The sequence below is a fragment of the Streptomyces sp. CA-294286 genome (genome assembly GCF_050947155.1).
Lineage (GTDB): Bacteria > Actinomycetota > Actinomycetes > Streptomycetales > Streptomycetaceae > Streptomyces.
Window position 1 is genome coordinate 454,881 of sequence record NZ_CP192005.1, and the last position, 57,671, is coordinate 512,551.

General features: G+C 73.2%; 7 protein-coding genes (2 of these 7 cut by a window edge). 4 read left to right on the forward strand and 3 right to left on the reverse strand.

Features of this window, described 5'->3' with window-relative positions; genetic code table 11:
- From pabB to ACQPZG_RS07315, 4 genes are all read left to right on the forward strand, one after another.
- Positions 1-48, forward strand: partial view of an aminodeoxychorismate synthase component I gene (pabB, locus tag ACQPZG_RS07300; protein WP_433545007.1) — the 3' portion only. It extends 2,022 nt beyond the left edge of the window; the window shows 48 of its 2,070 coding nt (coding positions 2,023-2,070); its start codon lies off the left edge, out of view; the stop codon is at positions 46-48.
- Positions 49-181: 133 nt separating this feature from the next.
- Positions 182-5,296, forward strand: coding sequence for a beta-ketoacyl synthase N-terminal-like domain-containing protein (locus ACQPZG_RS07305; protein ID WP_433545008.1), 5,115 nt, complete (start codon positions 182-184; stop codon positions 5,294-5,296).
- A 154-nt stretch (positions 5,297-5,450) separates the two neighbouring features.
- On the forward strand, positions 5,451-6,455 hold the full coding sequence (locus ACQPZG_RS07310) for an ATP-binding cassette domain-containing protein (RefSeq protein WP_433545009.1): 1,005 nt from the start codon (positions 5,451-5,453) through the stop codon (positions 6,453-6,455).
- Positions 6,452-7,303, forward strand: coding sequence for an ABC transporter permease (locus tag ACQPZG_RS07315; RefSeq protein WP_433545010.1), 852 nt, complete (start codon positions 6,452-6,454; stop codon positions 7,301-7,303). The genes ACQPZG_RS07310 and ACQPZG_RS07315 overlap by 4 nt, the downstream gene beginning before the upstream one ends.
- Before the next feature lie 156 nt (positions 7,304-7,459).
- On the opposite strand, the gene ACQPZG_RS07320 is transcribed toward ACQPZG_RS07315, so the two are convergent.
- From ACQPZG_RS07320 to ACQPZG_RS07330, 3 genes are all read right to left on the reverse strand, one after another.
- Complete coding sequence (locus ACQPZG_RS07320; RefSeq protein ID WP_433545011.1) at positions 7,460-38,557, reverse strand: SDR family NAD(P)-dependent oxidoreductase; 31,098 nt, start codon at positions 38,555-38,557, stop codon at positions 7,460-7,462.
- Between the two features lie 110 nt (positions 38,558-38,667).
- Positions 38,668-55,626 carry a type I polyketide synthase gene (locus ACQPZG_RS07325; RefSeq protein ID WP_433549297.1) on the reverse strand — a complete coding sequence of 5,653 codons (16,959 nt, stop codon included), beginning with the start codon at positions 55,624-55,626 and terminating at the stop codon, positions 38,668-38,670.
- A 172-nt stretch (positions 55,627-55,798) separates the two neighbouring features.
- Positions 55,799-57,671, reverse strand: the 3' portion of a protein-coding gene (locus ACQPZG_RS07330; protein WP_433545012.1) for a type I polyketide synthase. It continues 14,411 nt past the right edge of the window; 1,873 of the gene's 16,284 nt are visible here — the last part of the coding sequence; the start codon falls outside the window, past its right edge — the gene reads right to left on this strand; its stop codon occupies positions 55,799-55,801.

Here is a 57,671-nt window from a genome sequence, read left to right on the forward strand (position 1 = left end):
GAGACGCTGGTCAAGTCGGCGCCTCTGCGCGCGCTGCTGCACGAGTAGGGCGGAGCGGCGGGCCGATCCGGAGCCCGCCGCTCGGGACGCGGCCGTCACGGCCCACATCTAGGGCTTTTCCCGGTGGGAGCGGCGTCAGCATGGAGCCGCAACACCCCAGCGGCCGGCTTTTTCGGGAGTAATGGTGTCCGTCCATGTCGATGACTACGCGGTCCGACCGGCCGCCGATCCGTGCGGGGCACTGCGCGGTCTCACCCTGCCGGCCGTCTTCCGCGCCGCCGCCCAGCAGGACCCGGAGGCCGTGGCACTGAGCGACGGCGACCGGCACCGGACCTGGCGGCAGTGGGCGGCGGACGTCGACGCGCTCGCCCGGTCCCTCCAGGAACTCGGCGTCGACGTCGGGGACGTGGTCGCGGTCCAGTTGCCCAACTGCTGGGAGTACCAGGTCCTGCACCTCGCCGTCGCGGCGATCGGCGCGGTCATGATGCCCGTCCACCAGGGCCACGGCAGCGCCGACGTGCTGGCGCTGGTGCGGCGGGTTTCGCCGGTGGCGTTGGTGCTTCCCGCGGACTCGGCGCACGCCGCCGACCCGCAGGCCCTCGCGTCGCTGCGGGCGTCCGTGCCCTCGTTGCGCCCGGTTCTGGTGGCGGGCCCGGGCTCCGCCGGACTCATCGGCATCGACGCGCTGCTGGAGCGGTGGGCGGGCACCGCCCCTCGCCCCGTCGACGTACGCCCGGAGATGCCCTTCGTGCTGCTGCCGTCGTCCGGGACCACGTCCGCCCGGCCCAAGATCTGCCTGCACAGTCACGACGGGCTGATGTCGAACACGGCGGCCGTGACGGAGGAGGCGGCCGGGTCCTTCCGGGGCGGGGTGCTCACGGCCTGCCCGCTCACCCACCTCTTCGGTCTCCAGTCCCTGCACTCGGCCCTGTTCGCTCGCTGCCGGCAGGTGCTGCTGCGCGGCTGGGACCCGGACAGGTTCCTCGAACTGGCCCGCGCGACCCGGCCCGGCGTGGTCTTCGCCGTGCCCGCCCAACTGCACGACGTGGCCGCACGGCTCACCGAGTCCGGCGCGGCGGCCGGGTTCCGGCCGCACGAGGTGCGGACGGCGGGGGCGGCCGTCCCGGCCGCTCTGGTGACGCGGGTACGCGAACTCCTCGGCAGTCCGCTCGTCGTGGTGTGGGGCATGTCCGAACTCGGCACCGGCACCTGCACGTCCGCCGCCGACCCCGCCGACGTGGCCGCCCGCAGCGTCGGCCGGCCGACCTTCGGCGCGGACGTACGCGTCGTCGGCGAGGACGGCGTCGAGTGCGCGCCCGGTGAGACGGGCGAACTCCACTACCGCAGCCCCGGAATGTTCCGCGGCTACCACGGGGAGCCGGAGCTGACCGCGACGGCGGTCACCGAGGACGGCTGGCTGCGCACCGGGGACAGGGCGAGCGTGGACGGCGAGGGCCGGGTCCGTTTCCTGGGCCGGTCCGCCGAGCTGATCAACGTCGGCGGCCGGAAGTTCGACGCGACCGAGATCCAGGGGCTCCTGGCGGAGCTGCCGGGCCTGGGCCCGGCCGCCGTCGTCGCCCGGCCCGACCTGCGGCTGGGCGAATACCCGTGCCTGGTGGTCACCGGGCGGGCCGAACGCGCCGTCACTCTGGAAAGGGTCACGGCGTTCCTGCTGGAGCGCGGCGTCGCCGACTACAAGATCCCGTTGGAACTGGTGACGGTCGACGCGCTGCCGCTCACCCCCGCGGGCAAACTGCACCGGCGCTCTCTGGAAGCCCTGTTGGCGGAACGCGGCCCCGCTGCCGGCTCGGGCGGGGGGACGGTCCCGCCGTCGTACGCGGCGGCCCTGGCGCTGGTCCGCAGCTGCGTCACCGAGGCGCTGGCGCCCGCGGAGGAATCCGCCCCCATCGGCGCGGCCACCACCTTCCGCGGCCACGGCCTGGACTCCGTCCGCAGCATCCGCCTGCGCAACCTGCTCGTCGCGGCGACCGGCCTCCCCCTGCCCGCCTCCCTCGCCTTCGACTTCCCCACGCCCCATGCCGTGGCCCGCCGCCTGCGGGGCGAAACGGCCCCGGACGCCCCCGACACCGTCCCCGCGGCAGCCGACGATCCCGTCGCCGTCGTGGGGATGGCCTGCCGGCTGCCCGGCGGGATACGCGGACCCGAGGACCTGTGGGCGCTGCTGGCGGACGGCGGGGAGGCGATCGGTCCCTTCCCCGAGGACCGCGGCTGGGACCTCGACCGCCTCTTCGACGAGGACCCCGAACGCCCCGGCACCTCGTGCACCCGCGCGGGTGGGTTCCTGGACTCCCCGGGCGCGTTCGACGCGGGGTTCTTCGGCTTCTCCGACCGGGAGGCGCTGGCCGCCGACCCGCAGCAGCGGTTGCTGCTGGAGACCGCGTGGGAGGCGCTGGAACAGGCGGGCATCGACCCGGCCACGCTGCACGGCTCGCGCACCGGGGTCTTCGCGGGCGCCATGTACCACGACTACGCGCCGGCTGCGTCCGGCGACGACCGGCCCGAGCTGGAGGGGCTGCTGGCCCTCGGAACCGCCGGGAGCGCCCTGGCCGGCCGGATCTCGTACTCCTTCGGTCTCCAGGGCCCCGCGCTGACGGTGGACACGGCCTGTTCGTCCTCGCTGGTGGCGCTCCATCTGGCGTGCCGCTCGCTCCGCTCGGGCGAGTCGTCGCTGGCGCTGGCGGGCGGGGTCGCCGTGATGGCCACCCCGGCCTCGTTCACGGAGTTCTCCCGGCTGCGCGCGCTGGCCCCGGACGGCCGCTGCAAGTCCTTCGCCGACGCCGCCGACGGCGCGGCCTGGTCGGAAGGGGTCGGGCTGCTCGTCCTGGAACGGCTCTCCGACGCCCGGCGCAACGGGCATCCGGTGCTCGCGCTGGTCCGCGGCACGGCGATGAACCAGGACGGCGCCTCCAACGGGATCACCGCCCCGCACGGACCCGCGCAGCGGCGGGTGATCCGACAGGCCCTGGCCGACGCCGGACTGAGCGCCGCCGACGTGGACGCGGTGGAGGCGCACGGCACGGGAACGACGCTCGGCGACCCGATCGAAGCGCAGGCGCTGCTGGACACGTACGGCACGGAGCACGAGGCGGAGCAGCCCCTGTGGCTGGGCTCGGTGAAGTCGAACATCGGGCACGCGCAGGCGGCCGCGGGCGTGGCGGGCGTCATCAAGACCGTGCTCTCGCTGCGCAACGGCGTACTGCCCCGCACCCTGCACGTGGACGCACCGACCTCCCACGTGGACTGGTCGCCGGGCACCGTACGGCTGCTCACCGAGGCACGGCCGTGGCCCCGGGAGACCGGGCGGGCCCGCAGGGCAGCGGTGTCGTCCTTCGGGATCAGTGGCACCAACGCGCACGTGATCGTGGAGGAGGCCCCGGCGGGGACCGCCCCCCTACGGCCGGCGGCCGGGGCCGGCCCGGTGGCCTGGGTGCTGTCCGCACACGACGCGCCCGCCCTGCGCGACCAGGCCCGCGGACTCGCGGCGCACGTGCAGTCGCGGCCGGACCTGTCGGTGCGGGACATCGCCTACTCGCTGGCCGTGACCCGTACCGTGCATTCCGGGGCCCAGGCGTGCGTTGTCGGCGAGAGCACCGAAGAACTCCTGAACCTCGTAGCCGAGTTGGTCGGTCGCGAGTTGCCTGCCGACATGTCGAGCAACGGCGATCCGGCGTTCGTGTTCGCCGGGCAGGGCAGCCAACGGCCGGGCATGGGGCGTGAACTGGCCGCCGCACACCCGGTGTTCGCGAAGGCGCTGCGCGAGGTCTGCGGCGTACTCGATCCGCTGCTCGACCGTCCGCTGACCGACGTCATGTGGGCGGCCGACGGCCCGGACGCCGCGCTCCTCGGCCGTACCGAATACACCCAACCGGCGCTCTTCGCCCACGGGGTGGCGCTGTACCGACTGTTCGAGTCGTGGGGGGTGGTGCCCGGTCGGCTGGCGGGGCATTCGGTGGGGGAGATCGTCGCCGCGCACGTCGCGGGGGTGCTCTCCCTCGCGGACGCGGCTCGGCTGGTCACCGCCCGGGGGCGGCTGATGCAGCAGCTCCCCGCGGGCGGCGCGATGCTGGCCGTACGGCTCCCGGAGGCCGAGCTGGGTCCGTGGCTGGAGCGCCCGCACGGGGGGCCGGTGGCGGTGGCCGCCGTCAACGGGCCGCGTTCGGTCGTCCTTTCGGGAGCCGTCGAGTCCCTGGAGGAGCTGGCAGGGGAGCTGACGGCCGCCGGGCACCGGACCAAGCGGCTCGACGTCAGCCACGCCTTCCACTCCCCGCTGATGGACCCGATGCTGGACGCGTTCCGGGAGGTGGTGGGCCGGCTCTCGTTCGCCGCCCCCGCCGTACCGGTGGTGTCCTGTCTGACCGGGGCGCCGCTCACCGCAGCCGAGGCGTGCGATCCGGAGTTCTGGGTCCGGCACGTCAGGGAGCCGGTCCGCTTCCACGACGCGGTCGCCCGGATGCTGGCCGACGGCACGGGCGCGTTCCTGGAACTGGGACCGCAGGCCGTGCTGGCGCCGATGCTGGAGGAGCGCCTGGCCGTACACCCGGCTGCCGGGGCGGTCGTCGCCGCAGGGGGCGCGGCCGAGGAGCGCTCGGTGCTCGCGGCGGTCGCCCGGCTGCATCTGCACGGGGTGCCGGTGGCCTGGGGGTCGGTGCTGCCCGGCGCGCAGGCCGTTCCGCTGCCCACGTACCCCTTCCAGCACCGCACCTACTGGGCCGCGGGCGGGGCTCCCGTACCGACGGTGTCGGCCGGACCGGCTCCCGCCCCCGTGTCTTCGCCGTTCCGGCTGCGGCTCGAAGGGCTGAGCGCGGCCGAACAGCGGGCGCTGCTGGTCCGGTTGGTACTGGAGGAGACCGGCGCCGTGCTCGGCGGCCGGACGCTGACCGCCGCCGACACGGACGTCTCCTTCTCCGACATGGGCATCACCTCGGTCGGCGCGGTCGAGCTGCGCAACCGGCTGCGGGCGGCCACCGGGGCGCGGCTCCCGGCCACCGTGGTGTTCGACCACCCGACTCCGGCGTCGACGGCGGACCTCGTGCGGCAGGACCTCGCGGGGTCCGCCGGGCCGGGCGACCGCACCGTGGCGGGTCTCGTGGCCGAGCTGGACGCGCTGTTGTCGGCGGGCTCGGACCTCGACGCCGACAGCGCTGCCCTCCTGCGCGCCTTCCTACGCGATCGGGAGCCGGTGGTCCCCGCCGCCCGCGCGACGGCAGAACCCTTCGACCTCGACACCGCTTCCGACGAGGACCTGTTCCGACGCCTGGACGGCGTCGACCGCTGACGGTCCGTCCCGGTTCCACGCCACAGCCGACCGGCATCCGTGCCGGTCGGCTGTTCCCTTTCCCACCCCGTCCCGCCCCCACCTCTTTCGCGCATTCCCGACCCTTCGAGCATTCCCGACCTTCCGAGCATCCCCGACGACCTGGAGAACTCCCATGAGCGGGCTCCTCATCGAACCTCCCGAAACCATGATCGAGGCCCGGGACCTCAGCAAGACCTTCGGCGCGGTCCACGCCCTCGACTCGGTGCACCTCTCCGTGCCCCGGGGGTCGGTCCTGGGCCTGCTGGGCCACAACGGCGCAGGCAAGACCACCCTGGTCAACATCCTCACCACCGCGCTCACCCCGTCCTCCGGCACTGCCTCGGTCGCCGGGCACGACGTGGTGCGCCGACCCCACGAGACACGCCGACGCATCGGGCTGACCGGGCAGTTCGCCTCGGTGGACGGCCAGTTGAGCGGGCGGGACAACCTGCTGCTGATCGCCCGTCTGCTGGGCGCCGGCCGCCGGGCTGCGCGGGCGCGCGCGGACGAACTGCTGGAACTGTTCGCGCTCCAGGACGTGGCAGGACGCCGCGCCCGCACGTACTCCGGCGGACTGCGCCGACGCCTCGACCTCGCGACGAGTCTGGTGGGCCACCCGGAGGTGGTCTTCCTCGACGAACCGACGACGGGCCTGGACCCGGAGGCCCGGCTAGGCCTGTGGGAGATCGTCGAGGGGCTGGTGACCGACGGCGCCACCGTGCTGCTCACCACCCAGTACCTGGAGGAGGCCGACCGGCTCGCGGACTCCATCACCGTCCTGTCCGGCGGCCGGGTCATCGCCGACGGCACCGCGGCGGAGCTGAAGGCGGCCGTCGGCCGTCGCACCGTCACCGTCACGCTGGATCCGGCGGCCGACCGGGAGAGCGCGGTCGGGGCACTCCGCCTGGCCGCGCTGGAGCCGTCGGTGGCCCCGGGCACCGACTGTCTCGTCATTCCCATCGACGCGTCGAAGGACGTGGCGACGGTGATCCGCGCCCTGGACCAGGTCGGGGCCGAAGCATCCGAGCTGTCCTTCGGCGAGCCCACGCTCGACGACGTCTACCTCGCCCTGGCCGGCCGGACCCCCGTACCCGTCCGGTCCGGTTCGCCCGCCCTGCCCAAAGGACCCGCCGCATGACCACCACCGCACCCGCCCCCGCCCCGACCGAAGCCGTCGTCCCCGTCCGGCCCCCGCGGCCGGACTGGCCGGACAGTTCGGTGTTCCTCCAGATCCGTGTGCTCACCGCACGTTCGCTGCGCTCGATGGCCACCGACCCGGGCGTGGTGCTCTTCGGACTGCTCCAACCGGTGATCATCCTGTTCGTGCTGACCCAGGTGTTCAGCAAGATGGGCGCTCCGCCGAACTTCCCCGCCGGAATCACCTACCTCGACTTCATCCTGTCGGCGGTGCTGGTCGACAACGCGGTGCAGTCGGCGGTCCAGTCGGGCGTCGGGCTGGTCGACGACCTGAAGAACGGGGTGGTGGCCCGGCTGCGGTCGCTGCCCATCATGCCGTCGTCGCTGCTCATCGCCCGCAGCTTCGCCAACCTGGTACGCAGCGCGGTGCAGGCCGTGGTCATCCTCGCGCTGGCGTTCGGCGTGCTGGGCTACGCACCGGCGGGCGGGGCGGCCGACGTGGCGGCCTCGGTCGGGCTGACCCTGTTCATGAGCTGGGCACTGGGATGGGCGTTCATCGCGGCCGGCGCCTGGCTCCGGCGGGCCGAGCCGATGCAGAACCTCGCGGTGATCGCCATCCTGCCGCTGATGTTCGCGTCCAGCGCCTACATGCCGGTCCAGGACCTGCCGGGCTGGCTGGCCGCGGTCGCGGGCGTCAACCCGCTCACGTACGCGATCGACGCGACCCGCGCGCTGGCGCTGGGCATCCCGGGCGCGGAAGCGATCGTCCCTGCGCTGGTCATCGGCTGTGTGATCGCCGCCGTGGGCGGAGTTCTGGCGGTACTCGGCTTCCGCCGCCCGCTGCGCTGACCGCTCGCGCTCGTCGCTTCGCGGGACGGCACGGTTCCCCCGGCCGGGGGAACCGCACGAAGCCCCTGGGCCCGGACTTCCGAGGAAGTCCGGGCCCAGGGGCTCTGTGCTGTCCGGCGGCCGCCGTCCGAGCGGGCCGCCCGGACCCGGCGGCGGCTACAGGCCCAACTGCTTGTCCAGCAGGTCGAAGACCTCGTCGTCGGAGGCAGCGTCGAAGTCGAACTCGCCCTCCGTCTCGTCGGTTTCGCCGGTGCCGGCGGTGCGCAACGCACCCCACTTCTCCTTCAGCACGTCGAGCCGTCCGGCGATCTGCTCGAACGTCTCGTCGCTCACCTCCGCCCCGGTGAACGCCAACTCCAGGCGGGACAGTTCGGCCAACAGGGCGGCGGAGGCGTCCGGCTGCGCGTGCGGCTCCAGGTCGAGCAGCCCGTACAGGTGGTCCACCAGTTCCCGGGTCGTCGGGTAGTCGAAGACCAGGGTGGCGGGCAGCCGGGCCCCGGTCAGGGCGCCGAGCCGGTTGCGCAGCTCGATCGCACTCAACGAGTCGAGACCGAGGTTCTGGAAGGAGCGCTCCGGGTCCACGTCCGCGGCTCCGGCATGCCCGAGGACCGACGCGGCCTGGCCGCGCACCTCGGCGAGCAGGGCGTCGTACCGTTCGGCCTGCGGCAGGGCCGCGAGCCGGTCGGCGAGCCCACCGCCGGCACCGTCCGCCGCGGCGGTGCGGCGCACGGCCGTACGGATCAGACCGCGCAGCAGTGCGGGCACCTCTCCGCGGGCACGGAAGGCGGCCAGGTCGAGCCGGACCGGCAGCACGGCCGGTTCCGTACCCGCCACCCCGGTGTCGAACAGTTCGAGTCCCTGTTCCGGAGTGAGCGGCGGGAGCCCGGAGCGAGCCATGCGTTCGGCCTCGGCCACGGTCAGTTCACCGGTCATGCCGCCGGTGCGCGTCCACGGGCCCCAGGCCAGCGAGGTCCCGGGGAGGCCCTGCGCTCGGCGATGGCGGGCCAGAGCGTCCACATAGGCATTGGCAGCCGCGTAGTTGGCCTGCCCCGCGTTGCCGAGGGTGCCCGCGGCGGAGGAGAACAGGACGAACGCCTCCAGGGCCGTTCCCTTGGTCGCCTCGTGCAGGTTCCAGGCCGCGTCCACCTTCGGACGCAGCACCTCCGCGAGCCGCTCCGGGGTCAGTGACCCCACGACCCCGTCGGCCAGTACGCCCGCGGTGTGGACCACCGCGCGCACCGGGTGGCGGGCGACGAGCCGTGCCACCGCCGCCGGATCGGCGACGTCGCAGGCTTCGACGGCCGCACGGGCACCGAACTCGGCCAGTTCGTCGACGAGTTCGGCCACTCCCTCGGTCGCGGTGCCGCGTCGGCTGACCAGGACCAGTTCGCGCACGCCGTGCTCGACGACCAGGTGCCTGGCGACCACCCGGCCGAGGCCGCCGGTGCCACCGGTGATCAGGACCGCGCCCTCGCCCGCCCATACCGGGGCGGCCGGGGCGGCGTCGGCCGCGTCGGTGACTGCCGGGTCCGCGAGGGGCGGCACGGCGGCGGCAGGGTCGGCGACCCGGGCGAGCCGGGCCGCGAGGACCGCGTCGCCGCGCAGGAGCACCTGTGGCTCGGCGGTGGCGAGGGCCCGCGGCAGCAGTGCCGTCGCATCCGCTCCTTCGAGGTCCACCAGGCCGAAGCGCCCCGGGTTCTCCGAGATCGCCGAGCGGACCAGCCCCCAGACCGCCGCGCCCGCGAGGTCCGCGCCCGAGACCGCGCCCCGGGTGACGAACACCAGGCGCGCGTCGGCGAAGCGGTCCTCCGCGAGCCATGCCTGCGCCAGCTCCAGGACCCGGACCGTCTGCCGGTGCACCGCGTCCGGCGCATTGCCGTGCCGACCGCCGTCCGTCAGGAGCGGTACGAGGACGGTGTCCGGGACGGGCCGCGCGTCGTCGGCTGCCAGTTCGGCGAGGCCGGCGTACTCCGTGTGGTCGCCCAGGGAGGTCGTTGCCGTACCGGCGAGTGCGGCGTCCGGGGTGCCGCCCGGCATGGCGAGTACCGCCGTACGCAGGCCCGCTCCGTCCTCGCCGTCGGACTCGACGGGTGTCCAGTCCAGGCGGAACAGGGAGTCCCGGTGGGCACCGCCGGTCGCCCCCAACTGCTCGGGGCCGAGCGGCCGTACGACCAGGGACTCGACGGACGCCACGGGCGCACCGGTGGCGTCCGTGAGGGTGAGGGACACCGCGCCGCCGGTACCGGCACCGCTCAGCCGCGCCCGCACCGCGGAGGCGCCGGAAGCGTGCAGGGAAACACCCGTCCAGGAGAACGGGACCCCGGCGCCGCCCCCGTCGGCGGTGCCGTCGGCGGTGCCGGGCAGCGCGAACGCGTGCAGGACGGCATCGAAGAGCGCCGGGTGCAACCCGAAGGCCGAGCCCTCGACCCCTTCGGGCAGGGCGACCTCCGCGTACACCTCCGCACCGACACGCCAGGCGGCCCGCAGGCCCTGGAACACGGGTCCGTACGCGAACCCGGCCTCGGCGAACCGCTCGTACACGTCCGCCACGTCGAGGGCCTCCGCGCCGACCGGCGGCCAGGCCGTCGCCTCCACCAGGCCGGCGGTGGGGGTGGCGCCGTCCGCGAGAACCCCGTCGGCGTTGCGTGTCCACGGCTCGTGGGCCCCGCCGGAGGCGGGCCGGGAGTGCACGCTGAGCGCACGTCGCCCCGCGGAGTCGGGTGCGGCGACGACCACCTGCAACTGCACGGCGCCGCCCCGTGCGGGCAGGACGAGCGGCGCGGCGAGGGTCAGTTCCTCGACGGTGGTGCAGCCGAGTTCGTCGCCCGCCCGGACCGCCAGTTCGAGCAGCGCCGTACCGGGCACCACGACCGAGCCCATGACGACGTGGTCGGCCAACCAGGGGTGCGTGGCGACCGAGAGACGCCCGGTGAACAGGAACCCGCCGGAGCCGGCGAGTTCCACCGCTCCGGACAGCAACGGGTGCTCGGCCGAACGCAGCCCGAGGGCCTCCGCGCCGCCCCGGCCCGCAGGCGTACCGGTGGGCCAGTAGCGCCGGTGCTGGAAGGCGTAGGTGGGCAGCTCCACCGACCGGGCGCCGGTGTCGGCGAAGAGGACGGCCCAGTCGACCTTCGCCCCGCTCACGTGGAGTTCGGCGAGGGCCTGGAGCGCGGACAGCTCCTCGTCCCGGTTCTTGCGCAGTACGGGTACGAGAACCGCGTCCTCATCCTCGGTCAGGCAGGCGGCGGCCATCGCGGAGAGAACCCCGTCGGGGCCGAGCTCCAGGAACCGCGTCACACCCTGCTCGGACAGCATCCGTACGTCATCCGCGAAACGCACCGCCTCGCGAACGTGGCACACCCAGTACTCCGGGTCGCACACCTCCTCGGCGTCCGTGGCCAGCGGTATCTCCGGAACGGAGAACGTCAGCCCCGACACCACCGCACGGAAGTCGTCCAGCATCGGATCCATCAGCGGGGAGTGGAAGGCGTGCGACACCTGAAGACGCGTCGTCTTGCGGCCCAACGTCTCGAAGTGCGCCCGTACGGAATCCACTTGGTCCTCCGCACCGGACACGACCACCGAGGAGGGCCCGTTCACCGCGGCGACCGTGACCAACTCGTCGAGCAGCGGCTGAACTTCGTCCTCCGTCGCCTGGACGGCCAGCATCGCGCCGCCCTCGGGCAGTTCCTGCATCAGCCGGCCACGCGCCGCCACCAGCGTGCACGCGTCCGCAAGGGTCAGCACTCCGGCCACGTGCGCAGCCGCGACCTCGCCGATGGAGTGTCCGGCCACGAAGTCCGGGCGCACACCCCACGACTCCACCAGACGGAACAACGCCACCTCAACAGCGAACAACCCCGCCTGCGCGAACACCGTCCGGTTCAACGCATCGGCGTCCTCACCCCACACCACCTCCCGCACCGGCACATCCAACTGCTCACACACCGCATCGAACGCCGCCGCGAACACCGGGAAACGACCGTACAACTCACGCCCCATACCCAGACGCTGAGAGCCCTGGCCGGAGAACAGGAACGCCGTCTTTCCGGCACGCACCCGCCCCTCAACGACCTGCTCACCGTTCAGCACCACAGCCCGATGAGCGAAAGCGGACCGCTTCGTCGTGGAGAGACCCACGTCCACCGAACGCAGCCCCGCCTCCCCCGCATACGTACGCAGCCGTACGACCTGCTCTCGCAGAGCCGCCTCCGTCTTGCCGGACGCCAGCCACGGCACCACTCCCGGAACGACGTCCGCGACCGACGGCTGCACGGCCGCCGGCTCGAACTGCTCCAGCACCACGTGCGCGTTGGTCCCGCTGATACCGAAGGACGACACACCTGCCCGGCGCACCCGACCCGACTCCGGCCAAGCGCGCTGCTCCGACAGCAACTCCACGTCCCCCGCAGCCCAGTCCACATGCGACGACGGAGCATCCACATGCAGCGACCCAGGCACGGACCCGTGCTCCATGGCCATGACCATCTTGATCACACCGGCCACACCGGCAGCCGCCTGGGCGTGCCCGATGTTGGACTTCACCGACCCCAGCAACAGAGGACTGCCCTCGGAACGGTCCTGCCCATAGGTCGCGATCAGCGCCTGCGCTTCGATCGGGTCACCCAACGTCGTGCCCGTGCCGTGCGCCTCCACCACGTCGACCTCGGACGTCGACAACCCGCCACTGGCCAACGCCTGCCGGATCACCCGCTGCTGCGACGGACCATTGGGCGCCGTCAGACCGTTCGACGCACCGTCCTGATTGACAGCCGAACCACGCACGACCGCCAGCACCCGATGACCATGGCGAACCGCGTCCGAGAGCCGCTCCAGCACCACCATGCCGACGCCCTCGCCCCAACCGACACCATCGGCAGAGTCGGCGAACGCCTTGCACCGGCCGTCGGCTGCGAGACCCCGCTGACGGGAGAACTCGACGAACGTCGTCGGCGTCGACATCACCGTCACACCACCGGCAACCGCCAGCGAGCACTCACCCGACCTCAGCGCCTGCGCCGCCAAGTGCATCGCCACCAGCGACGACGAACACGCCGTGTCCACCGTCACCGCAGGACCCTCCAGCCCCAACGTGTACGACACCCGGCCCGACGCGATACTCCCCGCACTGCCACTGCCCTGCTGACCCTCGAACTCCCGGCCACCCAGCAGACTCGCGTAATCGCTGTACATCACCCCCGCGAACACACCCGTCTGCGAACCACGCAACGACACCGGATCGATACCCGCCCGCTCCACCGCCTCCCACGTCGTCTCCAGCAGCAACCGCTGCTGCGCATCCGTCGCCAACGCCTCACGCGGACTCATCCCGAAGAAGTCCGGATCGAAGTCGGCGGCGTCGGACAGGAAGGCGCCGGACCGGGTGTAGCTGGTACCGAGGTGTGCGGGGTCCGGGTGGTAGAGCGACTCCACGTCCCAGCCGCGGTCGGCCGGGAAGTCGCCGACGGCGTCCACTCCCTCGGCGACCAGCCGCCACAGGCCCTCGGGTGAGGTCACGCCTCCCGGGTAGCGGCAGGCCATGCCCACGATCACGACCGGATCGTCCGCGTCCGCTGCCGCCCGTGCGGCGGGCAGCCGCTCGGGCTGTGCTGCGTCGTTGCCCAGTGCCCCGACGAACAGTTCGTCGATCAGGAAGCCCACCAACGCGTCCGCCGTCGGGTAGTCGAAGACCAGCGTGGCCGGCAGCCGCAGACCGGTCGCGGCGTCGAGCCGGTTGCGCAGCTCGACGGCCATCAGTGAGTCGAAGCCCAGTTCCTGGAAGGCACGGGTCGGATCCACCTCCGCCACGCCCGCGTGTCCGAGGACGAGTGCGATCTGTGTCCGCACGACGTCGAGCAGCGCGTCACGGCGGGTCTGCGGATCGAGGCCGGTCAGCCGTTCGGTGAGCCCGGTGGGCGCGCCGGCTGCCGTCGCGGTGCGTCGGACGGGCCTGCGGATGAGGCCGCGCAGCAGCGGTGGAGCCTCGCCCTGCGCCCGTATCGCGGCCAGGTCCAGCCGGACCGGCAGGACCGCCGGGCGCCCGGCCGACAGTGCGGCGTCGAACAGGGGCAGCGCCTGCTGCGGTGTCAGCGGCGGCATGCCCGCACGCGTCATGCGTTCCGTGTCGGCCGCGGTGAGGTCGCCGGTCATGCCGCCGCCCGCACCGGCCCACGGCCCCCAGGCCATCGAGGTACCGGGGAGCCCGAGGCCGTCCCGGTGCCGCGCCAGGGCGTCCAGGAACGCGTTCCCGGCGGCGTAGTTGGCCTGCCCCGCGTTGCCGAAGGTGCCCGCCACGGAGGAGAACAGGACGAAGGCCGCGAGGTCCTGTCCTCGGGTCGCTTCGTGCAGGTTCCAGGCCGCGTCCACCTTGGGTCGCAGCACTGCGGCCAGTCGTTCCGCGGTGAGCGAGTCGATCAGCGCGTCGTCGAGCACACCGGCGGTGTGGATGACGGCGTGCACCCGGTGGCGGGCCAGCAGCCCGTCCACCTGTGCTCGATCAGTGAGGTCGCAGGCCGCCACGACCGCGTCCGCGCCCGACTCGGCCAGCTCCGCGACGAGTTCCTCGACGCCCTCCGCCTCTGCGCCCCGGCGGCTGACGAGCAGCAGGCTGCGTACGCCGTGTGCGTCGACCAGGTGCCGGGCCACGGCTCGGCCCAGGGCGCCGGTGCCTCCGGTGATCAGGACCGGCCCCTCGCCCTGCCAGGCGGGGACGCCCGGGGAGGCGGGCTCCGCGACCCGGGCCAGCCTGGCGGCCAGGACCTGGCCGTCACGGACGAGCACCTGGGGTTCTCCGAGGGAGGCCAGGCTCTGCAACAGCTCGGCCCCTGGGTCCTCCCCCGTCACGTCCACCAGGACGAACCTGCCCGGGTTCTCCGATTGCGCGGAGCGCAGCAGGCCCCACGCGGCGGCGGCGGCCAGGTTCTCGCCGGACGCCGCGTCCCGGGTCACGAAGACCAGCGGGGAATCCACTGCCGACCGTTCTCCCTGTGCCGACTGAACGAGTTCCAGCGCCCGCGAGGTCAGGGCGTGCACGGATCCGACGACGTCGCCGACGCCGACTGCGGCGTCCAAGCGGATCAGTTGCACATCCGGTGCCGCGGTCGCGGTGTCGGGAACCTCGATCGGGGTCCACTCGACCGCGAAGAGCGCCTCGTGCGCGGCCCCGACGCTTCCGCCCAACTGCTCTGCGGATACTGCTCGTACGGTGAGCGAACGTACGGAGGCGACCGGTGCTCCGGTGCCGTCCGCGAGCGCCACGGCGAGGGATCCGTCGGCCCCCGGGGTCAGCCGGGCCCGCAGGGCCGAGGCGCCGGACGCGTACAGCGACACACCGGACCAGGCGAACGGCACCCCGCCGCCCGCGCCGGCATCCGCTCCCGCCGCTGCGGCATGCAAGCTCGCGTCGAACAGCGCCGGGTGCAGACCGAACCCGCCACCGTCGACGTCCTCGGGCAGGGCGACCTCCGCGTAGACCTCGTCGTCGAGCCGCCAGGCGGCCCGCAGGCCCTGGAACACGGGTCCGTACTCGAACCCGGCCTCGGCGAACCGCTCGTACACCCCGGACACGTCCAGCGCCTCGGCACCCGCAGGCGGCCAGACCGACGCGTCGAACGCCGGCGCGCCTGTGGAGGACACGGCGAGGAAGCCCTCGGCGTGCCGCGTCCACACGGCGTCGGAGCCGGTGTCCGGGCGGGAGTGCACGCCCACCGGCCGGCGGCCGGAGTCGTCCGGCTCGCCCACCCAGACCTGCACCTGAACACCGCCCTCGGCGGGCAGCACCAGCGGCGCGGCGAGCGTCAGCTCGTCCAGTGCCCCGCAGCCGACCTCGTCGCCGGCCCTGATCGCCAGTTCGACCAGTGCGGTGCCGGGCAGCAGTGCTGCCCCCCGCACCGCATGCTCCGCGAGCCACGGGTGCGACTGCACCGACAACCGCCCGGTGAACAACCGCCCGGCGGACGCCGCCAGTTCGACCGTCCCCGTCAACAGGGGGTGATCCGCGGCCGTGAGACCGACGGACTCTGCGCTGCCCGGGTACGCCATGACCGTCGGCCAGAACCGCCGGTGCTGGAAGGGGTACGTAGGCAGTTCGACGCGTCGGGCTCCGGAGCCCGCGTAGAACGACGGCCAGTCGACCCGCACGCCGTACGTGTGCAGCCGGGCCGTGGCCTGCCGCACGGCGAACTCCTCCGAGGTGTTCCCGCGCAGTGCGGGGACCAGGGCGGCACCGTCGGGGGCCGACTCCTGGGCCATGGCGGCGAGGACACCGTCCGGGCCGAGTTCCAGGAAGCGGGTCACGCCGAGGGCCCCGAGAGTACGGATGCCGTCGGCGAAGCGGACCGCGTCACGGACGTGGCGCACCCAGTACTCCGGGGTGCACAGCCGGTCGGCCTCGGCGAGGTCACCGGTCAGGTTGGACACGACGGGGATCACGGGCTTCGAGAACGCGAGTCCGGCCAACTCCGCGCGGAAGTCGTCCAGCATCGGGTCCATGAGCGGGGAGTGGAAGGCGTGCGAGACCTTCAGCCGAGTCGTCTTGCGCCCCAGCTCAGAGAAGTGAGCCCGGACGGACTCCACTTGCTCCGACGCTCCCGACACCACCACCGAAGACGGCCCGTTGACCGCCGCGACGGACACCCACTCGTTCAGGAACGGTCGGACTTCGTCCTCCGTCGCCTGGACGGCGAGCATCGCCCCGCCCTCGGGCAGCGCCTGCATCAGCCGGCCACGCGCCGCCACCAGCGTGCACGCGTCCGCGAGCGAGAACACCCCAGCGACATGCGCAGCCGCCACCTCACCGATCGAGTGACCGGCCACGAAGTCCGGCCGCACACCCCACGACTCCACCAGACGGAACAACGCCACCTCGACAGCGAACAACCCCGCCTGCGCGAACACCGTCCGGTTCAACGCCTCAGCGTCCTCACCCCAGACCACCTCCCGCACCGGCACATCCAACTCGGCACACACCGCATCGAACGCCGCCGCGAACACCGGGAAGCGCCCGTACAACTCACGTCCCATACCCAGACGCTGCGAACCCTGCCCCGAGAACAGGAACGCCAGCGGCGCGGTCGTCGCGACGGCCGAGTCCGCCTCGCCGCACGCGACGGCCTGGAGACCGGCCAGCAGCTGGTCCCTGTCCGACGCGGAGATCGCGGCACGGTGCTCGAACACCGCGCGTGTCGTGACGAGCGAGTGGCCGAGGTCGGCGGGACTCATCTCCTCGGAGTCCTGCGCGAGTGCCCACAGTCGTCCGGCCTGGGCCCGCAGCGCCTCAGGGGACGCGGCGGACACGACGAGCGCCGTGGGGGCCCCGTCGCGGGGCCCAGCCGGCCCAGCCGGGGCGGTCGGAGCCGTCGGGGCCTCTTCGACGATCACGTGCGCGTTGGTGCCGCTGATCCCGAAGGACGAGACGCCCGCACGGCGGGTGTGCCGGTCCTCGCCGGACCACTCGCGGGCCTCGGTGAGCAGCCGTACGTCTCCCGCGCTCCAGTCGACCTCGTGGCTCGGCTCGTCCACGTGCAGCGTCGCGGGCAGCTCCCGGTGGCGCATGGCCATGACCATCTTGATGATCCCGGCCACGCCGGCCGCGGCCTGCGAGTGGCCGATGTTCGACTTGACCGAGCCCAGCCACAGCGGCCGGTCCGCGGGACGCCCCTGGCCGTACGTCGCCAGCAGTGCCTGCGCCTCGATCGGGTCGCCGAGCGTCGTGCCGGTGCCGTGCGCCTCGACCGCGTCGATCTGGTCCGCCGCGAGCCGGGCGTTGGCAAGTGCCTGCTGGATCACCCGGCGCTGCGAGGGGCCGTTCGGTGCGGTCAGACCGTTGGAGGCGCCGTCCTGGTTGACGGCGGAGCCGCGGATCACAGCGAGCACCTGGTGACCGTTGCGGACCGCGTCCGAGAGCCGCTCGACCGCGAGGAATCCGGCGCCCTCGGCGAATCCGGTGCCGTCCGCCGCCGAGGCGAACGACTTGCACCGGCCGTCCGAAGCGAGCCCGCCCTGCCGCCCGAACTCCGCGAACACGCCCGGCGTCGCCATCACCGTGACGCCGCCGGTCAGTGCCAGCGAGCACTCCCCCTGGCGCAGGGCCTGCACCGCGAGGTGCAGGGCGACGAGCGAGGACGAGCAGGCGGTGTCGACGGCGACCGCGGGGCCTTCGAGACCGAGCTTGTACGAGACCCGGCCCGAGACCACGCTGCCGTTGCCGTCGCTGCCCGGGTAGTCGTGGTACATCACGCCGGCGAACACCCCGGTGCGGCTGCCCCGGAGCGTCGTCGGGTCGATGCCCGCGCGCTCCAGCGCCTCCCACGCCAGTTCCAGGGTGATCCGCTGCTGCGGGTCCATGGCGAGGGCTTCGCGCGGTGAGATCCCGAAGAAGGCCGGGTCGAAGTCGGCCGCTCCGTCGAGGAATCCGCCGGTGCGGGTGTAGTACGCGTCCGGTTCCGTCGCGTGCGGGTCGCGCAGCGAGGAGAGGTCCCAGCCCCGGTCGGTGGGGAACGCGGAGATCGCGTCGCCGCCGGAGGTGACGAGCCGCCACAGGTCCTCGGGGCTGGTCACGCCGCCGGGGTACCGGCAGGCCATGCCGACGATCGCGATGGGTTCGTTCCGGTCGGCGGCGAGCTTGCGGTTGTCGGCGCGCAGCAGGGCCGTCTCGCGGCGGGCCGCTGCCAGCGCGTCGCCGTCGACGTCGTCGCCGTTGTCCTTCTCGTGGGCCCCGTCCTCCTCCAGGAGGTCGGCGGGGGTGACCCGGACCTCGGCGAGTTCGAGGAGGCTGTCCATCAGGCCGGCGTCGCGCAGTCGGCTCGTCGGGATGGTCCGCAGTGCTTCGCGCACCTCGTCCTCGCCCGGAATCCCGGCGGACTCGTTTCCGCCGAGGAGGGTGAGGAGGTGGTCGGTGACGGCCTCGGCGTTGGGGTGGTCGAAGGCGAGGGTGGCGGACAGCCGCAGTCCGGTGGCCCGGTTCAGGTGGTTGCGCAGTTCGGTCGCGGCGAGCGAGTCGAAGCCCAGCTCCTGGAAGGCCCGGTCGGCGCCGACCGCCTCGGCCGAGGCATGCCCGAGCACCGACGCCACTTCGCCTCGGACCAGGTGCAGCACCGTACGCCGACGCTCGTCCGCCGACAGGCCGGACAGGCGGTCGGGCAGGCTCGGCTCGGCCGACGCGGAACCGCTGCCGGCTGCCGCGGCCCGCCGTACGACGGAAGCCGGACCACGGAGCAGCGCGGGCACTTCGTCCGTGCGGCTGCGCAGGGCGGCCGTGTCGATCCGCACGGGGACGACGGCGGGACGCCCGGAGCGCAGGGCGGCGTCGAAGAGGGCCAGGCCCGTTTCGTGGGTCATGGGCGGCACGCCCTGGGTGGCCATCCGCTTGCGGTCCACGTCGCGCAGGTGCGCGCCGAGCCCGCCGCCGACCTCCCACAGTCCGAAGGCCATGGAGGTGGCGGGCAGCCCCTCGGACGCACGCTGCGTGGCGAGGGCGTCCAGGAAGACGTTCGCCGCCGCGTAGTTGCCCTGTCCTGCGGTCAGCACCAGGCCGCCCGCGGAGGAGAACAACACGAACGCGGCCAGGTCGTACTCCCGCGTCAACTCGTGCAGATGCCAGGCGGCGTCCACCTTGGGTGCGTACACCCTGTCCACCTGCTCGTGCGTGAGCGCGTCCACGACGGCGCTGTCGCCGATGCCTGCGGCGTGGAAGACGGCGGTCAGCGGACGTTCCGCGACCGTCTCGGCAAGCAGACCCGCGAGCGCCTCCCGGTCCGACACATCACACGCGGCGACACGGACCTCAGCACCGCACGCCGACAGCTCCGCCGCCAACTCCGGCGCCTCGGGAGCCTCCAGGCCCCGGCGACTGGTCAACACCACATGCCGTACCCCGTACTCGGACACCAGCCGACGGGCCACCACCGCACCCAGACCACCGGTACCACCCGTCACCAACACCGTGCCGCCAGCATCGAACGACGGCACACTGTCGGCACTCTCCGCAAGCCGGACAAGACGCGGTACCCACACCACACCCCCGCGCACCGCGGACTCCGGCTCACCCGCCGCCAACGCCACAGCGACCACCTCCACGCCGGCCCCGGGCTCTACGTCCACCAACACGAACCGGCCCGGATTCTCCGCCTCCGCCGCACGCACCAGACCCCACACCGGAGCCTGCACCACATCCAGCCCCACACCCTCCGACACCGCCACCGCACCACGCGTCAACACCACCAAACGCGACGCAGCACACCGCTCCTCCGCAAGCCACCACCGCACCGCATCCAACACCCGATACGACACCGCACGCACACCAGCCAAAACACCCACATCATCAGCAGAGGCAGAGGCAGAGGCACCGCAGTCCAGCACCACCACACCCGGCACCGCACCCTCCGCCGGCACCTCCTCCCACCGCACCCACGACACACCCTCACCACCCGAACCCGGGCCCACCGGAACCGCCGGAACCGCCGTCCAGTCGACCCCGTACAACGGACTCCCCGAAGCACCCAACTGCTCAGCGGAAACCGGCCTGCTGACCATCGAGCCGACCGAGAGCACCGGTGCTCCGGCGACGTCGGCAAGTGCGAAGGTCCAGCCGTCCTCGCCGACACGCGCCAGTCGTACCCGTACCTCGGTCGCCCCGACGGCGTGCAGGACCACGTCGTTCCAGGCGAACGGGATGGCCGTCCCACCCGTGCTCGTCAGGATCGCCGCGTGCATCGCCGCGTCCAGGAGGGCGGGGTGCAGGCCGAACCGGCCCGCAGCATCCCGCTCCTGCTCCGGCAGCGCCACCTCGGCGAACAACTCCTCGCCACGCCGCCACACCGCACGCAACCCACGGAACACCGGCCCGTAACCGAACCCGGCCTCGGCGAAGCCCTCGTAGGCGCCCTCGACGGACACCTCCTCGGCACCCGTCGGCGGCCACACCCCGGCGTCGAACCCCGCGCTCGCGTTCACGGTGTCCGCGCCCGCACCGGACGCGCTCAGCACACCACTGGCGTGCCGTATCCAGACCCCGTCCTGCTCGTCGTCGGCCCTGGAGTGCACGGCGACCTGACGGCGACCGTCCCCGTCCGGCTCTCCGACCCACACCTGTACCTGCACTCCGCCCCGCTCGGGCAGGACCAGCGGCGCGGCCAGCGTCAGCTCCTCCACCACCGCACAACCCACCTCGGCCCCCGCCCGCAGGACGACTTCGAGCAGACCGGTACCGGGGACCAGCACGACGTCCCTGACGGTGTGATCGGCCAGCCACGGATGCGTCCGGACGGACAGCCGGCCCGTGAAGAGGTAGCCGTCGGACGAGACGAGTTCCATCGCGGCCCCCAGCAGCGGGTGGTCCGCGGAGGCGACCCCGACCGAGTCCAGGTCGGCCGTTCCCTGGGTCGCGTCCAGCCAGTACCGCTGCCGCTGGAAGGCGTACGTCGGCAGGTCGACCCGCACGCTGCCCGTACCGCCGGCCTTCCCGCCGAAGAACTTCCGCCAGTCGACGGCAATCCCGGCACAGTGCAGGGCTCCGAGTGCGGCGACCAGGGTGGTGACCTCGTCCCGGCCCGCACGCAGCAGGGGCAGGGCGACGGTGGACGTGCCGTCCAGGCAGTCCCCTGCCATCCCGGAGAGCACGGCGTCGGGGCCCACCTCGACACAGTGGGTCACGCCCAGGTCGGCCAGGGTCCGGACGCCGTCGGCGAAGCGGACCGCGTCACGGACGTGGCGCACCCAGTACTCCGGGGTGCACAGCCGCTCGGTCTCGGCGACCTCACCGGTGAGATGGGAGATCAACGGAATGGCCGGGGCTGCATAGGAAAGCTTCGACACCGCCGCGCGGAAGTCGTCCAGCATCGGGTCCATGAGCGGGGAGTGGAAGGCGTGCGAGACCCGCAGCCGGGTCGTCTTGCGGCCCAGCTCCACGAAGTGGGCCCGGATGGACTCCACTTGATCCGACGCTCCGGAGACGACCACCGAAGACGGCCCGTTGACCGCTGCGACGGACAACAGCTCGTTCAGGAACGGTCGGACTTCGTCCTCCGTCGCCTGGACGGCGAGCATCGCGCCGCCCTCGGGCAACGCCTGCATCAGCCGGCCCCGCGCCGCCACCAGCGTGCACGCGTCCGCGAGCGAGAACACTCCGGCCACGTGAGCCGCCGCGACCTCACCGATCGAGTGACCGGCCACGAAGTCCGGCCGCACACCCCACGACTCGACAAGCCGGAACAACGCCACCTCGACGGCGAACAACCCCGCCTGCGCGAACACCGTCCGGTTCAACGCATCGGCGTCCTCACCCCAGACCACCTCCCGCACCGGCACGTCCAACTGCTCGCACACCGCGTCGAACGCCGCCGCGAAGACGGGGAAGCGGCCGTACAACTCACGTACCATACCGAGGCGTTGGGACCCCTGGCCCGAGAAGAGGAAGGCGCTCGTTCCGGCACCGCGGGCGGACGACCTGAGGACGCTGCCCGGAAGCGTGCGCTCTCCGTCCGCCAGCCCGCGCAGTCCGTCGATCAGGTCCGCGCGGTCGGCGCCGACGACGGCGGCCCGGTGTTCCAGTGCCGTCCGCGTGGTCGCCAGTGCTCCGGCCGTCGCCACCAGGTCCAGGCCCGGCCGGGACTCGACGTACGTCAGCAGACGTGCGGCCTGCGCCCGAAGGGCTTCCGGGGTCGCGGCGGACACCAGCCACGGCAGCGCCTCGCGCTCCGGTCCCGAGGTGGTCCCGGACTCCGGTCCGTTCGTAGCACCGGTCTCCGATCCCGAGGTGGTCTCGGACTCCGGTCCGTTCGTAGCGCCGATCTCCGGTCCCGCCCCGGCCACGGCCTTCAGAGCCGGGCTCTCCGTGGGCGGCTGCTCCAGGATCACGTGCGCGTTGGTGCCGCTGATGCCGAACGCGGAGACGCCCGCGCGACGGGGACGGCCGGTCTCCGGCCAGTCCACCGCTTCCCCGAGCAGCGCCACCGCGCCCTCAGTCCAGTCCACGTGCGGCGAGGGGTCGTCCGCGTGGAGAGTGCGCGGGACCACCCCCTCCCGCATCGCCATGACCATCTTGATCACACCCGCGACACCGGCCGCGGCCTGTGCGTGTCCGATGTTCGACTTGATGGAACCGAGCAGGAACGGCTGGTCCTCCGGCCGGTCCTGTCCGTAGGTCGCGAGAAGCGCCTGGGCCTCGATCGGGTCGCCGAGCGTGGTACCCGTACCGTGCGCCTCCACCGCGTCGACCTCGGAGGCCGTGAGGGCGGCGGACGCCAGGGCCTGGCGGATGACCCGCTGCTGGGAAGGGCCGTTGGGGGCGGCGAAACCGTTGCTGGCGCCGTCCTGGTTGACGGCGGAGCCGCGGATCACTGCCAGCACCTGATGCCCGTTGCGCTGTGCGTCGGAGAGCCGCTCGACGAGCAGCACGCCGACGCCCTCGGACCAGCCGACCCCGTCCGCGCCGCTGCCGAACGCCTTGCAGCGGCCGTCGACGGACAGACCGCGCTGACGGCTGAACTCGATGAACATGCCGGGCGTGGACATGACGGTCGCACCGCCGGCCAGAGCCAGCGAGCACTCCCCCGCCCGCAGTGCCTGCACCGCGAGGTGCAGCGCCACCAGCGAGGACGAGCACGCGGTGTCCACCGTGACGGCCGGGCCCTCCAGGCCCAGCGTGTACGAGACGCGGCCGGAGACGACACTGCCGCCGCTGGTGCCCGAGGGGTTCGCACCGAGCGCGTAGTCGTGGTACATCACACCGGCGAACACGCCCGTGCGGCTGCCCTTGAGCGTGCTGGGGTCGATGCCGGCCCGTTCCAGGACCTCCCAGGAGGTTTCCAGCAGGAGTCGCTGTTGCGGGTCCATGTACAGGGCTTCACGGGGCGGGATGCCGAAGAAGGCCGGGTCGAAGTCCGCGGCCTCGTGCAGGAAGCTGCCGCGTCGCGTGTAGCTCTTGCCCTCCTTGCCGGGCTCCGGGTCGTACAGGTCCTCCGTGTTCCAGCCCCGGTCGACGGGCAGGTCGGAGACGGTGTCCCCGCCGTCCATCAGCAACTGCCACAGTTCCTCGGGCGAGGTCACCCCGCCGGGATAGCGGCAGGCCATGCCGACGATCGCGATCGGGTCGTCGTCGACGGCACGCCTGGCTTCGGTGTCCCGTACCGCCGCGTCCGGTGCGGTCGTCCCGGCGGTGCCGAGGAGGGTGAGGAGGTGGTCGGTGACGGCCTCGGCGTTGGGGTGGTCGAAGGCGAGGGTGGCGGACAGCCGCAGTCCGGTGGCCCGGTTCAGGTGGTTGCGCAGTTCGGTCGCGGCGAGCGAGTCGAAGCCCAGCTCTTGGAAGGCCCGCTCGGCGCCGACCGCCTCGGCCGAGGCATGCCCCAGTACCGACGCCACCTCGCCCCGCACCAGCCCCAGCACCGTACGGCGACGCTCGCCCGCCGACTGACCGGCAAGCCGCTGCGCCCACGAGTCGGCCGTGGCGCTCCCGGAAGCGGTGGCCGCGCGCCGGGTGCGTCGCGGAGCGAGTCCGCGCAACAGGGCGGGTATCTCGTCGGTACGGGTGCGCAGGGCGGCCGGGTCGACCACGACGGGAACGACGGTCGGCCGGGGGGACCGCAACGCCGAGCCGAAGAGCTCCAGGCCGGTCTCCGCCGACAGAACGGGCAGCCCCTGGGCCGCCATCCGCTTGCGGTCCACATCGCCGAGGAGCGCGCCCATGCCCGCACCCGCGTCCCACAGTCCGAAGGCCATGGAGGTGGCGGGCAGCCCCTCGGACGCACGCTGCGTGGCGAGGGCGTCCAGGAAGACGTTCGCCGCCGCGTAGTTGCCCTGTCCTGCGGTCAGCACCAGGCCGCCCGCGGAGGAGAACAACACGAACGCGGCCAGGTCGTACTCCCGCGTCAACTCGTGCAGATGCCAAGCCGCATCCGCCTTGGGCGCGAGGACTGCGTCGACGTCGTCCTCGGTCAGGGCCCCGACGAGGGCGTTGCTGCTGATGCCTGCGGCGTGGAAGACGGCGGTCAGCGGACGTTCCGCGACCGTCTCGGCAAGCAGACCCGCGAGCGCCTCCCGGTCCGACACGTCACACGCGGCGACACGGACCTCAGCACCGCACGCCGACAGCTCCGCCGCCAACTCCGGCGCCCCAGGGGCCTCCAGGCCCCGGCGACTGGTCAACACCACATGCCGTACCCCGTACTCGGACACCAGCCGACGGGCCACCACCGCACCCAAGCCACCGGTACCACCCGTCACCAACACCGTGCCACCGGCATCGAAAGCCGGAGCGACGTCACCGGCCTCCGCAAGCCGGACAAGACGCGGTACCCACACCACACCCCCGCGCACCGCGGACTCCGGCTCACCCGCCGCCAACGCGACAGCGACCACCTCCGCGCCGGCCCCGGGCTCGACGTCCACCAACACGAACCGGCCCGGATTCTCCGCCTCCGCCGCACGCACCAGACCCCACACCGGAGCCTGCACCACATCCAGCCCCGCACCCTCCGACACCGCCACCGCACCACGCGTCAACACCACCAAACGCGACGCAGCACACCGCTCCTCCGCAAGCCACCACCGCACCGCATCCAACACCCGATACGACACCGCCCGCACACCAGCCAGAACACCCGCATCAGCGTCAACATCGGCGGCGGCATCGGCATCGGCATCGGCATCGGCACCGCAGTCCAGCACCACCACACCCGGCACCGCGCCCTCCGCCGGCACCTCCTCCCACCGCACCCACGACACACCCTCGCCACCCGAACCCGAACCCGAACCCGGGCCCACAGGAACCGCCGGAGCCACCATCCAGTCGACCCCATACAACGGGCTACCCGAAGCACCCAGTTGCTCAGCGGAGACCAACCGGCTGAGCATCGAGCCCACGGACAGCACGGGCTGCCCCGCCGTGTCGGCCATCTGGAGGGAGAGCCCCTCGTTACCCACGCGCGTCAGCCGCACCCGTACCTCGGAGGCGCCGACGGCGTGCAGGACCACGTCGTTCCAGGCGAACGGGACGACGGTGTCGTCGCCGTCGCCCTCCAGCAGACCCGCGTGCAGGGAGGCGTCGAGCAGCGCAGGGTGCAGGCCGAACCGGCCCGCAGCATCCCGCTCCTGCTCCGGCAGCGCCACCTCGGCGAACAACTCCTCGCCACGCCGCCACACCGCACGCAACCCACGGAACACCGGCCCGTAACCGAACCCGGCCTCGGCGAACCGCTCGTAGGCACCGTCCACCGGCACCTCCTCGGAGCCTGCGGGCGGCCACGCCAACGCGTCGAACCCGGCCACCGCGTCCACGGTGTCCGCGCGAAGCACGCCACTGGCATGCCGGACCCAGACTCCGCCCCCGGTTCCTTCGGTGCTCGAATACACGGCAACCGTGCGCCGACCGGCCTCCTCGGAGGCCGTCACCCTCACCTGAAGCTGTACGCCGCCCTGCTCGGGCAGAACCAGCGGCGCGGCGAGCGTCAGCTCCTCCACCACCGCACAACCCACCTCGGCCCCCGCCCGCAGAGCGAGTTCGAGCAGACCGGTGCCGGGGACCAGCACGACGTCCTTGACGGTGTGGTCGGCCAACCACGGATGCGTCCGGCGCGAGAGGCGACCGGTCAGTACGGCCCCGTCCTCGTCGGCCAGGCTGACCAGCGCACTCAACATCGGGTGCTCCGCCGCACCGAGTCCGGCGAACCGTACGTCTCCCGCTCGTGCCACCGTCCCGGCGGGCCAGTACCGCTGCCGCTGGAAGGCGTAGGTGGGCAGCTCGACCCGGCGGGCGCCTGTGCCGGTGAACAGGGCGTGCCAGTCCGCGTGCACGCCCTGGACGTACAGCTCGGCCAGAGCGCGTACAGCCGTCTCCACCTCGTCGCGGTCCTTGCGCAGTGCAGCGACGAACAGGGTGTCGGGCGCGGCCGATTCCTGTCCCATGGCCGAGAGAACACTGTCGGGCCCGAGTTCCAGGTAGCGGGTGACGCCCGCTTCGGAGAGCGCACGCATGTCATCGGCGAAGCGGACGGCGTCGCGGACGTGGCGGACCCAGTACTCCGGGTCGCAGACCGTCTCGTTGGCCGCCACCAGAGGAATCGTGGGGGTCGAGAACGACAGCCCGGCCACGACCGTACGGAAGTCGTCCAGCATCGGGTCCATCAGCGGGGAGTGGAAGGCGTGCGAGACCCGCAACCGGGTCGTCTTGCGGCCCAGCCCCTCGAAGTGGGCCCTCACGGACTCCACTTGATCCGACGCTCCGGACACCACCACGGAAGACGGCCCGTTCACCGCCGCAATCGACAGCAACTCTCCCAGCAACGGCTGAACTTCGTCCTCCGTCGCCTGGACGGCCAGCATCGCGCCGCCCTCGGGCAGCGCCTGCATCAGCCGACCCCGCGCCGCCACCAGCGTGCACGCGTCCGCGAGCGAGAACACCCCGGCGACATGCGCAGCCGCGACCTCACCGATCGAGTGACCGGCCACGAAGTCCGGCCGCACACCCCACGACTCGACAAGCCGGAACAACGCCACCTCGACGGCGAACAACCCCGCCTGCGCGAACACCGTCCGGTTCAACGCCTCGGCGTCCTCACCCCACACCACCTCCCGCACCGGCACATCCAACTGCTCACACACCGCGTCGAACGCCGCCGCGAACACCGGGAAACGACCGTACAACTCACGCCCCATACCCAGACGCTGCGAACCCTGGCCGGAGAACAGGAACGCCGTCCTGCCGGCGCGCGCCTCGCCTTCGATGACCTGGTCACCGTCCAGCACGACCGCTCGGTGGGTGAAGAGCGACCGCCCGAGGGTGGAAAGACCTACATCCACCGAACGCAGCCCGGCCTCCTGCGCGTACGCACGCAGCCGTACGACCTGCTCCCGGAGAGCCGCCTCCGTCTTGCCGGACGCCAGCCACGGCACCACTCCCGGAACAACATCCGCGACCGACGGCTCCACAGCAGCCGGCTCGAACTGCTCCAGCACCACGTGCGCGTTCGTCCCACTGATACCGAAGGACGACACACCAGCCCGGCGCACCCGACCCGACTCCGGCCAAGCGCGCTGCTCCGACAGCAACTCCACTGCCCCCGCAGCCCAGTCCACATGCGACGACGGAGCATCCACATGCAGCGACCCAGGCACGGAACCGTGCTCCATCGCCATGACCATCTTGATCACACCGGCCACACCCGCAGCCGCCTGGGCGTGCCCGATGTTGGACTTCACCGACCCCAGCAACAGAGGACTGCCCTCGGAACGGTCCTGCCCATAGGTCGCGATCAGCGCCTGCGCCTCGATCGGGTCACCCAACGTCGTGCCCGTGCCGTGCGCCTCCACCACATCGACCTCGGACGTCGACAACCCGCCGCTGGCCAACGCCTGCCGGATCACCCTCTGCTGCGACGGACCATTGGGCGCCGTCAGACCGTTCGACGCACCGTCCTGATTGACAGCCGAACCACGCACGACCGCCAGCACCCGATGACCGTTACGAACTGCGTCCGAGAGTCGTTCCAGCACCACCATGCCGACGCCCTCGCCCCAACCGACACCGTCGGCCGAATCCGAGAACGACCGGCACCGGCCGTCGGACGACAACCCGCCCTGCCGCGCGAACTCCACGAACGTCGTCGGCGTCGACATCACCGTCACACCACCGGCAACCGCCAGCGAGCACTCACCCGACCTCAGCGCCTGCGCGGCCAAGTGCATCGCCACCAGCGACGACGAACACGCCGTGTCCACCGTCACCGCAGGACCCTCCAGCCCCAACGTGTACGACACCCGGCCCGACGCGATACTCCCCGCACTGCCACTGCCCTGCTGACCCTCGAACTCCCGGCCACCCAGCAGACTCGCGTAATCGCTGTACATCACCCCCGCGAACACACCCGTCTGCGAACCACGCAACGACACCGGATCGATACCCGCCCGCTCCACCGCCTCCCACGTCGTCTCCAACAGCAACCGCTGCTGCGCATCCGTCGCCAACGCCTCACGCGGACTCATCCCGAAGAAGTCCGGATCGAAGTCGGCGGCGTCGTAGAGGAAACCACCCGCCCGCTCGAACGACTCGCCCTCCACCTCCCAACCACGATCGGCGGGGAAATCACCCACGGCATCCACACCGTCGGCGACCAACCGCCAGAGATCCTCCGGCGAAGCCACCCCACCCGGATACCGGCACGCCATCCCCACGATCACGACCGGATCGTCGGCGCCCGCGGTCCGGCGCACGGCCACCGGTGCGGTTTCGACCTCTTCCCCGAGGATCTCGTCGCGGACGAATCCCGCCAGTGCGTCCGCTGTCGGGTAGTCGAAGACCACGGTGGCGGGCAGCCGCAGGCCGGTCACCGATCCCAGTCGGTTGCGCAGTTCGACGGCCGTCAGGGAGTCGAAGCCCAGGTCCTGGAAGGCCCGCGCCGGGTCGATGTCCGCCCCGTCCGCGTGCCCGAGGACCAGCGCGATCTGGGCGCGCACCAGGTCGAGCACGGCCCTGTGCCGCTCGGCGGCGGCGAGGCCGGACAGGCTCTGCCGGAGTCCGGCCGAGCCGGCGGTTCCCGTACGGAGGCTGCGGCGCGCACGCGTCCGGATCAGGCCGCGCAGCAGCGGCGGGACGTCGCCCAGGGCGCGGATCGCCGCCAGGTCCAGCCGCACCGGCAGGATCGCCGGGCGCCCGGCCGAGAGCGCGGTGTCGAACAGGGACAGCCCGTCCTCGACGGACAGGGGCGGCATGCCGAGGCGGCTGATGCGCTCCAGGTCGGCGTCGGTCAGCGAGCCCGTCATTCCGCCGGTCCGCTCCCAGGGTCCCCAGCCCAGGGAGACACCCGGCAGTGCCGAGGCCCGCCGGTGCGTGGCGAGGGCGTCGAGGAAGGCGTTGGCGGCGGCGTAGTTCGCCTGTCCCGCGCTGCCGAATGCCGCCGCGACGGACGAGAACACGACGAACGCCGCGAGATCCCGGTCTTTCGTCGCCTCGTGCAGGTTCCAGGCCGCGTCCACCTTGGGCCGCAGCACTGCTGAGAGCCGTTCGCCGGTCAGCGAGCCGACCACTCCGTCGTCGATCACTCCTGCGGCGTGGATCACCGCCCGTACGTCGTACCGGTCGAGCAGGTCGCGCACGGCGGAGGACTCGGCCACGTCGCATGCTTCGATCGCGACCCGTACGTCCTGCCGCTCGAACTCGGCGACGAGGTCGGCGGCACCGTCGGCGGCTCGGCCGCTGCGGCTGACGAGGAGCAGACCGCGTACACCGTGCTCGGCCACCAGGTGCCGGGCGATCTCCCGGCCCAGGCCACCCGTGCCTCCGGTGATCAGCACCACGCCGTCCCCCGCCCATGCGGGGCACGCTTCCTTGGCGGTGTCGACCCGGGCCAGCCGTGCGGCGTGGAACGCTCCGTCCCGTACGAGCAACTGCGGTTCGTCCAGCGCGAGTACGGACTCCGCCAGACCTGCGGGCTCCTCGCCCTCCACGTCGACCAGCACGAACCGGCCCGGCTGCTCCGACTGCGCGGAGCGCACCAGGCCCCACGCGGCGGCAGCGGCCAGATCCTCGCCCGACGTCGCGCCGCGCGTCACCAGCACCAGCCGTGACGGCTCGGGCAGCTCCTGCACCAGCGTCAGCGCCCGCGCCGCCAGGGCGTGCGCCGAACTCGCCGTACCGCTCGCCTCCTCGTCCTTGCCGGACAGCCGGTGCACCACCACGTCCGGCGACGACGCCACCGGTCCCGGTACACGGACCGGCACCCACTCCACGCCGAACAGCCCGTCGTGCGGCTGACCGGAAGCGACCGGTCGTACGGTCAACTCCGCTACTGAAGCGACCGGTTCTCCGCTGGCGTCCGCCAGCTCCACGGACAACGCACCGTCGGTGGTGCGGGAGAGCCGCACCCGGAGGGCCGACGTGCCGGAGGCATGCAGGGACACCCCGGACCAGGCGAAGGGAACCCCGCGTTCGCCGTCACCGAGCAGCACGGCCGCGTGCAGGCCGGCGTCGAACAGGGCCGGGTGCAAGCCGAAACCGGTCAGGTCCGTCTCATCGGGCAGTGCGATCTCTGCGTAGACCTCGTCGTCGAGCTGCCAGGCCGCCCGCAGCCCCTGGAACACCGGACCGTACTCGAACCCCGCCTCGGCGAACCGCTCGTACACCCCGGACACGTCCAGCGCCTCGGCACCCGCAGGCGGCCAGACCGAAGCGTCGAACGCTGTGTGCGGGGGGACGCTCGGGGCAAGCACACCGGTGGCGTGCCGAACCCAGGGGGATTCGTCCGCTCCGTCGGGGCGGGAGTGCACGGTCACCGTGCGGCGACCCGACTCGTCGGGCGTGCCCACCGCCAGCTGCACGCGTACGCCACCCTCGGCAGGCAGTACGAGCGGCGCGGCGAGGGTCAGTTCCTCCACCGCGGGGCATCCGGCCTCGTCACCGGCGCGCACGGCCAGTTCGACCAGGGCAGTCCCCGGGACCAGCACCCTGCCCATGACCATGTGGTCCGACAGCCAGGAGTGCGAACGCAGCGAGAGCCGTCCGGTGAACAGGAACGTGTCCGTGTCCGCGAGCTCCACGGCCGCGCCGAGCAGGGGGTGTTCCGCCGACTCCAGACCGGCCATGCGTACGTTGCCGCCGGGCGCGTTCCCTGCGTCCGAGGGCCAGTAGGACCGGTGTTGGAAGGCGTAGGTGGGCAGCTCGACGATGCGGGCGCCGGTGTCGGCGAAGAGGACGGCCCAGTCGACCTTCGTCCCGCTCACGTGCAGCTCGGCGAGGGCCTGGAGCGCGGACAGCTCCTCGTCGCGGTTCTTGCGCAGTACGGGTACGAGAACCGCGTCCTCATCCTCGGTCAGGCAGGCGGCGGCCATCGCGGAGAGAACCCCGTCGGGGCCGAGCTCCAGGAACCGCGTCACACCCTGCTCGGACAGCATCCGTACGTCATCCGCGAAACGCACCGCCTCGCGAACGTGGCACACCCAGTACTCCGGGTCGCACACCTCCTCGGCGTCCGTGGCCAGCGGTATCTCCGGAACGGAGAACGTCAGCCCCGACACCACCGCACGGAAGTCGTCCAGCATCGGATCCATCAGAGGTGAATGGAACGCGTGCGAGACACGAAGACGGGTCGCCTTACGGCCCAGACCTTCGAAGTGCACACGGACGGCGTCGACCGCCTCCTCCACCCCGGACACGACCACGGAAGACGGCCCGTTCACCGCCGCGACGGACACCCACTCGTTCAGCAGCGGCAGCACTTCGGCCTCCGTCGCCTGCACGGCCAGCATCGCCCCACCCTCGGGCAACGCCTGCATCAACCGGCCACGTGCCGCCACCAACCTGCACGCGTCCGCAAGCGACAGCACTCCGGCCACGTGCGCAGCCGCGACCTCGCCGATCGAGTGTCCGGCCACGAAGTCCGGCCGCACACCCCACGACTCCACCAGACGGAACAACGCCACCTCGACGGCGAACAACCCCGCCTGCGCGAACACCGTCCGGTTCAACGCCTCAGCGTCCTCACCCCACACCACCTCCCGCACCGGCACATCCAACTGCTCACACACCGCATCGAACGCCGCCGCGAAGACGGGGAAGCGGCCGTACAACTCACGACCCATACCGAGACGTTGAGAACCCTGGCCGGAGAACAGGAACGCCGTCTTTCCGGCACGCACCCGCCCCTCAACGACCTGCTCACCGTTCAGCACCACAGCCCGATGAGCAAAAGCGGACCGCTTCAGCGTGGAGAGACCCACGTCCACCGAACGCAGCCCCGCCCCCTCCGCATACGTACGCAGGCGCGCGACCTGCTCCCGGAGAGCCTCCTCCGTCTTGCCGGACACCAGCCACGGCACTCCTCCCGGAGCAACGTCCGCGACCGACGGCTCCACAGCAGCCGGCTCGAACTGCTCCAGCACCACGTGCGCGTTGGTCCCGCTGATGCCGAAGGACGACACACCTGCCCGGCGCACCCGGTCCAGTGCCGGCCACGCCGTGCCCTCCGTCACCAGTTCCACTGCGCCCGCGGCCCAGTCCACATGCGACGACGGCGCGTCGACGTTGAGCGTCCGGGGCACGATCCCGTGCTCCATGGCCATGACCATCTTGATCACACCGGCCACACCGGCAGCCGCCTGGGCGTGCCCGATGTTGGACTTCACCGACCCGAGCAGCAAGGGGAGTTCGCGATCCTGCCCGTACGTCGCGATCAGCGCCTGCGCCTCGATCGGGTCACCCAACGTCGTGCCCGTGCCGTGCGCCTCCACCACATCCACATCCGACACCGACAACCCGCCACTGGCCAACGCCTGCCGGATCACCCGCTGCTGCGACGGACCGTTCGGCGCCGTCAGACCGTTCGACGCACCGTCCTGATTGACAGCCGAACCACGCACGACCGCCAGCACCCGATGACCGTGACGAACAGCGTCCGACAACCGCTCCAGCACCACCATGCCGACGCCCTCGCCCCAACCGACACCGTCGGCCGAATCCGAGAACGACCGGCACCGGCCGTCGGACGACAACCCGCCCTGCCGCGCGAACTCCACGAACGTCGTCGGGGTAGACATCACCGTCACACCACCGGCAACCGCCAGCGAGCACTCACCCGACCTGAGGGCCTGCGCCGCCCAGTGCAGGGCCACCAGCGACGACGAACACGCCGTGTCCACCGTCACCGCGGGGCCTTCGAAGCCGAACGTGTACGAGACACGGCCGGAGGCGATGCTGGGCGCGCTGCCGTTGCCGCGGAAGGCGTCGTACTGCGGGGCGTCGAGCAGGGTGCGGTAGTCCGTGTACATGACGCCTGCGAAGACGCCGGTCTGGGAGCCGCGCAACGACACCGGGTCGATGCCCGCCCGCTCCACCGCCTCCCACGTCGTCTCCAGCAGCAACCGCTGCTGCGCATCCGTCGCCACTGCCTCCCGGGGACTCATCCCGAAGAAGTCCGGATCGAAGTCGGCGGCGTCGTGGAGGAAACCACCCGCCCGCTCGAACGACTCGCCCTCCACCTCCCAACCACGATCGGCGGGGAAATCACCCACGGCATCCACACCGTCGGCGACCAACCGCCAGAGATCCTCCGGCGAAGCCACCCCACCCGGATACCGGCACGCCATCCCCACGATCACGACCGGATCGTCGGTGGCCGCGGGACGCGTAGTCGGCGCATCCGTCGGCGTTTCCCGCTCTCCGCCCAGCAGTTCGTCGAGCAGGAGGTCCACCAGCGCATCGGCTGTCGGGTGGTCGAAGACCAGCGTCGCCGACAGCCGCAGACCTACGGCCGCGCCCAGTCCGTTGCGGAGTTCGACCGCCATCAGGGAGTCGAAACCGAGGTCCTGGAACGCGCGCGTCGGTTCGATGACGGCGGCGTCGGCGTGGCCCAGGACGAGCGCCACGTGCCCGCGTACGAGGTCGAGGAGCACCTCGCGCCGCTCGTCGGGCGCGAGGGTGGCGAGGGTGCGCCGAAGGCCCGCCGTCGCGGGCGTCCCGGAGGCCGGGGCGGCCGCCGAGCGCCGGTTCCCGGTACGCGACCTGACCAACCCGCGCAGCAGGGCCGGCACCGAGTCCTGTGCCCTCAGGGCTGCGAAGTCGAAGCGTACGGGGGCGATCAGCGACGCTTCCGCGCGCAGGGCGGCATCGAAGAGTCCGGTGCCCTCCGCCGGGGTCAGTTCGGGCATGCCCGTGCGGGCGATGCGCCGGACGTCGGCCTCGGACAGGGTGCCGGTCATGCCTCCGTCCTGGGTCCACGGGCCCCAGGCGAGCGAAGCGCCCGGCAGGCCAAGGGCCCGCCGGTGCTCGGCGAGGGCGTCCAGGAAGGCGTTGCCGGAGGCGTAGTTGGCCTGACCGGGACCGCCGAAGAGTCCGGAGACGGAGGAGAACAGGACGAATGCGGCAAGGTCCAGGTCGCGCGTGGCCTCGTGCAGGTTCCAGGCGGCGTCGACCTTGGGGCGCAGGACCGCCGAGAGCCGCTCGGGCGTCAGTGCCTCCACCACTCCGTCGTCGATCACGCCCGCGGTGTGGACGACAGCCCGTACCGGATGGCGAGCGACCAGTTCGGACACGGCGTCCGGGTCGGCGACGTCGCAGGTTTCGACGACGGCTTCGGCGCCGAGGCCGGACAGCTCCGCGACCAGCTCGGCGGCGCCTTCGGCGGCCGGGCCGCTCCGGCTCACCAGGAGCAGGCTGCGCACGCCGTGCTCGACGACCAGGTGCCGGGCGATCACCCGGCCCAGACCACCCGTGCCACCGGTGACCAGGACCGTGCCCTTTCCGGCCCACTCCGGAGCGTTCTCCCGCACCGCGTCGACCCGAGTCAGCCGTGCGGCCAGCACTTCACCGTCGCGGACGAGCAACTGGGGCTCTTCCGTGCCCAGTACGGTTTCCAGGAGGCCGGTCTCGGGCTCCTGGCCGGCCACGTCCACCAGGACGAACCGGCCGGGGTGCTCGGACTGGGCGGTACGCACGAGACCCCAGGCGGCGGCAGCGGCCAGATCCTCGCCGGACGTCGCGCCACGGGTCACGAACACCAGGCGGGAGGCGGCGGAACGCTCCTCGCTCAGCCAGTCCTGGAGCAGGGACAGCGTTCGGGCCGTGAGCGCGTGCACCGAGGCCACCGGGCCGGTGCCGGCACCGTCACCGGTCCCCTCGCCCTGATCCCCCGCCTCGCCCGCCTCGCCCGCCAGTCTGGCGACGACCACGTCCGGGGCCACTGCCGCCAGCGGCTTCGCCGACCGGACCGGTACCCACTCCACTCCGAACACCGAGTCCCGGTCCGCCGCACGAGCGGCATCGACCGGCCGCAGCACCAGCGACTCCACCGACGCCACCGGCTCCCCCGCCGGGTCGGCCACCGCGACGGTGAGCGCGTCCTCGCGCATACGGGTCACCCGCACCCGGATCGACGAGGCTCCGGTGGCGTGCAGCGACACGCCCTCCCAGGAGAACGGCACGACGCCGCGCGGCACCCCGTTGAACGCGGTGACGTGCAACGCGGCGTCCAGCAGTGCGGGATGCAGCCCGTAGCGGCTGCCGTCGACGCCCTCGGGGAGGGCGACCTCCGCGTAGACGTCCTCGCCCCGCTGCCAGGCGGCCCGCAGGCCCTGGAACACCGGGCCGTAGTCGAATCCCGCTTCGGACATGCGGTCGTACAGGCCGGTCAGGTCGACCGGCTCGGCACCGGCCGGGGGCCAAGCGGCGTCCGGTGCCTCGAAGGGCACCGTGCGCTCGCCGGCCGTGAGGACGCCCGACGCGTGCTGGAGCCAGGCATGGCCGTCGGCTCCCTCGTGGCGGGAGCGGATGCTCACCGTGCGCCGTCCGTCGCCGTCGGCGGCGGCCACGCGCAGCTGGAGCTGGACGCCGCCCTCCTCGGGAACGACGAGCGGCGCGGCCAGCGTGAGCTCCTCGACCGTGCCGCAGCCGACCTCGTCACCCGCGCGGACGGCGAGTTCCAGGAACGCGGTCCCCGGCAGGAGGGCCGAGCCGCGCACCACGTGGTCGGAGAGCCAGGGGTGCGACTGGGCCGAGAGACGGGAGGTGAACAGCATGCCTTCGGCGTCGGACAGCTCGACGGAGGCGTTGAGGAGTGGGTGTCCTGCCGCGTCGAGCCCGGCGGCCTGGACGTCACCGGCCGGAGCCTCACCGGGGACCGGCCAGAAGCGCTGCCGTTGGAAGGCGTACGTCGGGAGGTCGACGAGACGCGCGTCCGTTTCCCGCAGTACGGCTGTCCAGTCCACGGCCGCGCCGTCGACGAACATCCTGGCGGCGGCGGTGAGGGCGGCGGTCTCCTCGCCGACACCCTTACGCAGTGCGGGTACGAGAACCGCGTCGGAGTCCTCGGGCAGGCAGGCGGCGGCCATCGCGGAGAGAACCCCGTCGGGGCCGAGCTCCAGGAACCGCGTCACACCCTGCTCGGACAACACCCGTACGTCATCCGCGAAACGCACCGCCTCGCGAACGTGCCGCACCCAGTACTCCGGGTCGCACACCTCCTCGGCGTCCGTGGCCAGCGGTATCTCCGGAACGGAGAACCTCAGCCCCGACACCACCGCACGGAAGTCGTCCAGCATCGGATCCATCAAAGGTGAATGGAACGCGTGCGAGACACGAAGACGAGTCGCCTTACGGCCCAGACCTTCGAAGTGGACACGGACAACGTCGACCGCCTCCTCCACCCCGGACACCACCACCGAAGACGGCCCGTTCACCGCCGCGACGGACACCCACTCGTTCAGCAGCGGCAGCACTTCGGCCTCCGTCGCCTGCACGGCCAGCATCGCCCCGCCCTCGGGCAACGCCTGCATCAACCGGCCACGCGCCGCCACCAGCCTGCACGCGTCCGCGAGCGAGAACACTCCGGCCACGTGAGCCGCCGCCACCTCACCAATCGAGTGACCGGCCACGAAGTCCGGCCGCACACCCCACGACTCCATGAGACGGAACAACGCCACCTCGACGGCGAACAACCCCGCCTGCGCGAACACCGTCCGGTTCAACGCCTCAGCGTCCTCACCCCACACCACCTCCCGCACCGGCACATCCAACTCGGCACACACCGCATCGAACGCCGCCGCGAACACCGGGAAACGACCGTACAACTCACGCCCCATACCGAGACGCTGCGAACCCTGGCCCGAGAACAGGAACGCCGTCTTTCCCGCGCGTGCCACACCCTCCGCGGCCGGCTGCGTGCCGCCCATGAGCACCGCGCGGTGACCGAGTGCGGACCTGGCCGTGGCGAGGGTCAGGGCGACGTCCACGGGGCGTGGTCCGGACTGCTCGACATGGGCGTGCAGGCGTGCGATCTGGTCGCGCAGCGCCTGCTCCGTGCGGCCGGTCAGGGCCCACGGCACCACCGTGGGCACCTCCGTACCCGCCGACGGACCGGGCTCCGGGTCGGCCGGGGCCGGTGCGGCCTGTTCCAGCACCACATGGGCGTTCGTGCCGCTGATGCCGAACGCGGAGACCGCTGAGCGGCGCGGGTGGGCGGTGGTGGGCCAGTCGGTCCGTTCGGTGAGGAGTTCGACGGCGCCCGCGCTCCAGTCGACGTGCGAGGTGGGCCGGTCGACGTGGAGGGTCCGGGGCAGGACTCCGTGCCGCATCGCCATGACCATCTTGATCACGCCGGCTACGCCTGCCGCCGCCTGCGCGTGCCCGATGTTGGACTTGATGCCGCCGAGCAGCAGGGGGCGGTCCGCCGGCCGGCCGCGTCCGTAGGTCGCGAGCAGTGCCTGGGCCTCGATCGGGTCGCCCAGTGTGGTGCCGGTGCCGTGGGCCTCGACGGCGTCGATCTGGTCGGTGGACAGTTGGGCGTTGGCGAGGGCCGCGCGGATGACGCGCTGCTGGGAGGGACCGTTGGGGGCGGTGAGGCGGCTGCTGGCGCCGTCCTGGTTGACGGCCGTGCCCCGTACGACGGCGAGGACGTGGTGGCCGTTGCGGCGGGCGTCGGACAGTCGCTCGACGAGCAGCACGCCGACGCCCTCGGCCCACCCGGTACCGTCCGCCGCTTCGGCGAAGGGCTTGCAGCGGCCGTCGGCGGCGAGGCCGCGCTGGCGGGAGAACTCGGTGAACAGGCGGGGGGTCGGCATGATCGCGACGCCGCCGGCGAGTGCCATGGTGCACTCGCCCGCCCGCAGGGCGCGTACGGCCAGGTGCAGGGCGACCAGCGAGGAGGAGCAGGCCGTGTCGACGGTGACGGCGGGGCCTTCGAGGCCGAAGGTGTAGGAGATCCGGCCGGACAGGACGCTGACCGCGCCGCCGGTCAGCAGGTGGCCCTCGGTTTCGGTGGTCTGCCTGGCGAGGGAGCCGTAGTCGGTGTCGGCTCCGCCGATGAAGACACCGGTCTCGGTGCCGCGCAGGGCGGCGGGGTCGATCCGGGCGTGCTCGATGGCTTCCCAGGAGGTTTCGAGCAGGAGCCGCTGCTGCGGGTCCATGGCGAGGGCCTCGCGCGGCGCGATGCCGAAGAGGTCGGCGTCGAACTCGGCGACTGCGTCGAGGAAGCCGCCGTGGCGTACGTAACTCTTCCCGGGTGTGCCGGGGTGTGGGTCGTAGAGACCGGTGGTGTCCCAACCGCGGTCCTCCGGCAGGTCGCCCACGACGTCCGCGCCTTCGGCGACCATCCGCCACAGGTCCTCGGGGGAATGGACGCCGCCGGGGAAACGGCAGGCCATGCCCACGATGGCGATCGGCTCGCTGTCCCGGGCCTCGACGGATTCCAGCCTCTGCTTGGTGCGCCGCAGGTCTGCGGTGACCTTCTTGAGGTAGTCGCGGAGCTTGTCCTCGGAGGAGGGGGCGGCCTTGGGTGCCATGAGCGGGAAACCTCGCAGTCGGGAAAGGGTGTTACGCGTGGTGCGGTGTTCGACCGGTCCGGCCGGACGCAACCGTTGGGCGGTTCCGTCCGGCCGGGCGGTCGGCTCGGTCAGGCGAGGCCGAGTTCCTTGTCGATCAGGTCGAACATCTCGTCGTCCGTCGAGGCCGCTTCGAGGTCGGCGTCGGTTTCGTTGTCGTCCGCCTCCCCGTCGTGGGGGGTCTCGGCGGTTTCGTCGAGCTTCCATTGCAGTGCTTTGAGGCGGGCGGCCATGCGGGCGCGTCCGTCCGCGTCGAGTGCGGAGGCCGCGCGGGCCGTGAGTGACTTCTCCAGCTCGTCGAGTTCCGCGAAGAGCGTGTCCTGGGGCTCCGCGCCGTCGGAGAGCGCCAGGCGGGCGTTCAGGTGCCGGGCGAGGGCGAGCGGGGTGGGGTGGTCGAAGACCGCTGTCGTCGGCAGCCGGAGCCCGGTCTCCTCGTTCAGACGGTTGCGCAGTTCCACGGCGGTGAGGGAGCTCATGCCCAGGTCGAGGAAGCCGCGTTCGGCGTCGATGGAGGCGGCCGAGCCGTGGCCGAGGACCGCGGCCACGTGACCGGTGATCAGCTGGAGGAGCAGGGCGTCGCGCTTGGCCGCGCTCAGTCCGGTCAGTCGCTCGGCGAACCCGGCGTCCGGTCCGGCCCCCCGCCCGGCGGCGGACGTGTCCGGCGCGGGGGCCGCGGACCTTCGGCCGGCCGGCCGTGCCGGAGCGAGGTCCCGCAGCAGCGCCGGGACGCGGCCCGATGTCGCGAGGGCCTTCGGGTCGAGTCGTACGGGGACCAGGAGGGCACGGTCGACGGTGGCGGCGGCGTCGAGCAGGCCGAGTCCTTGGCCTGCCGAGAGCGGCAGCATTCCTGAGCGTGCGAAGCGGGCGACGTCCACGGGGTCAAGACTGGACGTCATTCCACTGGAATCTCCCCAGTATCCCCACGCGAGGGAGACCGCGGCGAGTCCCTGGGCCCGGCGTCGGCGGGCGAGTGCGTCGAGGAAGGAGTTGGCGGCGGCGTAGTTGGCCTGGGCGGGTCCTCCGACGACTCCGGAGAAGGAGGAGAAGAGGACGAAGGCGGACAGTTTGCTGTCGCGGGTCAGCTCGTGCAGGTGCATGGCGGCGGCTGCCTTCGGGCGCCAGACGCGGGCCAGGTCCTCGGCGGTGAGGTTCTCCAGCAGGCCGTCCTGGAGGACGCCGGCCGCGTGGACCACGGCGGTGAGCGGGTGCGCGGCGGGGATGGCCGCCAGGACGTCGGCGAGGGCGTCACGGTCGGCCGCGTCGCAGGCGGCGAGGGTGACGGTGGCGCCCAACCCGGTCAGCTCCTCGCGCAGTTGCGTGGCGCCGGGCGCTTCGGGTCCCCGACGGCCGGTGAGCACAAGGTTCCGGACGCCGTGCTCGGTGACCAGGTGGCGGGCGACGAGGGCGCCGAGGGTGCCGGTTCCGCCGGTGATCAGGACGGTGCCGTCGCCGTGCGGGTCCCATTCCTGGACCGGGAGCGCCGAGGGGTCCAGCGAGGGTGCGGTGCGTCGGAGCCTCGGAACGGTCACCATGCCGTTGTGCAGGGCGAGTTGCGTCTCGGCGGCGGCCGTGGCGGCGGCCACGGCATCCGCCAGGGCGCGTTCGGATGCCGGGTCGCCGTCGGTGTCGACGAGAAGGAAGCGGTCGGGGTGTTCGGCCTGGGCCGAACGGATCAGGCCCTGGACGGCGGCGTCGGTGAGCGCCGCGTCGTCGCCCGCGGTGACCAGGACCAGCCGGGAGTCCGCGCAGCGCGGGTCGGCCAGCCAGGTCTGCACCAGGTGCAGCATGTCCCGGACGGGGGTGTCGTCGGCGTTGTCCGGGGGGCCGTCGGCCGCGGGCAGGCGGAGCAGCACCGTGTCCGCGAAGGGGGTCGCGCCAGCGTCTTCGAGGGCTGCCCGCAGGGCGGGGAGGCCAGTGAAGGACTGTGCGGGGGCGGCGGCGGGTTCGAGGCCGACGGGGAGGGTCCGGGCCCAGTCCGGTCGCGTCCAGGCGGCTTCGAAGAGTTCCTGGGGGTGTCGGGAGGGTGCGTCGGGGGGCGTGGTGGTGGCGGTGGCCGTGAGTACGGGCGCACCCGTGGGGTCGGCGGCGGCGAGGGACAGGGTGCCGTCGTCGGCGCGGTCGATCCGTACGCGCAGTGCGGTCGCCCCGGTGGCGGTGAGGGCCGCTTCCCGCCAGTGGGCGGGCAGTTCGGCTTGGCCGGTTCCGGTGGCGGACATGGCCAGTACGGTCTGGAGCAGGCCCGGGTGGATGCGGAAACCGGCCGCTTTCGGGTGCTGGTCCTGGGGCAGCGCCACCTCGGCGAGGGTCGCGCCGTCGGCCGCGGTCCAGAGTGCGCGGACGGTGCGGTGCAGGGGGCCGGGGTGGTAGCCGCCCTCCGCGAGAGCGGCGTACAGCTCCTCGGGGTCGGCCGGGCGGGCGTCGTGCGGCGGCCAGTTCCCGGGGACGCACGGTGTGTCGGCGGACGCGGCCGTCCGGGTCAGCGTGCCGGTGGCATGGCGGGTCCAGTCGGCGTCGGCGGCGGTCCTGGCGTGGATCGTCAGGCTTCTGCCCTCGGCGTCGGCCGCGCCGACCGTCAGCTGGATCTCCAGGGTGTCCTGCTGAGGGACGGTCAGCGGGAGCAGTTCGGTGAGGTCGCCGACCGTCGTGCACCCTGCTTCGTCGGCGGCCCGGACAGCCCAGTCGAGCAGGGCGGTGGCGGGGACGACGGCGTCGCCGTGCACGGTGTGGTCGGCCAGCCACGGGTGGGTGGCGGCAGCGATCCGGCCGCTGAGGACGAGGGACCCGTCCCCGTCGGCGAGGCGGACGACGGTGTCGAGTCCTGCGGGGTCCGCCGGAGTGCCGCCCGCGGGGGCGGGGGGCGCGTCGAGCCAGTACCGGGTGCGCTGGAAGGCGTACGTGGGCAGGTCGGCCACTCCGCCTCCGGCCAGGATGCCGTTCCAGTCGACCCGTACGCCGTGCACGTGTGCCTCGGCGAGGGAGGTCAGCAGTCGCTGCCGGCCGCCGTCCCCGCGGCGCAGCGAGCCGAGCGCCGGTGCGTCCGCCTCGGCGGCGGCGACGGTGTCCTCGATGGCGGCGGTCAGCACCGGGTGCGGGCTGGCCTCGACGAACACGTCGTGTCCTTGGGCGAGGAGGGTGTGCAGCGCGTCCTCCAGCCGGACGGTGCGGCGCAGGTTCTCGTACCAGTACGAGGCGTCCAGCGCGGTGTCGGCGTCGATCCATGTGCCGGTGAGGGTGGAGAGGAACGGGATGCGGGGCGGGTGGGTCTCGATTCCGGCGAGGTCGGCCAGGACGGTGTCGCGAATGCGTGCGACCTGGGCGGAGTAGGAGGCGTAGTCGACGGGGATCCGCTTGGCGCGGACGCCGTCCCGGGTGCAGGCGTCGACCAGGGCGTCGAGGGCGTCCGACTCGCCGGAGACGACGACGGAGCCGGGGCCGTTGACCGCGGCGACGGAGATGCGCTCGCCCCAGGCGGCGAGCCGGTCGAGGACGTCCGCATGGGAGGCGGCGACGGAGACCATGCCGCCGTGGCCGGAGAGCCCGGCGTCGATGGCGCGGCTGCGCAGGGCGATCACGCGGGCGCCGTCCTCCAGGGAGAGCGCGCCGGCCACGCAGGCGGCGGCGATCTCGCCCTGGGAGTGGCCGACGACGGCCGCCGGGCGGAGGCCGTGGGCCTGCCAGACGTCGGCGAGCGCGATCATGACCGCCCAGAGGGCGGGCTGGGCGACGTCCACGCGGTCCAGCGAGGGGGCGGTCGGCTCGCCGCGCAGTACGGCGGTCAGGGACCAGTCGGTGTACGGGGCGAGGGCCAGCTCGCAGGCCGCGATGCGGGCGGCGAACTCGGCCGAGTCGTCCAGGAGGTCGGCGCCCATGCCGACCCACTGCGAGCCCTGGCCGGGGAAGACCAGGACGGCCTTGCGGTCGCGGCCGGAGGTGTGCCGGCCCTGGACGAGGCCGGGGGACGGTGTCCCCTCGGCGAGTGCGGTGAGCGCGGATCGCAGGGTGTGCGGGTCGGCGGCGGTGACGACCGCCCGGTGTTCGAGGACGGCCCGGCGGGTGGCGAGGGAGGCGGCGAGGTCGAGGGGCTTCGACCGGTTCCCGGGGGCGGTGTCGAGATGGGCGAGCAGTGCCCGCGCCTGCCCGCGCAAGGCGGGTGCGCTCCGCGCGGACAGCAGCCAGGGCAGCACGGCGTCGGCGGACTCGGGGCCCACCGCTGCGGGAGTGGGCGGGACGCCCAGTGCTGCGGGGGTGGGCGGGGCGCCCGCTGCCGCGGGGGTGGGCGGGGCGCCCGCTGCCGCGGGGGTGGGCAAGGTGTCGGAGGTCGTGCCCGACGGCTCCGCGCCCGTCGCCGTCCCGGGTGCCGGTACTGCGTCCGAGGTGTCCTCGGGGGCCGGTGCTCCGTCCAAGGTGTCCTCGGGTGCCGGTACCGCTTCCGAGGCGTCCTCGGGGGCCCGGGATGCGGCGTCCGGGCCCTGTTCGAGGATCACGTGCGCGTTGGTGCCGCTGATGCCGAAGGAGGAGACCCCGGCCCGGCGCGGGCGGCCGTCGGTCGTCGGCCAGGGGGTTGCCTCGTCCAGGACGCGTACGGCTCCCGTCGACCAGTCCACCTGCGGGGTCTGCTCGTCGAGGTGCAGCGACTTCGGAAGGAGGCCGTGCCGCATGGCGAGCACCATCTTCATCACTCCGGCGACTCCGGCCGCGGCCTGGGTGTGCCCGAGGTTGGACTTGACGGAGCCCAGTCGCAGCGGGCGGTCGGCCGCCCGGTCCTGGCCGTACGTCGCGAGCAGGGCCTGCGCCTCGATCGGGTCGCCGAGCCGGGTGCCGGTGCCGTGCGCCTCCACCGCGTCGACGTCGGCGCCGGTCAGTCGGGCGCCCGCGAGGGCCTCGCGGATGACCCGCTGCTGGGCGGGCCCGTTGGGGGCGGTGAGGCCGTTGGAGGCGCCGTCCTGGTTGACGGCCGAGCCGCGCACGACGGCCAGTACCTGGTGGCCGTTGCGCACCGCGTCGGAGAGGCGTTCGAGGACCAGCAGGCCGACGCCCTCGGAGAAGCCCGTGCCGTCGGCGTCCGCCGAGAAGGGCTTGCAGCGGCCGTCCGCGGCGAGGCCGCGCTGCCGCGAGAAGTCCACGATGATCACCGGGGAGGACATGACCGTCACGCCGCCCGCCAGCGCGAGGGAGCACTCACCGGCCCGCAGCGACTGTGCGGCCATGTGCAGCGCCACCAGCGAGGAGGAGCAGGCGGTGTCCACGGTGACGGCCGGGCCCTCCAGGCCCAGGGCGTAGGAGACGCGGCCGGAGACCACGCTGACGGCGTTGCCCGTGTTGACGTATCCCGCGAGCGCCTCGGGGATGTCCGCGCCGCGGCTCAGGTAGTCGCTGGAGGACAGGCCGGCGAAGACGCCGGTGCGGCTGCCGCGCAGCGACCTGGGGTCGATGCCGGCCCGTTCGGCCGCCTCCCAGGCGGTTTCCAGGAGCAGGCGCTGCTGCGGGTCCATCGCGGTGGCCTCGTTCGGGCCGATGCCGAAGAAGTCCGCGTCGAAGTCGGCGGCGCCGTGCAGGAAGCCGCCTTCGAGGGTGCGGGAGGCGTCCGGGTGGTCGGGGACGGAGCCGTAGAGGTCCTCCAGGTCCCAGCCGCGGTCCGTGGGGAAGGCGCCGATGGCGTCGGTGCCGGTGGCCAGCAGGGTCCACAGGTCCTCGGGCGAGTGGACGTCGCCGGGGTAGCGGCAGGCCATGCCGACGATGACGACGGGGTCGTCGTCCGGGGCTGCCGGGGTGTGGGCCGCGGGCGTGGCGGACGCGGGTGCGGCGTCGGTCAGCAGGCTCCCCAGGTGTGCGGCGAGGGCCACGGGGGTGGGGTGGTCGAAGACCAGCGTGGCGGGGAGCCGCAATCCGGCCGCGGCGGCCAGCCGGTTGCGCAGTTCGACGGCGGTCAGCGAGTCGAAGCCGAGGTCGCGGAAGGCCTTTCCGGCATGGACGGCGCCGGAGTCGGCGTGGCCGAGCACGGCGGCGGCGTACGTGGTGACCAGGTCGACGAGCACGCTGTCCCGGTCGGCCGCGGGCAGTGCGGCCAGTCGCTGCCGCAGCCCGCCGCCGGCGGGCCCGGTGCCGGCCTCGACGGTGCGCCGGGCGGTCGTGCCCCGGAAGAGGCCCCGCAGGATCGAGGGGAGTGCTGCGGGTGCGCGGCCGCGCAGGCCGGCGTGGTCCAGGCGCACGGGTACGAGCAGAGCCCTGCGGGCGGCGAGAGCGGCGTCGAACAGGGCGAGCCCGTCGTGGGTGGCGAGCGGCAGCCCGCCGGTGGAGCGGGCGCGGTTGCGGGCGCCGACGTCCAGGTGCCGGGTCATCTCGCTGGCGCTCGCCCACAGACCCCAGGCGAGCGAGGTGGCGGGCAGGCCGGTGGCCCGGCGGTGGCGGGCGAGTCCGTCCAGGAAGGTGTTGGCGGCGGCGTAGTTGCCCTGTCCCGCGTTGCCGAAGGTGCCGGCCGCCGAGGAGAAGAGCACGAAGTCGGCGAGGTCCAGGTGCCGGGTCAGCTCGTGCAGATTCCAGGCGGCGTCCGCCTTGGGACGCAGTACGGTGTGCAGCCGCTCGGGGGTGAGGGCGGTGGCCACGCCGTCGTCGAGGACTCCGGCGGCGTGCACGACGGCGGTCAGCGGGTGTGCGTCGCTCACGCCGTCGAGCAGCTCGGCGAGCGCCGCACGGTCGGCGGCGTCACAGGTGGCGAGGGTGACCTCGGCCCCCAACTCGGTCAGTTCGGTACGGAGTTCCTCGGCGCCGGGACTGTTCGGGCCGCGGCGTCCGGCGAGCAGCAGGTGCCGTACGCCGTGTGCGGTGACGAGGTGGCGGGCGAGCGTGCCGCCGAGCTGTCCGGTGCCGCCGGTGATCAGGACGGTGCCCTCGGGGTCCCACGCCCGGGGCACGGTGAGGACCACCTTGCCGGTGTGCCGGGCCTGGGAGACGTACCGGAACGCCTCCTGGGCGTGTGTGACGTCCCATGCGGTGACCGGGAGCGGCCGCAGGGCGCCCTGCTCGAAGAGGGCGACCAGCTCGGTGAGCATCTCCCCGATCCGCTCGGGGCCGGCCTCCGCCAGGTCGAAGGCGCGGTAGAACGCGCCGTCGTGGTCGCGGGCCACGTCGGAGGCGTCCCGCACGTCGGTCTTGCCCATCTCGATGAGTCGGCCGCCGGGTGCCAAAAGGCGCAGCGACGCGTCGACGTACTCGCCCGCGAGCGAGTTGAGGACCACGTCCACACCGCGGCCGTGGCGCGCCGTGCGGAAGGCGTCCTCGAAGTCGAGGGTGCGGGAGGAGGCGAGGCGGTCCGCGGGCAGGCCGTCGCTCGCGGCGCGCAGCAGGCGCTGCTTGGGCTCGCTGGCGGTGCCGTAGACGTCGGCTCCCCACAGGCGGGCGAGCTGGGTGGCGGCCATCCCGACGCCGCCCGCGGCGGCGTGGACGAGGACGGACTCGCCCTCGGTGAGACCGGCGAGGTCGCGCAGCGCGTAGAAGGCGGTGAGGAAGACCACGGGTGCGGCGGCGGCCTGGGCGAAGGTCCAGCCCGCCGGCATGCGGGTGACGACGCGGTGGTCGGCGACCGCCAGCGGGCCGAAGCCGCCCGTGACCATGCCGAAGACGCGGTCGCCGACACACAGCCCCGTGACGTCGGGGGCGGTTTCGACGACGAGTCCGGCGGCCTCCGAGCCGAGGAACTCGGCGCCGCCGGGATACATGCCGAGGGCGTTGAGGACGTCGCGGAAGTTGAGTCCGGCGGCGCGGACCTCGATGCGGACCTGGCCGGGTGCGAGCGGCGCTGCCGCCTGCGGGGCGGGCAGCAGGGCCAGGCGGTCCAGGCTGCCCTTCTCGGGGATGTCCAGCCGCCAGGGCACGTCCCGGGGCACGGCGAGCGCGCCGCAGGAGTGGGTGCGGGTCAGGCGGGGCGCGTACACCGCTCCCTGGCGCAGCGCCAGTTGGGGTTCGTCGCCGACGGCGACCGCCCGGGGCAGGGCCCGCCACGAGGCGGGGTCGTCGTCGAGGTCGGCGAGCACGATCCGGCCCGGGTGTTCGGTCTGCGCCGAGCGCAGCAGACCCCACAGGGCCGAGCCGGGCAGGTCGGTGACGGTGCCGCCGGGGTCGGGGGTGACCGCGCCGCGGGTGGCGACGACCAGCCGTGTCCCGTCGAGAGCGCCGTCCGCCAACCACCCCTGGAGCGTCGCGAGTACGCGCTCCAGCAGACCGGCGGCCCCGGTGGCCGGGTCGGCGGACGCGCCGGTCGGCCCGTCATGTGCGGCGATCAGCACCACGTCCGGTGTGCCGGATGCGGGAAGGGTCGCCGTCAGGTCGGACAGGGCGTCGCCTCGTACGAGAGCGGCGCCGCCCTCGGCGAGGGCGGCCGTGTGGGCGGGGTCCTGCGGTCCCAGGACGGCCCAGCGGGCGGCCTGATCCGCGGGGGCCGCGTGCGCCTTCGGGTCTGCGGCATCCGTCGCCGACAAGGCCCACTCCACGTGGAACAGGGCGTCGCGCACCGTCTGCGGGACAGCTTGCGCGGCGCTGAGTGCGGCGGCCGTGACGGGTCGTACCGCCAGGGCGTCGACGGCGGCGACCGGGCGGCCGAGCGGGTCCGCCATGAGGACGGAGACCGCGTCGGTTCCGGCGGGCCGCAACCGGACCCTCAGGGCGGTGGCGCCGGTGGCGTGGAGGGTGACTCCCGTCCAGGAGAAGGGCAGACCGGTGCTGCCTTCGGAGTTGGTCAGCGGGCCGAGTCCGGCGGCGTGCAGGGCCGCGTCGAGCAGAGCGGGGTGGATGCCGAAGCGGGCGGCGTCCACCGTCGCCGCTTCGGGCAGGGCCACTTCGGCGTACACGTCATCGCCGCGCCGCCAGGCTGCCCGGAGGCCCTGGAAGACCGGGCCGTACTCGTAGCCCTCGGCACGCAGCGACGCGTAGTGTCCGTCGACCGCTTCGAGGGGCTCGGCCCCGCGCGGCGGCCAGACCGTGAACTCCCCTTCCGCCCAACCGCTTTCGGTCTCCTCGGTTGCGGGTGCCGCGAGCGTGCCGTCGGCGTGCAGGGTCCACTCCGCTTCCGGCGCGTCGTCGGGCCTGGCATGCAGAGCAAGGGTCCGCAGACCGGCGGGGTCGGTGGCGCCGACCGCGATCTGCACCTGGATGCCGCCGCGTTCGGGCAGCAGGACGGGCGCGTGCAGGGTCAGTTCCTCGACCCGGCCGCAGCCGAGTTCGTCACCGGCCCGGACGGCCACCTCGACGAGCGCGGCACCGGGCACCACGACGGTGCCGGCGACCGCGTGGTCGGCGAGCCACGGGTGACTGCGCAGCGACCAGTGGGCGGTGGCGACGAGTTCGTCGCCGAGGGCGAGCGGCAGGGCCGCGCCGAGCAACGGGTGGTCGAGAGCGCCGAGTCCGGCGGAGACGACGTCCCCGGAACCGCCGACGGCCGGGCGCGGCCAGTAGCGGCGGTGCTGGAAGGCGTACGTGGGCAGCATCGGCGGCGCGGCGGGGCGCGGGACCCCGGCGGCCTCGAAGAACGCCTCCCAGTCGATGACGGTGCCGTGGTTGTGGGCCTCGGCCAGGGAGAGCATGAACCGGTCTGTGCCTCCTTCGTCGCGGCGCAGGGTGCCGGTGGCCACCGCGGCCGAACCGGTGACCTCGATGGTCTCCTGCACTCCGGTGGTGAGGACGGGGTGCGGACCGACCTCGACGAACACGCGGTGCCCCACGTCGAGCAGGGCGCGCGTCGCCTGCTCGAACTCGACGGTGCCGCGCAGGTTGGCGAACCAGTAGGCGCCGTCGAGAACGGTCGTGTCGATCGGGGTGCCGGTCACCGTGGAGTAGAAGGGAATGCGCGAGGCACGGGGTGCGACGGGCGCGAGGAGGGAGAGCAACTCGTCCTCGATGCGGGCCACTTGGGCCGAGTGCGACGCGTAGTCGACGGGAATCCGCTTGGCCCGTACGCCGTCCCTGGCGCACGCGGCGAGCAGGTCGTCCAGTGCGTCGGGGTCGCCGGAGACCACCACGGAGGAGGGTCCGTTGACGGCCGCGAGCGACACGCGCTCGCCCCAGGAGGTCAGCAGGGTGCGGGCCGCGTCGGCGGGCAGGGCGACGGACACCATTCCGCCCTGTCCGGACAGGGCGGTCAGTGCCTGGCTGCGCAGGGCGACGACGCGGGCGGCATCGTCCAGGCCGAGCGCGCCGGCCACGCAGGCGGCGGCGATCTCGCCCTGGGAGTGGCCGACGACGGCCGCGGGGCGGACGCCGTGCGCCTGCCACAGCTCGGCGAGGGACACCATCACGGCGAACAGCACGGGCTGGACGACGTCGACGCGGTCGAGCGCGGGAGCGCCCTCGGTGCCGCGCAGCACGTCCATCAGCGACCAGTCGGTGTGCGCGTCGACGGCGGCGGCGCACTCGGCGATGCGGGCGGCGAACACCGGTGAGGTGTCGAGGAGTTCGCGCGCCATCGCAGGCCACTGGGAGCCCTGGCCCGGGAAGACGAAGACGGTGTCGCCGCCCTCGCCCTGGACGGTGCCTTCGCGGACGGCGGGCGACTCCTGGCCCCGGCCCTCGGCGAGGGCGTCCAGACCGGCGAGCAGGGTGGCGGGGTCGGGCGCGAGGACGGCTGCGCGGTGGGTCATCGCGGTGCGGGTCGCCGCGAGCCCGTACGCCACGCCGGGCAGGACGTCACCGGCTCCGCTCGCGCTGTCACGCAGGTGCGCGGCGAGCCGTGCCGCCTGCGCGGCGAGCGCTTGCGGGGACTTGGCGGACAGTACGTACGGCAGGACGGAAGCCTCGCCCGTACCGGGGCCGGACCTGTCGGCCGCGGAGGTGGTGGTGCCGCTGGGAACGGGGGCGCCCTCCCCTGCGGGGGTCACGGACGGCAGCGGACCGGCCGCCTCCAGGATGACGTGGGCGTTGGTGCCGCTGATGCCGAAGGAGGAGACGCCGGCCCTCGGGGGGCGGTCCACCGTCGGCCACGGGCTCGGGGAGGCGAGGAGTTCGACGGCGCCCGCCGACCAGTCCACCTGCGGGGACGGTGCGTCGATGTGCAGGGACTGCGGCAGGACGCCGTGGTGCATGGCCAGGACCATCTTGATGACGCCCGCGACACCGGCCGCCGCCTGGGTGTGGCCGATGTTGGACTTGACCGAGCCCAGGAGCAGCGGCCGGTCGGCCGGACGGTCCTGCCCGTACGTGGCGAGCAGGGCCTGCGCCTCGATGGGGTCGCCGAGCCGGGTGCCGGTGCCGTGCGCCTCCACCGCGTCCACCTCGTCGGCGCGCAGCCCCGCGTCGGCCAGGGCCCGGCGGATGACGCGCTGCTGGGAGGGGCCGTTGGGGGCGGTCAGGCCGTTGGACGCACCGTCCTGGTTGACGGCGGAGCCGCGCAGCACGGCGAGCACGGGGTGCCCGTTGCGCCGGGCGTCGGAGAGACGTTCCACCAGCAGCAGCCCGATGCCCTCGGCCCAGCCCGTGCCGTCGGCGGCCCCCGCGAACGGCTTGCACCGTCCGTCGGCCGCCAGCCCCCGCTGCCGGGAGAACTCCACGAACATGTGCGGGGTCGACATGACGGTGACGCCGCCCGCCAGGGCGAGGGTGCACTCGCCCCGGCGCAGTGCCTGCGCGGCGAGGTGCAGGGAGACGAGCGAGGAGGAGCAGGCGGTGTCGACGGTGACGGCCGGGCCCTCCAGGCCGAAGGCGTACGACACCCGGCCGGAGACGACGCTGGCCGCGTTGCCGGTCATCACGTGTCCGGTGACGTCGTCCGGGGCGGCGCCCAGAACCTGCTGGTAGTCCTGGAAGTTCGAGCCGACGAACACGCCGGTCGCGCTGGAGCGCAGGGTGTCGGGGACGATGCCGGCGCGTTCGATGGTCTCCCACGCCGTTTCGAGGAGCAGCCGCTGCTGCGGGTCCATGGCCAGGGCCTCGCGTGGGGAGATCCCGAAGAAGTCGGCGTCGAAGCCCGCGAGACCGGTGAGGAAGCCGCCCTCACGGACGTAGCTGGTGCCCTGGTGCTCGGGGTCGGGGTCGTAGAGCCCCTCGGTGTCCCAGCCCCGGTCGGTCGGCAGGGCCGTGATTCCGTCGCCGCCCCGGGCGAGCAGCTCCCAGAACTCCTCGGGGGAACCGACGCCGCCGGGGAACCGGCAGGCCATGGCGACGATGGCGATCGGTTCGTCCGTCTCCTCCCGCGCCGGGGCGGAGCCGGTCGGAGTGTGCCCGTCCAGCAGTTCGGCGCGGAGGTGGGCGGCCACTGCAGCCGTCGTCGGGTGGTCGAAGAGCAGGGTGGCGGGCAGGCGGAGGCCGGTGAGAGCGGTGAGCCGGTTGCGCAGCTCGACGGCGGTCAGCGAGTCGAAGCCCAGGTCACGGAAGGCCCGGTTGACGTCGACGGTGCCCGCGGAGGCGTGCCCGAGTACGTGGGCGATCTCCTCGCGGAGCAGGTCGTGCAGGGTGCGTTCCTGCTCGGCGGTGGTCGGCAGGGCGAGCAGGCGTGCGCGCAGCGGCGAGGTCGCCCCGGCCCTGTTCCGCGCGCTCGCCGCCAGGCGGCGCACCTCGGGCAGGTCGTCGATCAGCGGGCTGGGCCGGGCCGCCGACAGGACGGGCCCGAAGGTGTCCCAGTCGATGTCGGCGACGGTCACGCAGGCGGCACCGCTCGAAAGGGCCTGCTGGAGGGCGGCGAGGGCGAGGTCGGGCGCCATCGGGACCATGCCGCTGCGGCGGATCCGGCCGGTGGCGTCACTGCCCGCGGCCATTCCGGCGTCGGCCCACGAGCCCCAGGCCACGGAGGTGGCGGGCAGTCCGGCGGCGCGGCGCTGCTCGGCGAGGGCGTCGAGGTAGGCGTTGGCGGCGGCGTAGTTGGCCTGTCCCGCGTTGCCGAGGACACCGGTGACGGAGGAGAACAGCACGAACATCGACAGCTGGTGGCCGCTCGGCACGTCGTCTGCGAGGCCGTCACGTCGGAGGCCGTCGGGACCGTCCTGCGGGAGGCTCTCCCGCCCGTCCTGGGGGATGCCTTCGTGCGGGTCCCGGGCCGGTCGGGTGAGTTCGTCGAGCAGCCGGGCGGACTCCGCCTTGGCTCGCAGCACGGCCTCGAACCGCTCGCCGGTCAGCGCGTCCAGCACGCCGTCGTCCAGCACTCCGGCCGCGTGGACGACACCGCGCAGCGGCAGCTCGGCGGGAACGGTGTCCAGGAGGGCGACGAGCGCGTCGCGGTCCGAGGTGTCGCAGGCCGCGACCGTGACCCGTACGCCCATCGCCTCCAACTCGGCGGCCAGTTCGCCGGCGCCTTCGGCCGCCGGGCCCCGGCGGCTGGTCAGCAACAGGTGCTCCGCGCCCGCGCCGGCGAGCCAGCGCGCGACCCGCCCGCCGAGGGCGCCCGTACCGCCGGTCACGAGGACCGTGCCGCGCGGGGCGGACCAGTCGTCCGCGTCCCGTGCGGGAACGTCGTGGGTGAGGCGCCGGCCGTACGTTCCGTAGGACCGTACGGCGATCTGGTCCTCGCCCGTACCCGCACCGAGCACGTCGGCCACCCGCGACGCGAGGTCGCGGCCGTCGAGGGCGTCAGGAGTGCCGGTGTCGACGGTGCCGGGAAGGTCGATGAGCCCGCCCCAGCGCCGGGGGTGCTCCAGGGCCGCGACCCGGCCGAATCCCCAGGTCTGGGCCTGGAGCGGACCGGTCGGCGGTTGGGTGCCGTCGACGCACACCGCGCCGCGGGTCAGGCACCACAGCGGCGCCTCCGCCCCGGTCGCCTCAAGGGCTCGCAGCAGGTCGGCGGTGGCGAGGAGTCCGCGCGGGACCGCCGGGTGGTCGGGGTGCGGGCGTTCGTCGAGGGCGAGGAAGGACAGCACGCCGGTGACCGGCCCGGCGGCGGCGGCCAAGGCCGGACCGACCTGCTCCGCAAGGAGGTCGGCACCTCCGCCGGTGGTCACGACGAGCCGTTCGACGTGCGCCCCGAGGTCGGTGAGGCCGGCGAGCAGTGCGCCGAGGGACGCGTCGTCGGCCAGGTGCTCGGGTACGACGGCCAGCCAGCCGGAGCCGGACGGCAGCCCGGCGGTGGGAGCGTCGAGGGAGGTCCAGGTGGTCTGGTAGGCCCAGGACTCGATGGTGGCGCGGGTGCGCCGCCGGGTGCGCCAGGCACCGAGCACCGGAAGCAGGTCGTCGAGGGACGCTTCGGCGGGGGCGCCCTCGATGCCCAGTACGGCGGAGGCGGCGGCCAGGTCGCCGCGTTCGGCGGCTTCCCAGAAGGTCGCTTCCACCTGGTCGGTGGCGACCGCGGCTCCGGTGCCGGTCAGCAGGTCCCTTCCGTCGGCCGGGAGCCAGTAGCGCTGGTGCTGGAAGGCGTAGGTGGGCAGCTCGACGACGCGGGCGCCGGTGTCCGCGAAGTGGGCCGACCAGTCGACTTCGACCCCGTCCACGTGGAGCCGGGCCACGGCCCGGAGAACGGCGAGGCGCTCGTCGCGGTTCTTGCGCAGCAGGGGTACGAGAACCGCGTCGGAGTCCTCGGACAGGCAGTCGGCGGCCATCGCGGTCAGGGTCGCGTCGGGGCCGACTTCCAGGAACCGCGTGACGCCTTGCGCGGAGAGCGCGCGCACGTCGTCGGCGAAGCGCACCGCCTCGCGGACGTGGCGCACCCAGTACTCCGGGTCGCACACCTCCTCGGCGTCCGTGGCCAGCGGTATCTCCGGGGCGGAGAACGTCAGCCCCGAGACCACCGTACGGAAGTCGTCCAGCATCGGGTCCATCAGCGGGGAGTGGAAGGCGTGCGACACCCGCAACCGGGTCGTCCTGCGGCCCAGCTCCTCGAAGTGGGCCCTCACGGACTCCACTTGATCCGACGCTCCGGACACCACCACGGAAGACGGCCCGTTGACCGCCGCAATCGACAGCACCTCCCCCAACAACGGCGCGACTTCGGCTTCCGTCGCCTGCACGGCCAGCATCGCCCCGCCCTCGGGCAACGCCTCCATCAGCCGGCCACGAGCCCCCACCAACGCACACGCGTCCGCAAGGGACAGCACCCCAGCAACATGCGCAGCCGCCACCTCACCGATCGAGTGACCGGCCACGAAGTCCGGCCGCACACCCCACGACTCCACCAGACGGAACAACGCCACCTCAACAGCGAACAACCCCGCCTGCGCGAACACCGTCCGGTTCAACGCATCGGCGTCCTCACCCCACACCACCTCCCGCACCGGCACATCCAACTCGGCACACACCGCATCGAACGCCGCCGCGAACACCGGGAAGTCGGCGTACAACTCGCGTCCCATGCCCAGCCGTTGCGCGCCCTGACCGGAGAAGAGCAGGGCAAGGGGGCCCTTGCCCGCGAGAGCCGTGTCGCCCCTGCCGTCCGCCACCGCATCGAGGCCCGCGAGCAGCCCCGCGCGGTCCTCGGCCACGACCGCGGCCCGGTGATCCAGCGCGGCCCGTGCGGTGGCGAGCGAGAAGGCGATGTCGCCCGTGGCCAACTCCGGCCTGTCACGCACATGTTCGGCCAGTCGTACCGCCTGGGCGCGCAGCGCGTCGGCCGTCTTCGCCGAGAGGACCCACGGCAGCGCTCCGGAGGCGTCGGCGACCGTGGCCTGCGTCCCGGTCGGCGGTTGTTCCAGGATCACGTGGGCGTTGGTGCCGCTGACACCGAACGAGGAGACGGCGGCCCGTCGCGGCCGGTCCTCCTCCGGGGCGGGCCAGGGGGTCTCGTGCGTGAGCAGTCGTATGCTGCCCGCCGTCCAGTCCACGTGCGGGGACGGCTCCTCCAGGTGCAGGGTGGCGGGCAGGACTCCGTCGCGCATGGCGAGCACGGTCTTGATGACGCCCGCGACGCCTGCCGCGGCCTGCGTGTGGCCGATGTTGGACTTCATCGAGCCGAGGAGCAGCGGGCGGTCCGCGGGGCGTCCCTGGCCGTAGGCGGCCAGCAGCGCGGTGGCTTCGATGGGGTCGCCCAGCCGGGTGCCGGTGCCGTGCGCCTCGACGGTGTCCACGTCGGCGGCGGCGAGGCCCGCGTCGGCCAGTGCCCGGCGGATGACGCGCTGCTGCGAGGGGCCGTTCGGCGCCGTCAGGCCGTTCGACGCACCGTCCTGGTTGACGGCGGAGCCGCGTACCACGGCCAGTACCGGGTGGCCGTTGCGCAGCGCGTCGGAAAGCCGCTCGACGAGGAGCACCCCGGCGCCCTCGCTCCACGCCGTACCGTCGGCTGCGGCCGAGAAGGGCTTGCAGCGGCCGTCGGCGGCCAGACCCCGCTGGCGTCCGAACTCCGCGAACATCTGCGGGGTGGACATGACCGTGACGCCGCCCGCGAGAGCGAGCGTGCACTCGCCCCGGCGCAGCGACTGCACCGCCAGGTGCAGGGCCACCAGCGACGAGGAGCAGGCCGTGTCCACGGTGAGGGCCGGGCCCTCCAGGCCCAGTACGTACGAGATGCGGCCGGAGGCGACGCTGACGGTGTTGCCCGTGAGGACATGTCCCGCGACCTCTTCGCGCACCTGGCCGGTGGCGGGGGCGGTGGCCGCCGTGTCGTAGCCGCCGTGTCCGGCGCCGACGAACACGCCGGTTTGGGTGGAGCGCAGGTCGTGCGGGGAGATGCCGGCGCGTTCGACCGCCTCCCAGGCGGTCTCCAGCATCAGTCGCTGCTGCGGGTCCATGGCGAGGGCCTCGCGCGGCGAGATGCCGAAGAAGCCCGCGTCGAACTCGCCCGCGCCGTGCAGGAAACCGCTCTCGCGCGGGTACGCGGCGTCTTCGTGGCCCGGTTCGGCAGAAGCCGTGTCGGCGCCGCCGTAGAGGCCGTCGAGGTCCCAGCCGCGGTCGGCGGGGAAGGGGGAGACGGCGTCGACTCCGTCGCGCACCAGCTCCCACAGCTGCTCGGGGGTGTCGGCGCCGCCGGGGTAGCGGCAGGCCATGCCGACGATGGCGATGGGCTCCCGGTTCTTCTCGTGCACCTCTCGCAGCTGCTCGCGCGTCTCGTCGAGGTCGGCGATGGCCCGCTTCAGATAATCGCGAAGCTTCTGCTCGTTCGACATCAGGATGTCAACCTCTCGAGGTGAGATGCCGGGGTTTCCCGCCCAGTCTCACCAGGGCCGACTCCGAATTTCCCTAGAGGCTCTCCGCAGGACGCTCCCGGCCGGTGGGGCCGGCCCGGGACGGTGGTGGCGCACCGGACCCCCTCGGGGGAAGGGTGTCCGGTGCGCCGGCTCGACGGAGGGTGCGGTGCCGGGCCGGTCAGCCCCGGTCGACTGGCGCGGCCCCCGGGGTCGCGGTGAGCCACTCCTCCATGATCTGTGCGGTGCGCGCCGAGTCCTCGCGGATCATCGACAGGTGGTCGGCGTCCACGGGCCGCTCCTGCGCTCCGGCGACCAGGGGCGCACTGTCCGCCGACGGCTGCTGCTCGATCGGCCGGCCGTCGGCTCCGTACAGTTGCTTGGCGCACTTCACCAGGAGCACGGGGGCGCTGGTGTGCTGCACCTGGAGCCTGCTGAGCAGGACCATCCAGCGGCCCATGGCGGACAGCCGGGCGCTGGTGAGCCGGACGACCGAGTCTTCGGCCGAGCCGCCCGGGGTGCCCCCGCCCGCGAAGTTGAGGCGCATCATGCCCTGGTAGTCGACGCCCTCGCCGTCGTTGTGCTGGAAGCTGTAGGTGTCGAGGAGCACCACACCGGCGGGCTTGATGCCCCAGGTGTGCTCCAGCAGTCCGGCCGCCGCGTAGGCGAAGGAGCCGCCCGAGGAGTGGCCGACGAGGACGAACGGTTTGCCGTCGGCCTCCCGCAGGGCGCTCTCGGCGATCACCCGGGTGGCGACCTCCGGGGTGGCGGGCAGCCGTTCCCCGGTCTCGAAGCCGACCAGGGGCAGCGCCGCCACCGACCGGTTTCCCCGGAAGTGCGCGGCGAGCCGGGCGTACTGGTGGACGCCCGCGTTGGCGGTGGGCGCGCTGACGCAGATCAGTTTCGGCGCGGCCGGTCCTTCGGAGAGGGTCGAGGCGTGGGGCAGGTCCTCCAGTTCCGCCGACGCCTCGAAGGTGGGGCGCAGCGCGGCCACGGCGGCCAGCATGCGCTGTGCCTCGGTGACCTTGCCGGTGGCGAGGGCGTCGGTGAACAGCCTTTCCAGGGAGCCGGGTTCCGACTCCCCGGGGGCGAGGCCGAGGGAGGCTCCGCCGCCCGCGGCGTCTTCGGCCGGGGACTGCTGGGCGAGTTCGCCGCGCAGCCAGCGGGCCAGTTCGGCGGGTGTCCTGTTGTCGAAGACGACCGTGGCGGAGAGCCTCATGCCGGTGCCCGCGGCGAGCTTGTTGCGCAGTTCGACTGCGGTCAGCGAGTCGAAGCCGAGCTCGTAGAAGTCCCGGTCCGCCTCGACCTCCTCGGCCGAGGCGTGGCCCAGAACGGTCGCGGCCTCCGTCCGCACCAGGTCGGTGAGGTGGCGCAGCCGGTCCTTCTCGCTGAGTGCGACGAGCTGGCGGGTGAGGTCGGCGGCGGTGTCCCGGCCGCCGACCGTGTTGGCGGCGGCCCGTCGGGCGGTCCGCACCAGGCCCCGGAACAGCGGCGGGACTTCGCCCTGGGGACGCATTCCGCCGCCGGTCAGGCCGATCGGGATGACGAGCGGTTCGGCGGAGCCCAGGGCGGTCTCGAACAGGGCGAGGCCCTGGTCGATGGAGAGCGGGGGCATGCCGCCGGACTGCATGCGCCGCATGTCGGTGTCGCTGAGTTCGCTCGTCATGCCGTCGTCCTGGACCCAGGGCCCCCAGGCCAGGGACGTGCCGGGCAGTCCGAGGGCCGCGCGGTGGTCGGCGAGGGTGTCGAGGAAGGAGTTGGCGGCGGCGTAGTTGCCCTGGCCGGGGCTGCCCATGAGGCCGGCGATGGACGAGAACGTCACGAAGGCGGCGAGCGCGAGGTGCTGGGTGGCCTCGTGCAGGTTCCAGGCCGCGTCGACCTTCGGCCGCAGGACGTCGGAGAGGCGTTCGGCGGTGAGTGCGGTGACGATGCCGTCGTCCAGTACACCGGCCGTGTGGATCACGGCGGTGAGCGGGTGCGCGGCCGGGATGCCCGCGATCAGGTCGCCTGCGGCCTGCCGGTCCGCGGTGTCGCAGGCGCTGACGGTGACCGTG

Excerpts from the sequence above, each read along its gene's own strand:
- ACQPZG_RS07305 (WP_433545008.1), top strand. The coding sequence starts at position 182 with ATGGTGTCCGTCCATGTCGATGACTACGCGGTCCGACCGGCCGCCGAT.
- ACQPZG_RS07315 (WP_433545010.1), top strand. The coding sequence starts at position 6,452 with ATGACCACCACCGCACCCGCCCCCGCCCCGACCGAAGCCGTCGTCCCC.
- ACQPZG_RS07310 (WP_433545009.1), top strand. The coding sequence starts at position 5,451 with ATGAGCGGGCTCCTCATCGAACCTCCCGAAACCATGATCGAGGCCCGG.
- ACQPZG_RS07320 (WP_433545011.1), bottom strand. The coding sequence starts at position 38,557 with ATGGCACCCAAGGCCGCCCCCTCCTCCGAGGACAAGCTCCGCGACTAC.